This window comes from Pseudanabaenaceae cyanobacterium SKYG29 (genome assembly GCA_025055675.1).
Lineage (GTDB): Bacteria > Cyanobacteriota > Cyanobacteriia > Pseudanabaenales > Pseudanabaenaceae > M5B4.
The window spans coordinates 111655-169325 of the sequence record JANWWT010000006.1; the positions used below are offsets into that span (position 1 = coordinate 111655).

Annotated in this window: 46 protein-coding genes and 1 pseudogene (1 of these 47 running past the window's edge); 26 read left to right on the forward strand and 21 right to left on the reverse strand. The window is 48.8% G+C overall.

All coding sequences use genetic code 11. From position 1 onward, the window contains the following. The first annotated feature begins 69 nt into the window (after positions 1 to 69). A complete protein-coding gene (locus tag NZM01_10660; GenBank protein ID MCS6960494.1) occupies positions 70 to 1515 on the forward strand; it encodes a BCD family MFS transporter in 1446 nt (481 codons plus the stop codon). Here NZM01_10660 and NZM01_10665 read toward each other — a convergent pair whose 3' ends face one another. From NZM01_10665 to NZM01_10675, 3 genes are read right to left on the reverse strand one after another with little or no spacing between them, the layout of a single operon-like run. Further along, positions 1516 to 1899: a response regulator gene (locus NZM01_10665; protein MCS6960495.1), complete on the reverse strand. Its 384-nt coding sequence runs from the start codon at positions 1897 to 1899 to the stop codon at positions 1516 to 1518. It abuts the gene before it with no gap. A gap of 6 nt (positions 1900 to 1905) precedes the next feature. Continuing rightward, entirely contained in the window at positions 1906 to 2712 is an 807-nt protein-coding gene (locus tag NZM01_10670) for a MinD/ParA family protein (protein MCS6960496.1), read from the reverse strand. 4 nt (positions 2713 to 2716) lie between these two features. Beyond that, positions 2717 to 4573, reverse strand: coding sequence for a TolC family protein (locus tag NZM01_10675; GenBank protein ID MCS6960497.1), 1857 nt, complete (start codon positions 4571 to 4573; stop codon positions 2717 to 2719). 272 nt (positions 4574 to 4845) lie between these two features. Here NZM01_10675 and NZM01_10680 point away from each other — a divergent pair, with 272 nt between their 5' ends. Further along, positions 4846 to 7257, forward strand: coding sequence for a phosphoketolase family protein (locus NZM01_10680; GenBank protein MCS6960498.1), 2412 nt, complete (start codon positions 4846 to 4848; stop codon positions 7255 to 7257). 43 nt (positions 7258 to 7300) lie between these two features. On the opposite strand, the gene aat is transcribed toward NZM01_10680, so the two are convergent. Beyond that, positions 7301 to 7909: a leucyl/phenylalanyl-tRNA--protein transferase gene (aat, locus tag NZM01_10685; protein MCS6960499.1), complete on the reverse strand. Its 609-nt coding sequence runs from the start codon at positions 7907 to 7909 to the stop codon at positions 7301 to 7303. Between the two features lie 239 nt (positions 7910 to 8148). Here aat and rpsU point away from each other — a divergent pair, with 239 nt between their 5' ends. Then, positions 8149 to 8337 (forward strand): 30S ribosomal protein S21, encoded by a 189-nt coding sequence (gene rpsU, locus NZM01_10690; protein ID MCS6960500.1) that lies wholly within the window; start codon positions 8149 to 8151, stop codon positions 8335 to 8337. Between the two features lie 2 nt (positions 8338 to 8339). Here rpsU and NZM01_10695 read toward each other — a convergent pair whose 3' ends face one another. The 3 genes from NZM01_10695 to NZM01_10705 form a co-directional block, all read right to left on the reverse strand. Continuing rightward, positions 8340 to 9182: a peptidoglycan DD-metalloendopeptidase family protein gene (locus NZM01_10695; GenBank protein MCS6960501.1), complete on the reverse strand. Its 843-nt coding sequence runs from the start codon at positions 9180 to 9182 to the stop codon at positions 8340 to 8342. Positions 9183 to 9311: 129 nt separating this feature from the next. Continuing rightward, positions 9312 to 11360 carry an endonuclease MutS2 gene (locus NZM01_10700; GenBank protein MCS6960502.1) on the reverse strand — a complete coding sequence of 683 codons (2049 nt, stop codon included), beginning with the start codon at positions 11358 to 11360 and terminating at the stop codon, positions 9312 to 9314. Between the two features lie 38 nt (positions 11361 to 11398). Then, positions 11399 to 11635, reverse strand: a complete 237-nt coding sequence (locus NZM01_10705; protein MCS6960503.1) for a hypothetical protein — start codon at positions 11633 to 11635, stop codon at positions 11399 to 11401. A gap of 266 nt (positions 11636 to 11901) precedes the next feature. Between NZM01_10705 and NZM01_10710 the strand changes: the two genes are divergently transcribed. Next, positions 11902 to 13392 carry a hybrid sensor histidine kinase/response regulator gene (locus NZM01_10710; GenBank protein MCS6960504.1) on the forward strand — a complete coding sequence of 497 codons (1491 nt, stop codon included), beginning with the start codon at positions 11902 to 11904 and terminating at the stop codon, positions 13390 to 13392. Here NZM01_10710 and NZM01_10715 read toward each other — a convergent pair. Continuing rightward, the gene (locus NZM01_10715; protein ID MCS6960505.1) at positions 13370 to 13750 is read right to left on the reverse strand and encodes an AbrB family transcriptional regulator; all 381 of its coding nucleotides are present in this window, start codon (positions 13748 to 13750) and stop codon (positions 13370 to 13372) included. The genes NZM01_10710 and NZM01_10715 overlap by 23 nt on opposite strands. 167 nt (positions 13751 to 13917) lie before the next feature. On the opposite strand from NZM01_10715, the gene NZM01_10720 reads away from it, so the two are divergent. From NZM01_10720 to NZM01_10735, 4 genes are read left to right on the forward strand one after another with little or no spacing between them, the layout of a single operon-like run. Further along, positions 13918 to 14268 (forward strand): histidine triad nucleotide-binding protein, encoded by a 351-nt coding sequence (locus NZM01_10720; GenBank protein MCS6960506.1) that lies wholly within the window; start codon positions 13918 to 13920, stop codon positions 14266 to 14268. Between the two features lie 23 nt (positions 14269 to 14291). Next, positions 14292 to 15812 (forward strand): NAD(P)H-hydrate dehydratase, encoded by a 1521-nt coding sequence (locus tag NZM01_10725; protein MCS6960507.1) that lies wholly within the window; start codon positions 14292 to 14294, stop codon positions 15810 to 15812. A gap of 44 nt (positions 15813 to 15856) precedes the next feature. Beyond that, positions 15857 to 17050 (forward strand): HEAT repeat domain-containing protein, encoded by a 1194-nt coding sequence (locus NZM01_10730; protein ID MCS6960508.1) that lies wholly within the window; start codon positions 15857 to 15859, stop codon positions 17048 to 17050. Continuing rightward, positions 17040 to 18050: a pseudouridine synthase gene (locus NZM01_10735; protein ID MCS6960509.1), complete on the forward strand. Its 1011-nt coding sequence runs from the start codon at positions 17040 to 17042 to the stop codon at positions 18048 to 18050. The genes NZM01_10730 and NZM01_10735 overlap by 11 nt, the downstream gene beginning before the upstream one ends. Here the strand turns inward: NZM01_10735 and frr are convergent. From frr to NZM01_10750, 3 genes are read right to left on the reverse strand one after another with little or no spacing between them, the layout of a single operon-like run. After that, positions 18047 to 18595 carry a ribosome recycling factor gene (frr, locus tag NZM01_10740; GenBank protein ID MCS6960510.1) on the reverse strand — a complete coding sequence of 183 codons (549 nt, stop codon included), beginning with the start codon at positions 18593 to 18595 and terminating at the stop codon, positions 18047 to 18049. The genes NZM01_10735 and frr overlap by 4 nt on opposite strands. A gap of 25 nt (positions 18596 to 18620) precedes the next feature. Next, entirely contained in the window at positions 18621 to 19586 is a 966-nt protein-coding gene (locus NZM01_10745) for a Gfo/Idh/MocA family oxidoreductase (GenBank protein MCS6960511.1), read from the reverse strand. Further along, positions 19586 to 19837 carry a hypothetical protein gene (locus NZM01_10750; GenBank protein MCS6960512.1) on the reverse strand — a complete coding sequence of 84 codons (252 nt, stop codon included), beginning with the start codon at positions 19835 to 19837 and terminating at the stop codon, positions 19586 to 19588. Before NZM01_10750 ends, NZM01_10745 begins: the two co-directional genes overlap by 1 nt. A gap of 118 nt (positions 19838 to 19955) precedes the next feature. Here NZM01_10750 and NZM01_10755 point away from each other — a divergent pair, with 118 nt between their 5' ends. Continuing rightward, positions 19956 to 22367 (forward strand): tetratricopeptide repeat protein, encoded by a 2412-nt coding sequence (locus NZM01_10755; protein MCS6960513.1) that lies wholly within the window; start codon positions 19956 to 19958, stop codon positions 22365 to 22367. Here the strand turns inward: NZM01_10755 and NZM01_10760 are convergent. From NZM01_10760 to NZM01_10780, 5 genes are all read right to left on the reverse strand, one after another. Further along, positions 22350 to 23714 carry an aminotransferase class V-fold PLP-dependent enzyme gene (locus NZM01_10760; GenBank protein MCS6960514.1) on the reverse strand — a complete coding sequence of 455 codons (1365 nt, stop codon included), beginning with the start codon at positions 23712 to 23714 and terminating at the stop codon, positions 22350 to 22352. The genes NZM01_10755 and NZM01_10760 overlap by 18 nt on opposite strands. A gap of 6 nt (positions 23715 to 23720) precedes the next feature. Then, positions 23721 to 24470, reverse strand: a complete 750-nt coding sequence (gene pflA, locus NZM01_10765; GenBank protein ID MCS6960515.1) for a pyruvate formate-lyase-activating protein — start codon at positions 24468 to 24470, stop codon at positions 23721 to 23723. After that, complete coding sequence (gene pflB, locus NZM01_10770; protein ID MCS6960516.1) at positions 24436 to 26715, reverse strand: formate C-acetyltransferase; 2280 nt, start codon at positions 26713 to 26715, stop codon at positions 24436 to 24438. Before pflB ends, pflA begins: the two co-directional genes overlap by 35 nt. A gap of 188 nt (positions 26716 to 26903) precedes the next feature. Next, on the reverse strand, positions 26904 to 28442 hold the full coding sequence (locus NZM01_10775; protein MCS6960517.1) for a serine/threonine protein kinase: 1539 nt from the start codon (positions 28440 to 28442) through the stop codon (positions 26904 to 26906). Beyond that, positions 28427 to 29941, reverse strand: a complete 1515-nt coding sequence (locus NZM01_10780; protein ID MCS6960518.1) for a serine/threonine protein kinase — start codon at positions 29939 to 29941, stop codon at positions 28427 to 28429. Before NZM01_10780 ends, NZM01_10775 begins: the two co-directional genes overlap by 16 nt. A 768-nt stretch (positions 29942 to 30709) precedes the next feature. Here NZM01_10780 and NZM01_10785 point away from each other — a divergent pair. The 6 genes from NZM01_10785 to NZM01_10810 all read left to right on the forward strand — a co-directional run bounded on the left by NZM01_10785 (position 30710) and on the right by NZM01_10810 (position 37430). Further along, a complete protein-coding gene (locus NZM01_10785) occupies positions 30710 to 32800 on the forward strand; it encodes a TIGR00300 family protein (GenBank protein MCS6960519.1) in 2091 nt (696 codons plus the stop codon). 51 nt (positions 32801 to 32851) lie between these two features. After that, entirely contained in the window at positions 32852 to 34129 is a 1278-nt protein-coding gene (locus NZM01_10790; protein MCS6960520.1) for a TldD/PmbA family protein, read from the forward strand. Continuing rightward, a complete protein-coding gene (rfaE2, locus tag NZM01_10795) occupies positions 34126 to 34584 on the forward strand; it encodes a D-glycero-beta-D-manno-heptose 1-phosphate adenylyltransferase (protein MCS6960521.1) in 459 nt (152 codons plus the stop codon). The genes NZM01_10790 and rfaE2 overlap by 4 nt, the downstream gene beginning before the upstream one ends. Before the next feature lie 292 nt (positions 34585 to 34876). Next, positions 34877 to 36109, forward strand: coding sequence for a dicarboxylate/amino acid:cation symporter (locus tag NZM01_10800; protein MCS6960522.1), 1233 nt, complete (start codon positions 34877 to 34879; stop codon positions 36107 to 36109). Positions 36110 to 36182: 73 nt separating this feature from the next. Beyond that, the gene (locus NZM01_10805; protein MCS6960523.1) at positions 36183 to 36848 is read left to right on the forward strand and encodes a Uma2 family endonuclease; all 666 of its coding nucleotides are present in this window, start codon (positions 36183 to 36185) and stop codon (positions 36846 to 36848) included. After that, a complete protein-coding gene (locus NZM01_10810) occupies positions 36849 to 37430 on the forward strand; it encodes a PAP/fibrillin family protein (protein MCS6960524.1) in 582 nt (193 codons plus the stop codon). Here NZM01_10810 and NZM01_10815 read toward each other — a convergent pair. Next, positions 37427 to 38821: an aspartate ammonia-lyase gene (locus tag NZM01_10815; protein MCS6960525.1), complete on the reverse strand. Its 1395-nt coding sequence runs from the start codon at positions 38819 to 38821 to the stop codon at positions 37427 to 37429. The genes NZM01_10810 and NZM01_10815 overlap by 4 nt on opposite strands. Positions 38822 to 39070: 249 nt before the next feature. On the opposite strand from NZM01_10815, the pseudogene NZM01_10820 reads away from it, so the two are divergent. The 5 genes and pseudogenes from NZM01_10820 (at position 39071) to NZM01_10840 (ending at position 47237) form a co-directional block, all read left to right on the forward strand. Then, positions 39071 to 39867: pseudogene (locus tag NZM01_10820) on the forward strand (SDR family NAD(P)-dependent oxidoreductase). A 64-nt stretch (positions 39868 to 39931) separates the two neighbouring features. Then, entirely contained in the window at positions 39932 to 40861 is a 930-nt protein-coding gene (locus NZM01_10825; protein ID MCS6960526.1) for a restriction endonuclease, read from the forward strand. 254 nt (positions 40862 to 41115) lie between these two features. Next, positions 41116 to 43746: a bifunctional acetaldehyde-CoA/alcohol dehydrogenase gene (gene adhE / locus NZM01_10830; GenBank protein ID MCS6960527.1), complete on the forward strand. Its 2631-nt coding sequence runs from the start codon at positions 41116 to 41118 to the stop codon at positions 43744 to 43746. Between the two features lie 11 nt (positions 43747 to 43757). After that, positions 43758 to 46520, forward strand: a complete 2763-nt coding sequence (locus NZM01_10835; GenBank protein ID MCS6960528.1) for a bifunctional acetate--CoA ligase family protein/GNAT family N-acetyltransferase — start codon at positions 43758 to 43760, stop codon at positions 46518 to 46520. An 87-nt stretch (positions 46521 to 46607) separates the two neighbouring features. Then, a complete protein-coding gene (locus NZM01_10840; GenBank protein ID MCS6960529.1) occupies positions 46608 to 47237 on the forward strand; it encodes a HEAT repeat domain-containing protein in 630 nt (209 codons plus the stop codon). On the opposite strand, the gene NZM01_10845 is transcribed toward NZM01_10840, so the two are convergent. Both NZM01_10845 and NZM01_10850 read right to left on the reverse strand, forming a co-directional pair. Then, positions 47218 to 48309, reverse strand: coding sequence for a histidine kinase (locus tag NZM01_10845; GenBank protein ID MCS6960530.1), 1092 nt, complete (start codon positions 48307 to 48309; stop codon positions 47218 to 47220). The genes NZM01_10840 and NZM01_10845 overlap by 20 nt on opposite strands. Positions 48310 to 48386: 77 nt before the next feature. Then, entirely contained in the window at positions 48387 to 50489 is a 2103-nt protein-coding gene (locus tag NZM01_10850; protein ID MCS6960531.1) for a SpoIIE family protein phosphatase, read from the reverse strand. Between the two features lie 247 nt (positions 50490 to 50736). On the opposite strand from NZM01_10850, the gene NZM01_10855 reads away from it, so the two are divergent. Next, entirely contained in the window at positions 50737 to 51192 is a 456-nt protein-coding gene (locus tag NZM01_10855) for a TM2 domain-containing protein (protein MCS6960532.1), read from the forward strand. Here the strand turns inward: NZM01_10855 and ylqF are convergent. After that, positions 51185 to 52015: a ribosome biogenesis GTPase YlqF gene (ylqF, locus tag NZM01_10860; protein ID MCS6960533.1), complete on the reverse strand. Its 831-nt coding sequence runs from the start codon at positions 52013 to 52015 to the stop codon at positions 51185 to 51187. The genes NZM01_10855 and ylqF overlap by 8 nt on opposite strands. 74 nt (positions 52016 to 52089) lie before the next feature. Between ylqF and NZM01_10865 the strand changes: the two genes are divergently transcribed. After that, entirely contained in the window at positions 52090 to 52965 is an 876-nt protein-coding gene (locus NZM01_10865) for a metallophosphoesterase (protein MCS6960534.1), read from the forward strand. Here the strand turns inward: NZM01_10865 and NZM01_10870 are convergent. After that, the gene (locus NZM01_10870; GenBank protein MCS6960535.1) at positions 52962 to 53849 is read right to left on the reverse strand and encodes a class I SAM-dependent methyltransferase; all 888 of its coding nucleotides are present in this window, start codon (positions 53847 to 53849) and stop codon (positions 52962 to 52964) included. The two genes, NZM01_10865 and NZM01_10870, sit on opposite strands and share 4 nt — an antisense overlap. Before the next feature lie 35 nt (positions 53850 to 53884). Here NZM01_10870 and NZM01_10875 point away from each other — a divergent pair, with 35 nt between their 5' ends. The 4 genes from NZM01_10875 to tig all read left to right on the forward strand — a co-directional run. Then, the gene (locus NZM01_10875; protein ID MCS6960536.1) at positions 53885 to 54934 is read left to right on the forward strand and encodes a hemolysin family protein; all 1050 of its coding nucleotides are present in this window, start codon (positions 53885 to 53887) and stop codon (positions 54932 to 54934) included. Positions 54935 to 54936: 2 nt separating this feature from the next. Further along, positions 54937 to 55677, forward strand: a complete 741-nt coding sequence (gene larB, locus NZM01_10880; protein MCS6960537.1) for a nickel pincer cofactor biosynthesis protein LarB — start codon at positions 54937 to 54939, stop codon at positions 55675 to 55677. Between the two features lie 77 nt (positions 55678 to 55754). Further along, entirely contained in the window at positions 55755 to 56507 is a 753-nt protein-coding gene (locus NZM01_10885; protein MCS6960538.1) for a sigma-70 family RNA polymerase sigma factor, read from the forward strand. 36 nt (positions 56508 to 56543) lie between these two features. Next, a protein-coding gene (tig, locus tag NZM01_10890; protein ID MCS6960539.1) for a trigger factor crosses the window boundary here: on the forward strand, positions 56544 to 57671 show its 5' portion. Its footprint extends 273 nt past the window's final position; the window shows 1128 of its 1401 coding nt (coding positions 1–1128); it begins with the start codon at positions 56544 to 56546; its stop codon lies off the right edge, out of view.

The window sequence follows — 57671 nt, forward strand, 5'->3', positions numbered from 1 at the left end:
AATCTGCTATACAGTTTCTTTATATTCTTGGCAACTAGCTATAATAACCCTAGACACTAGCGTAGGGACATGACAGCAACAGTTAATCCACCAAAACTTCCCCTCAGGGAGATGTTTCGCCTTGGTCTGTTTCAGCTGGGCTTGGGTATTATGAACCTCCTCACCTTGGGTTTACTCAACCGTGTCATGATCAATGAATTGGCAATTCCCCCAGCGATCGCGGCGGGTTTGAGTGCTATTCCCCTGTTTATGTCCCCAGCGCGGGTGTGGTTTGGGCAGTTGTCAGACAGTAAACCTCTGTGGGGGTATCACCGCAGCAGCTATGTCTGGTTGGGTTCAGCCCTGTTTAGTTTTTCTGTGTGGTTAGCCTTGCAATCTCTCTGGCAATTGGGGGAAAGTTTATACACCCAGGATTGGTCTGCTTTGACAATTACTTGGTTGATTGTACTAGCTTTGCTGTTTGCTGTTTTTGGTCTGACCTTGAGCATGAGTTCTACCCCCTTTGCTGCCCTACTGGTGGACATTACCGATGAGGAAGAGCGATCGCGGCTAGTAGGGGTTGTCTGGTCTTTGTTGATGGTGGGAATTGTCATTGGGGCAATCACTGTTGCCCGCTTGCTGGGTACTCCCGCTGCCGAAGTGAACCCCAAAGAAGCGATCAGTGTCTTTAGTGATCCCATTAGAGCCACGGCGTTGCGGGGAGCGATCGATCGGGTGTTTATTATCGTTCCCAGTGTTGTGGTGGCTTTGAGTTTCCTGGCTACCTGGGGCATAGAGAAGCGCTATTCCCGCTTTGGGGAGCGCATAGTCGATCGGGAGGATCAAATTGGGTTACGGCAAGCCCTGAAAATCCTGACCACTAGCCGCCAGACCACCAAGTTTTTTGTCTTCCTCATATTTATGACCCTAGGAATATTCATGCAGGATGCGGTGCTAGAACCTTACGGGGCAACAGTTTTTGGTATGAGTATTGGGGAGACCACGAAGTTGAATGCTCCCTTTGGTATTGGCACCCTACTAGGGATTAGTTTAAGTGGCTTTTTAATTGCCCCCAGCATCGGCAAACAGAATACGGCTCGCCTAGGTTGCACATCCACAATAGGGACATTGATTTTATTGATCCTAGTAGGAGAAACAGTAGACAAGAATTTACTGCGCCTAGTAGTTCTGTTCTTTGGTTTTGCCTCTGGCATTACTACCACAGGGGCAATTAGTTTGATGTTAGATTTAACAGCAGTCGCCACAGCAGGCACCTTTATTGGGGCTTGGGGGTTAGCTCAGGCAATTGCCCGCGGGTCAGCAACCTTTTTGGGCGGGTTAACCTTAGAAATCGGTAAACAAATTTTTCCCACTCATCTTTTTCCCACTCCTCTGCTTGCCTACAGCTTTGTTTTTAGTTTACAAATTGTAATGATGGCTTTGGCTATTCTCTTGCTCAATCAAGTTAATGTCAAGGAATTCCAGGAAACTACTAAGAAGGCGATTTTGGAGGTAATTGCCAGCGATGTAGAGTGACTATTTCCAGTTAAGAATTCGGGCAATTTGTTCGGCGAGGTGGATAGCACTAAAGGGTTTAGCAATGACCCCTGCCACGTCTAGCTCCTGGTAACGCTTATAGTCTTTGTTACTGACTTTAGCAGTGATGAGAATAACTGGTATGCCTTTTAATTTATCATTTTCCTTTATTCTTTTGTAGACGGAAATACCGTCCAAGTGAGGCATGGACACATCTAGTAAAATCACATCAAAAGTAAATGTATTTAGAAAATCTAAACCTTGCTCTCCTGAATAGGTACTGACTACATTCCAACCCGCCAGTTCTTCCAGGGCGGCTTGAATAATGAGGCACATGTCAGGTTGGTCATCAATCACCAGTACATTCTTATTTTTAGGTACCATATACCCTCAGCGTCGTTGGAATAGATTTTTCAAAAAAGGATTAGCTTCCCCACTGCTAGGTTGGTGAATCTGTTGAGCGATCGCTTGGTAGGCTTGACTTAAAACATGGTCAGGGTAACGTAAATAGAATAAATCCCGACTTGCCAATTCCATCATTTCTTCGCTGTTGGGCAACAGAGCAGCCACTTTCGCTTGATAGGTTTTTTCCACTTGTTCTTTTACTTGTTCTGGTATGAATTTAGCTGGTACACGATTGACTACTAACAGTAGACGATTGACATTCAACCGACGGGCAATATCGACAATTACGGCTGTCCCCTGAAAATCTTGCTGGTCAGGGCGCAGTATAACTACTAGGGTATGGGCTAAGCTAAGGGACAGGAGTGTTTCTTCATTGATGCCAGGGTGAGTATCAATAAACAAATAATCTAATTTCAATTGCTCCCCTACCTTCTTTAAGCCGTCCTGTAGTCGTTTAACATTGTAACCGTCCCGTAAAATCTTGCTGATTTCCGAAATATCCATACTGGCGGGGATCAGGAGAATTTGCCCCTTTTTTGCCTTGATCGGTGCAGGGGTGACATCGTAGCTGCTTTCCTGCAGGGTACAGCGATTCCACAAATAGTCATTTAAGGTCTTCTTCACACTTTTAGGGGAAAGGTTGAATAAAATATGAATGCCCGGAGATTGAATGTCCGTGTCTATGATCCCCACTTTCTGTCCCATCGCCGCTACAGCAGTAGCTACATTAGCGGTGGTGTTAGATTTGCCTGTCCCACCCCGAAAAGAATGTACTGGTATAATCTTAGTCATAGGTTTATGGTGCTGTAGATTGTGCGGTAGCCCCGATCGCTCGTTGCAAAGCGGCAAAAGCGCGGTTGTAGTCTAAAATAGCACGGCTGAGGTTCACCTGCGCCTGGGTTAACTGAGTCTCCGAAGTGAGGGTTTCAATTTGCGTACCTACTCCTGCCTGGAAGCGGAGACGAGCTAAACGCAGGGCATTCTCCCCCTGTTCTACCACTAAGCGAGCTGCTTCTACATTTCTGGCACTGGCTTGCAGTTGGGCGTAGGCTTCCCTTACTTCCCGTTGGATTTGGTTCTTAATTTGTTCTAGGCGTAGGAGAGCGATTTCCTGGGACTTGTCCGCCTGTTCAGCTCTGTTTTTTGCCCTGCCCCAGTCAATTAAATTCCAGGTTAAATTTACCCCTAGGGCATAACCTGCTCCTAGTCCCCTAGCAGCACTCTCACTCCTACTATCAGTATTAGTAAATACGGTACTAAAGGAAGCGGATAAATTGAGATTGGGGGAGAGTTCCGCCAGGGCACGGGCTTTTTGTTCACGGAAGAATTGACTCTGCTCTAGTTGTTGCAGCAGTTCCAGGCGGTTCTGTAAAGCTAACTCGATCGTTTCCGCTAAAGTTTTATCCCAAGTTGCCGCCAAACGGGTCGGGGGATCCGCGGGTTCAGGCAGGACATTAGGGGGCAAATTGAGTAACTCCGCCAGACGACTAGCAGCTATCTGTACTTGGGACTGGGCCCGTACTAACCTTTGTAAAACGTTCCCCTGTTGCACAGAAGCACTCAGTTCATCAAATCTAGTGCCCAAACCTGCTTCCTTAAGGGCGGTAGCATCTGACCTACTGCGGTTGGCTTCCTTGAGGGCAGCTTCCTCAATGCGGATTTGTTCTTTGGCATCCTGCAGTTCGTAATAGGCATTGCTGATATTTAACCGCAAATTCGCCCGAATAATTTTGACTGCCAAATCGGCAATATTGACCTGAATTGCTGCCGCTTTGACATCTCGTTCCCGCCGCCCAAAACTGGATATGTTGTAGGAGACAGTAAAATCCGCCTGCACTCTGGTTGTGGGAGATGCCCCCCCACCGATAAGACTTAAAGCCTGACTTTGCTGTTGCTGGGCATTATTCAGTTCTTCTCGAATAGCTTGTAGTTGTTGTTCCCGTTGCATGAAACCGATCGGGTCAGCAAACTGGTCTGGCGCTGGCTGGGACTGGAGGAAGGAGAGCTGATTATTGAGTTCACCTATCCGTTGTTGGGCAAAGCTGAAATTGCGCAAGCCTTGGGAGCGACCAACCTGGGCGGCAATATCTTCATCAGCACTGAGAGTACGATTTAGACCTAAGTTAAAATCCAAGCTAGGGAAAAATCCCAGCTTAATTTCCTGTAAACTTAGTTGCGCCCGTTCTAATTCTTTGCGGGCAATTTTTAATTCCTGACTTTCTGCCTCTCCCCTGGCGATCGCTTCCTCTAGAGTGAAAGGGATCGTTTCTGGTTTGGCGGAAGCAACCTGAGTAGGTACAGGGTCGGAAGGGGATTTATTAATAATCGTTGGGTCGCTGCCACCCCGTACTATATCTATCTGCACTACCTCGATCGGCATAAACTCCCCTGCCAGGATCAAACTTGGTTCGTATACCTCTAACCACCGACTATCAATCTGTTCCTGTAGTCTCTCGTGAGTTAGCAAAACTTGTGTTGCAGGTTGACTGCCCAGGGGTAGTTGCTCCTTACCTAAGCTCCCTATCTCGGCTCCCACTGGTAAACTCGGCTCGTAGATTGCCTGTGACCAGCTATCGATTTGCTCCCGCAGAACTAGCCTAGGGAATAACTCTGCTCTTCCAGCTCCCACCCATCCTAGCCAGAAGAGCGACATTCCGGCTGCCCACCAACTCCTCATCCCGGAAAATCATAAACCACCGTCAAAATCTTACATTAGTTCGGTTACACCAGTCTAGCTAGCACTTCCCACCTAGCTCCCCCTATTAGTTCAAGGAAATTTACATCAATTACAGTTAGTAACTTGATAAAAGTTAAGCAAAATTAAGAAACATTACGCTATACACCAAAAAATAAAGAAAACAAGAAATATACTGCCAAAGCCAATCGATCGGAGTAAAGATACTCATAGAGCGCTAAATAACAGCTATGACAGTCGCAACCTTTGCTGAAAAGGAGACCCTCTCCCCCGAAGAACTAGAGAAAATACATGCCTACTGGCGTGCCTGCAACTATTTGGCAGTGGGGATGATCTACCTGCGGGACAATCCCTTGTTGAAGGAGCCATTAAAGCCAGAGCACGTCAAGTATCGGCTGCTGGGACACTGGGGGTCAACACCGGGCTTAAGTTTCATCTATGTCCACCTCAATCGTTTGATCAAGAAATATGACCTCAACATGATTTTCTTGGCAGGGCCTGGGCATGGGGCACCCGGCGTATTAGCGCCTGTCTATCTGGAAGGTACTTATTCCGAGGTTTATCCCGACAAAAGCGAAGATGAGGAGGGAATGCAGAAATTTTTCAAGCAATTTTCCTTCCCAGGGCACATTGGCAGCCACGTCACCCCCGAAACCCCCGGCTCTATCCATGAGGGGGGCGAACTCGGTTACAGTCTGTCCCATGCTTTTGGTGCTGTATTTGACAATCCTGACCTCATTGCTGCCTGTGTAGTAGGAGACGGGGAAGCGGAAACAGGACCCTTGGCAACAGCTTGGCACTCTAATAAATTCCTCAATCCTATCCGCGATGGTGCAGTTTTGCCTATCCTGCATTTGAACGGGTACAAAATTGCTAACCCCACCCTGTTATCCCGCATTTCCCATGAGGAATTAGAGTCCCTCTTCCGTGGGTATGGCTACACCCCCTATTTTGTGGAAGGGTCAGAGCCGATGGAGATGCATCAAAAGATGGCAAGGGTGCTAGAGGATTGCATTACCCAAATTCGCCAAATCCAACTAGAGGCAAGGAGTACGGGCAAGCCCTTCCGTCCCAAGTGGCCCATGATTGTCCTCCGCACCCCCAAGGGTTGGACTGGTCCCCAGGAAGTAGATGGTCACAAAGTAGAGGGATTCTGGCGTTCCCACCAAGTACCGCTGTCAGGGATGCATAAAAATCCTGAGCATCTTAGACTCCTGGAACAGTGGCTAAAGAGCTATAAGCCAGAGGACTTGTTCGATGAGAACGGTCGCTTACGCCCCGAACTAAAGGAACTGGCTCCCAAGGGCAATCGCCGTATGAGTGCCAATCCCGTCACCAATGGCGGTGTCGTGCGCAAGGACTTAGTGATGCCTGATTTTCGCGATTATGCCGTTGATGTTCCCAGCCCTGGGGTGGTGGAGGCGGAAAATACCAAAATTATGGGCATCTTCCTGCGGGACGTGATGAAGAAGAATATGCACAATTTCCGTGTCTTCGGTCCCGATGAAACAGCTTCCAATAAACTCCATGCCCTCTACGAGGTGACTAAGAAAGCTTGGTTGGCGGATTATTTACCGGAGGATGAGGACGGTGGTCATCTCTCCCCCGATGGACGGGTGATGGAAATGTTGAGTGAGCACACCCTAGAAGGTTGGTTAGAGGGCTATTTGCTCACGGGGCGGCATGGCTTATTCCACACCTACGAAGCTTTTGCCCATGTGATTGACTCCATGGTGAATCAGCACGCTAAATGGTTGGACATCTGTCGCCATGAAGTGCCTTGGCGTTCCCCTATCTCCTCATTGAATATCCTGCTATCTTCGGTGGTGTGGCGGCAAGACCACAATGGTTTTAGCCATCAAGACCCTGGGTTTATTGACCTAGTTACTAACAAAAGTGCAGCTGTTACCCGCATCTATTTGCCCCCGGATGCTAACTGTCTCCTGTCGGTCACGGACCACTGTCTGCGCAGTAAGGGCTATGTCAATGTCATTGTCGCCGATAAGCAAATGCACCTGCAGTACCTGACGATGGAGGAGGCAATTAAGCACTGCACCAAGGGGATCGGTATCTGGGAGTGGGCTAGTAATGATGACTGCGGTAAGGAACCGGATATTCCCGATGTGGTCATGGCTTGCTGTGGTGATATTCCCACGATGGAGTCTCTGGCAGCAACGGCAATCCTACGGGAGGAATTCCCTGAGCTGAAGGTGCGCTTTATAAATGTCGTGGACTTGTTTAAGTTGCAACCGGAAACGGAACACCCCCACGGACTCTCCGATCGGGATTTCGATACCCTATTCACACCCGACAAGCCGGTTATCTTCAACTTCCACGGCTATCCCTGGCTCATTCACAAGCTCACCTACCGCCGTACTAACCAAGAGCGCATTCATGTGCGGGGCTACAAGGAGGAGGGGAATATTAATACGCCTTTGGAACTAGCTATCCGCAACCAAATCGATCGGTTCAACCTGGTCATTGATGTCATCGATCGGGTGCCGAAGTTACAATCCCGCGCTGCCTATGTCAAGGAACGGATGAAGAACGCCATCATTGACAATCTCAACTATGCGCGGGAGCATGGCATTGACAAAGAGGAGATTACTAACTGGAAGTGGCCCTACGGTCGCGAGTGTTAGCTAGTTTTTATTGCCAAACTGGGGGAGCCGCTAGGCTCCTTTTTTAGTCTAGAAAGCAACATTTTTGCTTGATTGCCCTCTGCAGCAGCTGGCGGTATTCCCTATCCGGAATTTCGTAGGCACCAAAGCGGGCGAGATGGGGATTCATCAACTGGGCATCAAAGAGGAGAAATTGCCGTGCTCGTAGGTGCTCTACCAGCTTGACCATAGCCACCTTGGAGCCATCGGGAATGCGGTAGAACATCGACTCACCAATGAAAGCACAGCCGATCGTGATCCCCAGAATCCCCCCCGCTAATTCCTCTCCCTGCCAGGTCTCAAAACTATGGGCATAGCCCCGCTGCCGTAACTCCCCGTAAATTTGCTTCAGTTCTGGCGAAATCCACGTATCTACCCGATCGGCGCATCCTTCTACTACCCGAGGGAATGCCTGGTTGATCCCCACTGTAAACCAGTTTTGGTTGAGGGCACGACGCAGGGATTTGGGGTAGCGAAACCTCCCATCCAGGGGGATCAAGGTACGTACTTTGGTGCCGTACCATCCCAATTGCCCCCTTTCATCCGCCATGAGGAAGTAGCCCTGGCTATAGCCCGCTAAAATTTCCCCTATTTCCAAGCCCCGCTCCCACACTAAAAAGGGGGATAAAAACACGCTCCCCCACGACATACTATATTGTTTTTGACGTTCAAGACCTTTATTAAGCTGGTCCCGTTTGAATCTGTACTCATTCTGACGTAAAAATTTGCTAACCTGGGGATCACTTAATCTTTTTTTTATATTCCCCTAGAGGGATGATATTTTAGGTCAAAGTACTTAAGCCCTTGGGTAGGGATCGGCGTAAGGGGGCAGATTTTGTCTATAATAGGAAAGCAATCTAGTAAAAGGACTGTATGACCCAGATCATTGTCGGGGAAAACGAAGGGATCGAGTCGGCACTGCGGCGGTTTAAGAAGAAAATCCAAAAGGCAGGCTTAATTGCTGATGTGAGACGGTGTCAGCACTACGAAACTCCTGCCGAAAAACGTAAGCGCAAAGCCGAGAATGCCCGCCGCCGTAATCGCTTCCGTCGCCCGTTGTAGGTTTAACTAGCAGCTACATCAAACAAAATATAACGCAGGGGTAGGACTGCCAAGGGGTCAAGGAGTTGCTCCTCTTTAATAACTTCAAAGTGCAAGTGGGGACCCGTGCTCCTGCCAGTGCTACCTACCTCCGCGATCGGTTGCCCCTGTTTAACGGTCTGCCCTACACTGACAAACAAACGGTTGTTGTGGGCATAGAGAGTTTCCGTGCCGTCAAAGTGCCTAATCACTACTTTGTTGCCATAACCGCCGTCATCCCAACCTGCTTCCTTGACTACACCGTCGGCAGCGGCAAGGATGGGAGTACCGATGGGAGCAGCAATATCAATCCCTTTATGTAGTCGTCTGTCCCCTGTGATGGGATGAATCCGCCATCCAAATCCTGCTGTTAATTCACCAATAAGGGGCCAGATAAAACTACTCTTTACCCTGTGGTGCAGAGCTGCTACCTGGTTGGGTAACTGGACTGTCCAGTGTTTGGGGCTGAGGGGTGTTAAATAAAGGGGATCATTGCCGATCGGGAAATCGGGCGCAAATTCGACCACCAGACGGGTCGTGCCTGGTTCAGGTTGTCCCACACGCACTTCCTGGATAGCGTTACCAATGGGGCGTTTGACCGTAGGACGATGGAAAACTGTCCCTGGCAAATCGATGACCAATCTAGTAGGGTCAGTAATCACCATCCCCCTGGGTTGTACTTCTGCCTGAGTGGAAAACTCAAGACGATTTTCTGACAGATTGAAGACAAAAGTTTCTAACCGATTGGATTTGGCAAGGGCTGCATCAGCCGCCATAATGGCTCCCGCACAGGTAGCAGAAACTAGAGACAAAAATTTGCGCATCATAGTCTTTCCTGTCGGTATGGGGACAAAGGCAGGCAAATTTGCCAGAAAGGGCACTGCCTAATCCCGTGTTAGCATACACCAAGTTGCCGAATGTGACTACTGTTTTTGGCAAAGTCAGGAGAGTAATGCTCAGCCTTTTGGCAGGGGTGCCACATCCTTACAGGGGAGGGTCATTTTCAGGGTGCCCAGCCGGACGGAGATTTCCCCTGCCCCATTGGGAGCCGTAAGGACTTGTCCAACTTTATCAAGGGGAATAATCTTCACCCGATCGCCTACCTGGGGTATATATTCCTGCTCTGTGGCTGGGGGAGGGGGAGGCAGATGGCGTTTTTGCAGCTCTTCCACTCGTTTTTCTGCCCATTGCACATCAGCCACAGTTTGATTGCTGTTTTGCAGTTTGCGGATGACGCGGGCAATTTCCTTTTTCGCTTGGGCGATTGCCTGTTTAACTTCCTGTTCCTGCTGGCGACGTAGTTCCTGGTACTGAGTGCGCAGATTACCCGACTTGAGGAGAATTTCCTGATGGAGGCGCTCCGTATCCTTGAGGAGTTGGGTGACCAGGGCGGTTTTTTGCTCCTGTTCCCGCCGTTGCTGTTCGAGGGCACCGATAACGCGGTTAATCTCTTCTGTCCCCAAACCGACTTGCGCCTGCGCCCGTTCTAAGATGGATTGTGGTACCCCTAATCTCTTAGCAATAATGAGGGCTTTCGATCGTCCTGGGATACCCCATAGGAGGCGATAGGTGGGAGCTAAGGAAACATCGTCAAACTCAACAGAAGCGTTTTCAAAGCGGGGGTCGCGATACTTGAGGGCTTTCAGTTCGCCAAAGTGGGTAGTAGCAACGGTGAGGCGAGCATGCCCAGCAAAGTGTTCGAGGAGGGCGGCAGCCAGAGCACTGCCTTCTGTGGGGTCTGTACCCGCTCCCACTTCGTCCAACAGTACTAGAGATTGGGGAGTAGCTTGGTGCAGTATGCGCACAATGCGAGTGATGTGCCCCGAAAAGGTGGAGAGGTTTTGCTCCAAGGACTGCTCATCGCCGATGTCGGCTAATACATGGTCAAACCAGGGCAGACAAACTGGCTCCTGGGCAGGGATGAATAACCCCGCCTTTGCCATCAGGGCAGCTAGTCCCAAGGTTTTGAGCGTGGCAGTTTTCCCACCTGTGTTGGGACCAGTGATGACAACAGCGGTGACTGTGGGCGGGATTTTGATGTCGATGGGTACAACGGGGTGTCCCTGTTCATGGCGTTCTTGCCATACCAGGAGTGGGTGACGCAGTTGCTGGAGATTAATAGGTGTATCCCGATCGCCAAACTGAGGGGGAGATGCCTGTAACCAATAGGCGTAGCGGGCACGGGCAAGGGCTAGGTCAATCTTGGTGACCACTTCCACCATGTACAGGAGATCGGAGGCAACAGCGGTGACTTTTTCGCTGAGATGTCGTAATATCTGGGCAATTTCCCGCTCTTCCTGGGCTTGCAGTTGCCGTAGTTGATTATTTTTCGGTACGAGGGCTTCTGGTTCTACAAATAGGGTCATGCCACTACTAGAGCTGTCATGGACTACCCCTGGAATTTGGTCTTTATGGCTGGCTTTAACCGCAAGGACGTAACGATCGTTTCTCTGCATCACCACCAATTCCTGTAGGGCGGAGGCTTTCCGCTGCATGAGGGCTTGCAAACTTTGCCAGATGTGGTCTTTGAGGGTGCGTAGATTCTGGCGGATGCTAGCTAACTTATCAGAGGCTCGTTCCAGAACAGTGCCACTTTCATCAATACAGTGGTAGATTGCCTGCTCTAGTTCGGGATAGGTACGCAAGTCACCCACCATACTTTGCAACAGGGGAAACCCATCCCGATTTTCCAGGCTGCGGCGTAACTGGCGTGCACCATTGAGGGTACTGGCTATATCCACCAGCTCCATGGCTGAGAGGGTTCCCTGCCGTTCTGCCCGCTTCAAGGCATCGGTAATGTCGCGAATCCCCTCTAGGGATAGACCACCTGGTACCACTGCATCTAGGCGGTAGCACTCCGCCGTCTGTTGCAAGAGGATTTGACTGGTCTCGATCGAGTCTGGGATAGCCAGTGCCAATGCGCGATTTCTGCCCAATTTGGTGGTGGCAAAGGTAGAAAGATGTTTACATAGGCGTTGCCACTCCAGCAGTTCTAGGGTTTCCATCCAGTCTTGTGTAGGGTTATCTCATTATAAGATTGCCCTCAATTCCCCTGCGACTCTTCTGCAGTTGCCTCTGGGGGCGGTGCTGGCTTTGGGGGCTGGGGCTTGGGACCACGCACGAGGGCAGGGGGGATGGCAGGTTTGGCGGCTTCTCGCTTCTGGTTGCGATCGCGGGAACGGGGTTTTTTACGGTTACGGTCTTGCTTTTCCGTTGGGGCAGGCTGATCAGTTGCTTCCTGGGGGGGCAAGTCAGATTTTTTAATGGGTCGCTCAACCATAAAATTTTTGTTAAAAGCAATACATGCATCTTAACCTAGGTTTGCCTAATTCCCTTGCCCAACATCAGCAGAACTGGCTAAGGTAGTAAACTTTGTCAACTGGGAAGTTTTCCAGGGGGAGTATCTGCCCCTAGCTCCCCTGATAATAGGTTACTCCCCAAAACTGAGGGACTGCAATATAAGTTAACAAATTTCTATCTAAATTCTGTAGTTTTTTTGTCTGCAGAAAAAGAGGGGCAAAATGGAAGAGACCTTAGGCAGTTGTTATGGAATTTGACCTGCAACCGTTTCTGGAAGCCTTGCCGCTGCCTGTCATGGTGCGGAGTGAGCTAGGTATTATGACCAATCAGTTGTGGCAAGAACACTGTCGTGGGGAGCTGAGTAATTGGGAATTACACCAGGGCAAGTTAGGCGGTATTTTTGCTGATTGGGAGATCATTGTTGCTCAGCACAAACCTGTCTTTGACAACAGCGCCCAACAGGGGAGAGTAAAGCCCGAATTGCTAACCTGTGTTACCCATGAATTACGCTCCCCTTTGACGGTAGTTTTGGGCATGACAGAGCTCTTGGAGCGACAACTACATCACCACCTCACTGAACAACAACGGCATTACCTGAAAGCTATTCACCGCAGCGGTCATCGGCTAGCACAGGTCATCAGCACAATGGTGGATGTCACCCAGGCGGAAACGGGACACCTCAAGCTGCACCTGACGACGGTTAAAATTCTTCCCCTCTGCCAGCAGGTCATCCAACAACTACAACAGCAGGACTTACCCCGACCTCCCCGCATCAACTTGGCAATTGCCCCTGACGTTGACACGATCGTGGCTGATCCCTCTCGGCTGCAGCAAATGTTAGGGCATCTATTGCACAATGCCTGTCAGTTTAGTGCTAAAGACCAGGTGCCAGAAGTGGAACTCAGAGTAGAGGCATGGCAGAACTGGATGGCTTTCTCTGTGTGGCACAGAAGCATTGCTAAGGGAGACCAGAGGTTGCCGCCGGGGGGAAATTTTAGTGACCCAGGCTTGGGGTTAATTCTCACGAGACACCTAGCTCGCTTGCATGGGGGAGATGTGACGTTTCGTTCCTACTCAGGCAAAGGCAATGAGTTTACCCTGCTGCTGCCCTCGGCTCCCCTCAGCTGTCCCTATCGCCAGTTAGTCCTAATTGCCGAAGTCAATCCCCAGCAGATTACCACTATTGCCGACGCTGTTAGCCAAGCCCAGTTCTTCCCTGTGGTTGCCCGATCGGGGGTTGAAGCCCTCGAAAAAGCTCGCCAGTTCCGTCCTGTGTGTATTTTTGCCAACTACAACCTACCGTTATTGGGGGGCAAGGACATAAGGTATCTGTTGCAGCAGGATAGCCAGTGCCGATCGATTCCTCTCAAACTGTATCAGCAAATTAGTGCCGACCAAGTACGAGAATTCCTACCTAAAAGGACAGAAAAAATTCTCTGCATCGCTTGCCAGGATTGGACAGAAACCAATAGCCTGCCCTTCCGTTGTATGACCGTCGACGATGTGGAGCAAGCAGAACGATTTGCCCCCCTCTGGCAACCTAACTTGATTGTACTAGGGCAGGCAACAATGCTCGATCGGATTTACACAAACACTTACCTAGGTCGTGTACCGATCGTGGTGAGAAATAGCCCCCCTTCTGTGCCGCGGCAAGTCAAATTAGTTAGTTGTCCAGAGGGAGAATTACTAGCGACTTTGCAGCAACTCTTAGGGACTATTCCGCCAGAGAGGAATTAACTGGGCGCAGGTGGATATGTTTCCGTCCCAAGCGAATTTCCAATTCATCCCCCGGTTGCAACCCCATCATTTGCGTATAGGTAGAACCGATCAGCAGGTTACCATTTTTCTGCACACTAACACGATAGCTAGCACTTCTGCCCCCCCGACCAGAATGTTTACCACGAGTTAGTCCTTCTGCTTCAAACACAGCAGCATTCAAATTGTTGAGGAACTTCATCATATTGACGCGGTTCTTGCCATCGCGGGTAACAGTAATATACCCACAGGCTTTCGCCTTTTCCTTCTCGCTGAGGTGATCCAATTCTTTAACTTTCTTAAGGAGTGCTTCTCCCGTCAGTGCAACTTGTTTTACCATTTGTTTACCTATATCCCTACACTTGTTAGTTGAACTAATGGCTATTTTACTCACCTATTTCCTAATTTGTCACTACATTTCCTTGATAAGAAGCCCAAAATTGGGGGCGGACTTGCATCGGTGGGCAAATTCCTATAAAACTAGCTAAGTACATCACCTAACGCACCATGACTAACAGTCCTGACACAATTTTTAGCAAGATTATCCGCCGCGAGATTCCGGCCACGATCGTCTATGAAGATGATCTAGCCCTGGCATTTCGGGATATTAACCCCCAGGCACCAGTCCATATCTTGGTGATTCCCAAACAAGCAATTCCCACCATTGCGGACGCAACTGCAGCGGACCAAAGTCTGCTTGGGCATCTATTATTAGTGGCAGCCAAAGTTGCCAAACAGGAAAATTTAGACCAGGGTTATCGCTTGGTCATCAACTGTGGACCCCAGGGCGGACAGACAGTTTACCATCTCCATATTCATGTTTTGGGGGGACGATCGATGCATTGGCCCCCAGGTTGAGTGCCAGTCTTAGCCACAAAATTATGAAATTATTAAAAGCACAAGAAATGCAAGCCTTAGACCGTCAAGCGATCGAGGGGATAGGCATACCTAGTTTAGTTTTGATGGAGAGAGCCGCCTTAGGAGTAGTGACTGCTGTGAGGTGGGAGCTGGCCCATTGTCGGCGGTTTCTGGTAATAGCAGGTAAAGGCAATAACGGGGGGGATGGTTTAGCCATAGTCCGTCAATTACATCTCCTGGGTTACTCCGTAGATTATGTTTTAGGTTTAGGGGATGACCTCAAGGGGGATGCCCAAGTCCAGTACCATATTCTCCAGAATTTGGGATTGTCGCCCCTGTCGGTTGTCGATTTTGCCCGCTATGACCTCATTGTGGATGCTCTATTCGGCACAGGATTTACGCCACCGCCAAGGGGGGCAGGGCAGATGTGGATCGAGAGGATGAATGGGGCAGGGCTACCGATCGTGGCTGTTGATATACCATCGGGACTGATGGCAGACAGTGGTAGGGCAGTTACCCCTGCTGTGAGTGCAACTCTGACGGTGACATTTCAATTTCCTAAACTTTGTCATTTCCTCCATCCTGCTAGCAAAAACTGCGGCAAACTCTATGTGGCAGACATAGGTATCCCCAAGACCTTGGCAGAGGGCATCAACAGGGAAGTTCTCCTCACAGTCTCCCTCCCCCCTCGACCAGTGGATGCCCATAAGGGTTCGATGGGTCATGTATTGTTGATTGGGGGCAGTAGTGGCAAGACTGGGGCAGTGATGATGGCAGCCAGGGCAAGTACCCGATCGGGGGCAGGTTTGGTGACGGTGGGTGTACCTAGCGGTCTCAACCAGATTGTGGAAACAGTGCTCCTAGAGGAGATGAGTATGCCTTTACCAGGGCAAGAGAGACTGGCAGCGGATTCTCCAGAACTAATCCTGGCAATGCAGGACAGATTTACGGCGGTGGCGGTGGGGATGGGTATGGATCGCTATAGTGGGGGTAGGGCGGTTGTGAGAGAATTAGTCCGCCAGGTGCAACCACCTCTTTTGTTAGACGCTGATGCCCTCAATAATCTGGCAGATGAGGGAGTTGACTTACTCAAAGAGCGGGTGGGGATAACCATCCTCACTCCCCATGTGGGGGAATTCCACAGATTGAGTGGATTGGCCAAAACAGAGATTGGCGAAAATCTAACCGATGTCGCCCAGGCATTTGCCCAGCGGTGGGGCTGTTACATCGTGCTCAAATCCGCCCGCACAGCGATCGCTACTCCCCAGGGGCAGGTCTATCTCTCAACCCGCGGCAGTGCTGCTATGGCGAAGGGAGGGATGGGAGATGTCCTAGCAGGTGTGCTCACGGCTCTCTTGGGCAGGGGATTAGAACCAATTGTTGCCCTGCAAATCGGTGTATTTGTCCATGGTCTAGCAGGGGAAGTAGCAGCCACAGAAAAACACCAAGAAAGTGTACGCACGATCGATGTTATAGAAGCTTTACCCCAGGCTTTTCGGCTAGTGGAAACAGGGAAATTTTCCCCCTCTTTTATCAGTTTCTGAGGATAGCCTAGTATGGTATCAAAAAGGGCATTTCGGAGTAACAGATGAACGATCGGTTTCTACGCATTTACGCTATGACCGAGGCAGAGGCGATTACTCTCCTAGACAAGCCCAAAGCTGACCTGGGGGTAGGGGATGTGAGGTATGTAGCCGCTGCCCACTTGGTTAACTTTAACACGCCAGAATCCCGATCGGCGCTGATGCGGGCTGTAGCCAGAAAAGACGACGACTTAGATAACAGAATTGTGCGACGGAAAGCAGCGGAGAGCTTAGGCAAACTCCAGGCAAAAGAAGCGATTCCCTTGTTAGTGGCATGCCTAGGGGAGACCGATCGTTATTTAGTGGAAAACTGTGTGTGGGCATTGGGGGAAATGCAGGTCCAGGAGGAGGAAATTTTGGCTAAGATTGCCAGTTTATTGACCGCCCAAGACCAATCTTATCGCGTCATTTTGCAGACTTTACGGAAGCTAGGCTATCAGCCAGCCGTACCTCAAGTGAGAAAATTTGTTGACCATCCTGACCCAGGCATTGCCAGTGCGGCTTTGAGTGCTTTAGCAGTCTTAGATGGGGATTTAACCAATTTTGCCCGGGTACTAGATTTCCTGTGGCATAGTAGTCCCATGGTGCGGCGGATGGCTATTCAAGATATTGTCGATGCCCAATATATTTCTGCTATCCCTGCGATTGCTTGTGCACCTGTCTCTTTGGTTTTTCGTGTGCGGGGAATTAAACTCCTGGCAGAAACTAATTCCTTACCTAAGGCACAATATCAGTCTTACTTAGAGCAGTGTTTAATTGACCATCCCTCTACCCTCCGCTTACTACACAAATATAATGATATGCCGAGCCTCGATCGATTAGTCCAAGACCTCTACGACACGGATTTTGGCAAGTGTTACTTAGCTACTCTGACAATTTTGCAACACTATCCTGATGTAGCAGGGGCGCGCCTGGTAGAGGAATTTTATACAGGGGAGGCTCGCAATGACTATGGTGCTCATTACCATGTGGTCAAGCTAATTGGCTGGCTTAAGTATACCCCTGGTTACGATGTCTTGATGGAGGCATTACACAATACCCAACCGCAATTTCAAAAATCCCGATCGGGTGCTGCTATTAGCCTAGGCGAATTAGGGGATAAACGGGCAATACCTGAGCTAAAAAAATACCTAAATTCTCCTATTTGGGAGTTGCAATACTGTGCAGAAATGGCACTGCAGCGGTTAAATGGTGGATAAAACTATCTATCACAAGCTTGCCCAAATAAAACGCCGTATGCAAGAGCTAGCTGTATCCCCTGTGCGTGAGGAATACAATCGATTGTGGTCAGAATTTCAGAGGGAATACCAAGCCCTAGTGGCTAGGCATAAACAACAAAAACAAGACCGGCTAGTTCTTAGACAGATGCTACAGCAGCAAGGAGCAGAAACAGAGTTAGCTCACCTCGATCGCCTCAGCTATTTGGAAAAACGGGAAAGACGAGATTTACGGCGCAGCTGGCAGCTAATACTGCAACCCTTAGCCGCAGAAATAAGAGCCATTGACAAAGAGCTACAACAACTGCAAGACGAATACAGACAAACAGTAGCACAACAGCAGGAAAAGCTCCTGCAGGAGTACCTCTCATTACCAGAGCAAATGGTAGAGATTGTCTATCAGGATAGGGACATAGTGGTAATCAACAAACCTCCTGGACTCCTATCTGTACCTGGACTCCATTGTGTGGATAGTGCCTTCACGCGCTTAAAACGTCAACTGGTCACAGAGCATATTTATCCCGTCCATCGTCTGGATCAAGCTACCTCTGGTCTGTTACTGTTTGCCTTAAATCCCCAAACACAACATCAGCTGGCGAAAAACTGGCACGATCGGGTGTATAAAATCTACGAAGCCCTCATAGCCAAAGAAATTACCGCAGAGGCAGGAGAAATTAACTTGCCCCTTGGCAGAATCGCTCCCCCCCGCTACGGTGTAGTAGCCCAAGGGAAAAACAGTCGCACTAAATTTCAGGTCACCGATCGGGGCATACCCAGCCGTTTGATTTTAGTTCCCCATACAGGACGTACCCACCAACTGCGTGTACATTGCCTTGCCTACTTTGGCTGTCCCATTTGGGGAGACACTCTCTATGGCTGTCAACAGAATGCCCCCCGCCTCTATCTCCATGCTAGAGAATTACACTTTGTTCACCCCCGTACTGGTCAGGGGCTAGAACTAGTACAGCCCACGCCTTTTTAGATACTGGAAATTTCTTTTTCTTTATCCGCTTGAATTTGCTCTAGCTTTTTGATGTATTTTTCTGTCAGTTTTTCCACCTGTTCCTGGAGCTTTTTCGCTTCATCTTCGGAAATAGTTTTGTTTTTCTCTTCCTTCTTCACCATGTCCATGGCATCACGGCGCACATTCCGAATAGCTACCTTTCCTTCCTCTGCTAATTTCCCCACCATCTTCACCAATTCCTTCCGTCGTTCTGCTGTCAAAGGCGGAATGTTCAAGCGAATACTATGACCATCGTTGTTGGGGGGCAACCCTAAATCCGATTCACTAATTGCTCGCTCGATTGAATTCAAGGTGCTGCGATCAAAGGGCTGAATTAACAAGGTAGTGGCATCCGGTGTGTTGATACTAGCTAGAGACTTTAAGGGCGTAGGAGTACCATAGTATTCCACCATAATCCGATCGAGGAGCGCTGCGTTTGCCCGTCCCGTGCGCACCGTATTGAAATTACTCTGGGTGGCTTCAATACACTTTTGCATCCTTGCCTCTATTTCGTCTAACTTCATAACCTTTCCTCCAGTCTTTCCCAGTCTATACTAAATCAATTATTTTGTCAGTCTCGGCTGCCAATCGGCAAGCTTCCGCGACTTGGAGGGCATAGAGAGAACTAGAGGGCTGGACGTAAAGTGGTTTTCCTTCTAACAAATGGGCTATCACCTGTTGCGTATCGATGGCAAAGAGACCCCGACTCGGAGCGACCGTCAGTGTAACTTCCCCCTCAGTATTGACCAACTTGCCACTATCACCCTGGAAGAATAAGCCCCCCCGCTCCCCGTGAATTTCTAAACTCCGTTCTGCTTGCCAACAGTATTCGCCTTTGCTGTAGTGCAGGTTAACGATCGTACCGTTACGGAAAATTAACTGGGCATCGCAGTAGCAATAACTGTACCTCTGGGGTAAATGCTCACCCCGATAACGCACCTGACAGCTTACCTGGGCTACCTCACCCCAAACGGCTGTAAATCGATGCAAGCGGGATAGAGCACCAATCAGGGGAAAGCCATAGCGATCGGGGTAATAGGTCCACTTATCAGGGGCAGGGCGCTGGGGAGATTTTGTCCCATAGCGAGCAAAAAATACCTGACCGATCTGGGGCAAATGTGTCACCATGGCTTGATGGACACCCCCTAAAAGTTCAATGTGTTCAATATGCAATAGTTTGCTGTGCCTTTGTGCTAGCTCCGCCAAAGCTAACCCTTCATGGTAGGTCAGAGCAGGTGGATATTCTACTACCACATGTTTGCCAGATTCTAGGGCCAGTCTAGCTATGGGGTAATGGTCACTATTAGTATTAGCAACGACAATTAGGTCTACTGCTGGTAGGTTGATGAGGTCTTCACTGTGGGGAAAAACTGCACAATTAAACTTTTCCGCTAAGCTGGATAGACGGTGGGGAGTGCCTGCATAACCAACGATTTTTATGTCTGGATACTGGGCAAACAATTCTCCCCGCAAATTGGCAACAAAGCCTGTGCCGACAATACCAACGCCGATCATTAGCGCAACCGCCGCAGACGGGAGGGAGGCAGCCGCTTCATTTTTGTCTTCAGGAGCGAGCGATTAGTGGTGCGATTGACCCAGCGGGCAAACTGTTCCCAGACAGGCTCAGGGATAAAGCGATTACCCAGGTAGGAGAGGGCAACGAGAATAGAAATAGGAACAAAGGTGTGACTATCTCTGCCACCAACAAAGAGCAGTAATGCTGAGGTAATGATCGTCGAGACGAGAAAAAATTGTAGTTTGGACATACACCTCGGTTAGGGGTCTAGCTTGATTATACACAGAGGTAGGGGACTTATTGCAGGCTAACATTCTCTCCTACCTCACAGAAATGTTACCTTAACTCTAGGGTCACTGGTTATAGGTATGTTGTCGGGAAAAATCCTTGGCTTTTTTGCCCTGCTGCTCTACATTTTAGTTACTGTCACCCCCGATATTTACTGGCAGAATGTAGTGTTGACCCCCCACATGATTGCTTACCCCTTTGTTGTGTTTTGGCAGGGGGGACTGATTTTAATGGTTGTTTTATTCCTGCTCCGTCTGTATCCCCAGGGGCGACCCTTTTATCTATTTGGCAATGGCATCGATCGGTGGATTCTAATTGTAATTGCTATTTTATTTGTTAACTGTGTTTTTGCCCAATTCAAACCCCAGGCAGTATGGCAGGGCAGTATAGCTTTGGCATTTATTACAGTCGCTTATGCTCTGTGGCAGGAATTGAAAATTAGCCAGAATCCAATTGGTCTGTTGAAGTTTCACGCTCTCCTACAAACAATTTATATTATCGAAAGTTTGCTCCTCTGGTCAAGTCAAAAATTATTACCCCAATGGCAACATATACAACTCCTAAATAAGGGAGGTATCGATCGTTATTTCCATCCCTTTAGGGAAAACTTACACAATGCTTTACCCTCTGGTGATAGTAATTATGTAGCTGGTTACGTAGTATTAGCACTGCCGCTACTTTGGACTTTAGCAATTACAGAAAAGGGCTTCTGGCAAAAGCTAGGATTGGGGGGATTTGTTTTGGGTTTGCTAGCTTTGTTTAGTACCAGTTCCTATGTTGGTTTAGTGGGTTTAACTATCATGCTACTTAGTTTTCTATTCTGCCTAGGCAAACGATCCCGTCTTAGTTGGGTTAGTGTTTTGGCAGTGGGGGTACTGTTGACAATTTTTGTGATGGCTAACAGCTACTTGCGCAATTTAGTTGTATCCCCAGGCAATCATAGGGAATGGTTTTACCGATCGGTTACTAACACAGTAGGCTGGGAAATTGGTGAATCCCATTGGTTAATTGGTGCTGGGATAGGGTCAGTTCCTTTGCTGTATCAAAAATTTCGACCAAGTTGGGCAATTAATCTTGCTGAAATGGATTTTCAAGTGCACAGTACTCCCTTGCAAATTTGGGCGGAGCTAGGGATTGCGGGTATTTTACTATTGTTATGGCTATTATTTTTACTATTGCGAGTTAATTGGCGACCCCAGGCTAATGCCCGTTACAATATGTGGCGGGAGGGGGTAACAATTGGTTTAGTGGGCTATTTGGGTGTGGCGATTTTAGATTATCAGATCGATGTTTTAGCAATTAGTATAACCCTGATAATTTATTTGTTAGTTTGGTTATACTGGAGTGATAGTCGGGAATGTATTTTTGTGCCCCGTTGGCGCAAGGCTGTCTCTTTATCAGGTTGGGCATTATTGTTAGGCAGTATAGTTTGGGTTGTCCCGATAGACTGGGCTTGGTATTTATCTAGTCAAGCTTTTGCCGATTTACGGGTTTACCGCACTACGGAGGCAGAAACAGCCTTTGACCAATTTCAAACCAAGTTAAGCCGTGCTCTCCAACTAGCTCCTTGGGAAAGTTATTACGCTAGTCAATTGGGGTGGAATTTAGGTTGGAAGGGTTGGCATGGGCAAGATGAGCTAGAGACAGATAGGCAGTTAGGAATTGATTACTTACAGCAAGCTATAAAAACTAATCCCTACCAAGAGTTTAACTACCATCAGTTAGGCTGGTTACTCTACAAGCAAGGAAATGTACAATCGGCAGAAATAGCATTCCGTCGAGCCATAGAATTACTACCCCATCGACCCGCTTTGCATTTTGGTTTGGGATTGACTCTGTTGCGGCAGGGTAAAGATGAAGCCGCTATCAAGGCAATTGTGGAAGAATGTTTATTTCATCCCCTGTTTATTACTAGCCCCCTGTGGCGTACTCAACAACTGCAGGGTATTTATGCTTCTGTTACTGATGTGTTAGCGCAGGAGTACCAGGCAAAAAAACGGGACTTAAATTTAGCAGTACTAAATTGGTGGTTAGGTAAACCGCAGGCAGTGCAAGAATTACGATCGGTTAAACAACCAATTGCTACACTTCTAGCGGATGTAATCGAAGACCGCCGTGATCAGCTCCAACAAATTATTGACCAGCCTAAAACGGCAACTGAGAAACTCATCAGTGCCTGGTATAATCCACAAAAGCGACCAAATCTGATCCGCCAAGCTTGGCTACAGGCAACGGAGGATGCCTATTCCGATCGGGCGGAACTAATTATTCAATCTCTTACAAATAGAATGAATTCATCGACTAATTTTGATCAATTTCTCCGCTCCCCACTCCCACTTTTTACCCCCCTCAATTGGAAAAAGCCGACGGTCAGGACAGGATTTGGGGTGATGAGTCGTCATGTGGATGGTCCTGACCCCTTTGATTTATTTGTGGTGGAAAAGAATGCTATTTTTGCCCTTTTCTGGTCAGATTTATTCCGCGCCAACTAGGACTTCTATGCCTTTTTCCCACCCTGGGATAATGCCTCCCGCTGCCACCACTGCTTCTAAGTAGGCAATAGTTTCTTTCTCTACTATTTCCCCCGGTAAAATAACAGGAATGCCAGGGGGATAGGGGCAAATTATACTACCACTAATACGACCGATCGCGGCTGGAGGTGCTACGGTTTCTTTGGGAGCAAAATAGGCTTGGCGGGGAGTAAGGACGGGTTGCTGGATGGAAGAAAAGTCATAGGGAGGAATAGTAATTTTGCGGCAGGGCATAGGGTATTCCTGCAGCAGAGTAATTAACCGATCGATGTCTTCCACCTCTGTACCAATTGTTAAAGCAAATACCAAATGTTGTAGTGTTGGCAATTCGGCAATGAGGGGAGGTGATTGATGACATAACCACTGATCGAGGTCAAAGCCTGTACCTGTAGGGGGAATTGCTGTAATGCGACTGGGGTCATCGAAACTTGTCAACCAATCCACTCTGGCTTTTAACTTTTCACTCCAAGTCAGCACCTTTTCTAATAAAAACTGCCCCTCTGTTGCTAGCAACCGTCGACTACTGTCAATAGAAGCTAACAAGGGCAAACTAGGACTAGTACTTTTCAACAAAGACAAAGCCCGATCGATCGTTTCTCCCCCAATCAAATCACTTTTGAGATGCAAAATAGCAGTCTGGGTCAAAGAAACAGCCGTTTTATGGGTGGATTGCACCACTAAATCAGCCCCTAGAGAGAGGGGAGCAGGGGGAAACCCAGGATGAAACCCCAAATGGGCACCATGGGCACTGTCTAGGAGAAGGGGAATACCCTGATCGTGACACAACCTTACCCATTGCTCTACCTCCCCACACACCCCGTAGTAGTTGGGACTGACTAGAAATACTGCCTGAGTGTCAGGATGCTGCTGCAAAGCCACCTCCAAAGTGCTGGGACTGACACCCAAATCTACCCCTGTGGTATCAAGTTCTGTGGCTAAATAAACAGGCACAGTGCCTGCCAAAACCATCCCCCCAATAGTTGACCTGTGACAATTCCGCCCCACCAAAATTTTTGCTCCAGGAAAAGCCAGGAACATAGCCTGAATCCCGATCGTTGCCCCATTGGTGAGAAACCATGACCGCTGCGCCCCCACCAAATCAGCCGCTAAACTTTCCGCCTCCTCGATCGCTGCCTCTACCCCTGGTAATTCTGGCACATCCGATCGCCATAGACCTCCTCCCCACAAATGGGATAAAAATGGGTCATACCCCTTACCCCGATGCCCTGGGAAATAGAAAGCTGTGGGTGGCTGTCTAAAATAACGATCGAGAATCGCCAGTATGGGAGCTTCCTGTTGGTCAGCCATGAATACCTAAGGTGTGAACAAACCCCGATCGCGGAAAATAGCCTTTGTTGCTGCCACCAACTCTGGGCTAGGCTCAGGCGTATCTTTGAGCAGATATTCCAACCCCAGCCGCTCCCATTTGTATTCCCCTAGCTTGTGAAAAGGTAAAACCTCTACTCGTTCCACATTTTTGAGCGTAGCCACAAAATCTGCCAACCCTTCCACATTAGAGCGGGGGTCAGTTAAACCAGGGACAAGCACAAAACGAATCCAGGTGGGTTTGCCTATCCGATCGAGGTGTCTAGCCATTGCCAACGTCGGCTCCAGGGACACATGGGTCACCCGTTGATAAAGTTCGGGGTCATAGGACTTAATATCCAACAACACCAGGTCAGTATGGGCTAAAACAGGCTCTGCCACCGCCACAGGACAATAGCCAGAGGTATCCAGGGCAGTATGCAAGCCGAGGGCATGACACCCCTGCAAAAGTGCCGCCGTAAATTCTGGTTGCATTAGAGGTTCTCCCCCGCTGACAGTCACCCCACCCCCCTGCAAGTAGGAACGATACTTGCCAATTTCTGCTAGTACCTCTGCTACCGTCACCTCCCGCCCACCGTAGATACTGCGACAATCAGGGTTATGACAATAAAGGCAACGGAGGGGACAGCCCTGGGTAAACACCACAAAGCGAATTCCTGGACCATCCACCGTGCCCATAGTTTCGTAGGAGTGGATTCTGCCCCTAACAGCGTTCGTGGAAAGTGCGACTGATGACATCTAGTTGTTGCTCACGGGTGAGTTTGATGAAGTTTACCGCATAGCCCGATACGCGGATAGTTAGCTGCGGGTATTTCTCAGGATGTTCCATAGCATCGAGGAGAGTCTCCCTTTGCAACACATTGACGTTGAGGTGATGCCCCCCATCATGGAAATAGCCATCCAGCATGTTTACTAAATTCAGCACCCGATCGGTTTCTGTCCGTCCCAAAGCAGGGGGCACGATGGAAAAAGTATTAGAAATGCCATCCAAGCTATCGGCATAGGGCAGTTTAGCCACCGAAGCCAGGGAAGCAATGGCACCACAGCAATCCCGTCCATGCATGGGGTTAGCGCCAGGGGCAAAGGGTTGACCAGCTTTACGCCCATCGGGGGTCGTGCCCGTCTTCTTGCCGTAGACCACGTTGGAAGTAATCGTCAGAATAGATTGAGTAGGCACAGCATCGCGGTAGGTCTTGTGTTTGCGCAACTCCGACATCATCTTCTGCACTAGCCATACTGCCAGCTCATCCACCCGATCGTCATTGTTGCCGTAGGTGGGATATTCCCCTGTCACAGTGAAATCGACAGCAATGCCCCGCTCATCCCGAATCGGTCGCACTTGGGCATACTTAATTGCCGAGAGAGAATCAGCCACCACCGACAATCCCGCCATCCCACAAGCCATAGTGCGATAGACATCGCGGTCATGTAATGCCATCTCAATCCGTTCGTAGCAGTATTTGTCGTGCATGTAGTGGATGACATTAAGAGTGTTGATGTAAGTGCGAGCTAACCACGCCAAGACCTGTTCATAACGCTCTTTTACTTCCTCAAAGTCCAACACCTCGCTCGTAATCGGTGGTATCGGAGGAGCGACCTGCTCACCACTCTTTTCATCCCGACCGCCATTGATGGCATAGAGGAGAGCTTTTGCCAAATTCACCCTTGCGCCAAAGAACTGCATCTGTTTGCCGATCCGCATTGCCGAAACACAGCAGGCAATCCCGTAATCATCGCCGTAGTAGGGTCGCATCAAGTCATCATTTTCGTATTGAATGGAACTGGTAGCGATGGAAGTTTGAGCACAGAACTGTTTGAAATTCGGCGGCAATTTTTCCGACCACAACACTGTCAAATTTGGCTCTGGCGCAGGTCCCAGGTTATAAAGCGTCTGCAAAAAGCGGAAGCTGTTCTTCGTCACTAGGGGTCTGCCATCTTCCCCCACTCCCCCGATCGCTTCTGTTACCCAGGTGGGGTCACCGGAGAACAATTCGTTGTAGTCAGGCGTGCGCAGGAATCTGACCATCCGCAACTTCATGACAAAGTGATCCACCAATTCCTGAATTTCCGCCTCGGTGATCTTGCCCTGGGCTAAATCCCGTTCACAGTAAATGTCCAAGAAAGTGGATACCCGACCGAGGGACATAGCTGCCCCGTTTTGTTCTTTTACCGCTGCCAGATAGCCGAAATACAACCACTGGAAGGCTTCCCGCACGTTACTGGCTGGTTTACTGATGTCAAACCCGTAGCTTTGTGCCATGGTTTGCAGTTCATAGAGTGCCTTGATCTGCTCGGAAATCTCCTCCCGCAGGCGAATCGTGGCTTCATCCATCACCTCCACTTCCAACGATCGCAGTTGTGCCTTTTTATCTTCCATCAGCAGGGCTGTACCATAGAGGGCTACACGGCGGTAATCCCCGATGATGCGACCCCGTCCATAGGCATCCGGCAAGCCCGTGATGATCCCCGATCGACGGCAGTTGCGCATTTCTGTGGTGTAGGCATCGAACACCCCATCGTTATGGGTCTTGCGGTATTTAGTGAAAATTTCCTCCGTTTTAGGATCAAGCTGATAGCCATAAGCCTCTAGGGCATTTTTGACCATGCGAATTCCCCCAAAAGGCATGATGGCACGTTTGAGGGGTTTATCGGTCTGCAATCCCACAATTTGTTCCAGTTCCCTGTCAATATACCCAGGGGGGTGAGAAGTAATAGAAGAAGGCAAAGCCGTATCGGCATCTAGCACTCCCTTTTCCCGCTCCTGGCGCATCAGTTCCTGCACCTGGGCCCATAGCTGCCTTGTCCGATCGGTTGCCCCTGTTAGAAATGTTCCATCCCCTGTGTAGGGCGTGTAGTTGTGTTGAATAAAGTCTCGCACATCGATCGTCTTCTGCCACACATGCGGCTTAAAGCCTTGCCATTCTGGTCTTAGTTCTACTACCTCCTCCGATCGCCATTCCGTATCAAACGTATCTCTATCCATAGGTCATCCCCTCCTTGAGGGATTAGAAATTTCCTCTAGTTGTCATTATGGAACTCTCTACCCTGGGAGATATACAGAAGTTACAAATCTATACACCCAACCACTTTTAGTTGACCACACACTCAGATGGATAAAATGATTGAGCCAAGTTGATGGTTAGTTACCGATGAATTGAAGCTTAGTTATTGTTATTCATATTCTAACCCCAAGAAAGAATTTACTTCCTCTGCTACTAGGTGGGCTAGCTCCTTAGTCATACCGGAGTGATTATCGAACAAATCAACCACTTTTGCACCCTCATAAGCCCGCAGTCCATATTTTAGTTTGGGGTGACGTCTATCACCTTTAACTGTTGGTCGACAGGGGAATATAGCACTAACTTTGCTGACATCTACAGTAAACTGTTTCCGCTGAGACTCGAAAAATACTAACCAGAGAAAACTAGAGTGTATTGGATAAAACAATTTTAGATGTGTACCCTCTAGGCTGAGATATAGTGTATCTATCTTCTTTAGTTTTTCTGAACCAAAGTAGAAGAGGTTAATAAGAAATAGCCAGACCCGATATACAAGATACACAGGTAACAAATAGTACACAAAATCAATGAATGGTGTAAACCCCAGAAGGAAGACAAAGAAACCCTGGACTACATAAAATCCGACTATCACACTTAAAACTACAGATACAAAAATATCACCTATTGATGTTGGCGGGGGAAGGAAGGAGCTACGTTCCGCAGTTCCCTTTGCTATAATTTCCAGTTCCCCTGATTTTGTATTAGTGTATACTTCTATTTCTTTTATCTGAGCAAACCTTGCCTTAAGAGTAGTATTTATTCTTTTCTCAACTCTGCACGCTTTCGATTTTTGGTCATTGGTTACGGCAACTTCAGGTTCGGTTATTTCTGGTAGGTTAGTACCTGTTAGACTGGTAAAAGCTCGCTTTGTACTCACTGGTCTGTGTTCAGGGATAGGCTGTAATAGTTCGTCCAACCACTGCCCCAACTTAGGAGAAATGTTCACCTTAGCCAATCTACGCCAGTCCACCACCATGCGTTTCTGGGGTAGGTCTGCTGGGTTAATTCCTGTTATTAAATACACAAGTGTAGCTGCCAAACTGTAAAGATCACTAGCAAAGCTCACCTGTCCAAGGTACTGTTCTGGTGCAGTAAAACCTAGAGTCCCTACCAGAGTTAGCCCATAACTAAATGTATTGCGATACACATCCTGCACTGAACCAAAGTCTATGAGGAATGCTCGCCCATGTTCTGGGTCATAGATAATATTTTGCGGCTTTATATCTCGATGAATTACAGGGGGACTGAGACTGTGTAAATAAACCAAAGCTTCCATCACTTGCTTGGCGATTTCTGTAATTTCTTCCTCTTCAGGCTGCCAACCCTCATCATAAAATTTATCTAGAGACTTACCACTAGCTAGCTGCTGCACCAGACAGAAATAAATGTCTGTATCTGTATCGATCGTGAAGTAGTCAACATACTTGGGTATGTGGGGGTGATCAAGAGATGCTAGGACTTTAGCTTCCCGCTCAAATAATTCTATAACTTTCCAATCTCTAACCCCTCGTAATGAAACTACCTTGATGGCAACATCAGTATCTTGATCTTGGTTTTGACCCCGGTACGTTGTGCCAGTAGTACCTCTGCCTAGCTCGGTGATAATTTGATAGTGTTTTGTGGCTAGTTGCTCTGCTAAAACTGTGTCCATAGTTTGTCAACTACAATGTGTTTAGTAACTAGGAAACGAGATAGTGTACTGTAAATAAAGTGTAACTCAGGAGGGCTTAGAAATATAGTTCCGCGTAGTGATTGGAAATGCACAGACCCATCTCGATCTAACTTCCTGGATATGCTCAATACTTCACCGTTCTGACTGGATATGCTGACAGAGTAGTAGTCAAGGGGGTGCTCAGCAGTCTCCTTCGATAGAGAGAATGTCTTCAATTTACCGCGAACAATAGTTGATTTAGAATTACTTTTTATTTCTAGGTAACCATTGTCAATTATGATAGTTCTGAAACCTCTCTGAGCATTCGCTCGTATGGTCTTCAACCTATCCTGCAGGACTAACTTAATTGGTTTAGGTATAGCTTGAACTAGTGCCCGTAGCTCTGCCCATAGATTCTTGGCATCAGTCAAAATAGTCCAAAAAATGTTAATCAAACTATACAAACCATCTACAATAAAGAGTAGAGTAATAAATAACAGAATAAATAACAGAATAAGGTATACTAACCCACAGACTGTGAGGTAGAGGGGAAAAACTAAAGTAAAATATAAAACGAGATTTATTAAATTTTTTGTCGGTATGAATAGATATGGTAGGGAGATTTCCAACCGATTGTTCTCATGCTTTACTTTTATACTGGAACCTGCGGGTACAGCTAGGTCACTAGGCAGTAATTTAGATAGCCTGCTTCTCAAGTCATATAGGGCAACCCTGGCAGAAGCAAATCTATCTTCAGGGATGGGTTCGTTTGCCCGATCGAGCCACTCTAGTAACTGAGGAGAAGCGTTGACCCGTGACGATCGTAAATCCAATTTTAATTCTTTGCGTGGTAGTTCGCTGGGTTCTCTACCTGTCAGTAGGAAAGCTAGGGTCATAGCCACACTGTAAATATCGGACTGGGGACTGACTTCCCCCCGCATCTGTTCGGGAGCAATATAGCCGTATGTACCAACAAATGTGCCGATACCACTAGCCGTTGCCTGAAACACGGAGCCGAAATCAATTAAAAATACTTTCCTGCTGTCAGGCTGATAAATAATGTTAGAAGGTTTGATGTCTCGGTGGATAACAGGAGGGTTTAGTTCGTGCAGATAAATCATTATTTTTAGTAGTTCTCTGATAATGTGTCTAATTTCTGCCTCTGTTGCCCGCCAGCCTCGTTTGATTAATTTCTCCAAGGATTCCCCTACTGCCAACTCCCGCACCAAGTAAAAGACCCGATCGGTTTCCGTATCTTCATAAAAAGAGTCAATATATTTGGGGATGCCAGGGTGGTCTAACTTGCTTAAAGCTTCTACTTCCCGCTGAAAGAAATCCAGAGCTTTCCAGTCTTGCATCTGAGCAAAGGAGATAGTTTTGATGGCTACGGGGCTGTTTGTAGCACGATCGAGACCCTCGTAGGTTTTACCAAACCCTCCCTCTCCCAGCAAACCTTGGATTTCATACCTCTGCCTTAGCAAGGTACCTTCGGTTGTCATTGTGGCACTTATGGGTTGCAGGACAAGCTTGAGTTCTATTATAGGCAATAAAGTTTAAGTTAAGGTTAAAAATTTCCCGAAGAGAGTACCCCAACCCCAAAGATTTTCGCTTCTATATACTGTCGGTAAAATATTAGAGTCAAGCTCCAATAAAACAGCAGGAAAAACTAATATGTACTATCGATCCATAGAAAAAAAGTGTGACAGGACAGGGAAAAATGTTGCACAGGGTATTGCAGCAGTAGAACTTTTCTGCCAAGTTGCTCAGCAGTAGAGCTATAGTGTTTTCCCCTCTAAGAAAGAGTAGGATATCAATTAACATTGGGATTATCTACTAGAAAAAGGGGAGCTGTTACAAGTCAAAGCTATGAAGAAGATTAAGCGAACTGGTAAAGAAACCCAGGATAAATATGCATGAATTGAATTGAGGGATGTAAGGGGGATGGCTCTACAATGGTCACTCTGACTGGATTGCTTTTGCAACTCCCACATCTTGCCTACTCGTTAAGCGAGAGCATCTATTACGTTTTGTGGAAGAAAATATAGATTAAGTCAGACATCGTTCACTCCCCTGAAGCAGCCTTTGTGCAAAACTCCCAAGGGAAGTACCCCATTTACTAGGGACGGAGAGAAGGGTGGAAACGGAAATTCTAGGACGCTTACCTGAGACCCAGGAATGGGAAGTTCAAAATATATCGCAGTGAACATTATCCCTCCAGGGTCAGAGATTATGCTATACCTAACACTATGACTAAAGATAGAGATTCTATGACGATCCGCTACTTGATGTGTGCTCCTGAATTCTACGACGTGGACTATGTGATTAACCCCTGGATGGAAGGCAATATCCACCGATCGAATCAAACCAAGGCTAAGGAGCAATGGCAAGCACTATATGAAATTCTCAAGGAGTTAGCCACGATCGATTTGGTTGCGCCCCGGCCGGGTTTACCGGATATGGTGTTTACAGCAAATGCGGGGTTGGTGTTAGGGAATAAGGTAGTAGTTAGTCGCTTTTTCCACAAAGAAAGGCAGGGAGAGGAACCCTATTTTAAGGAGTGGTTTGTCGCCCAGGGATTTGAGACCTTTGAATTGCCCCAGGATTTGCCCTTTGAGGGTGCAGGGGATGCCTTACTCGATCGGGAGGGGCGCTGGCTTTGGGCTGGCTATGGATTTCGCTCGGAGTTGGACTCCCATCCTCTAATTGCCCAGTGGTTAGATATTGAGGTGTTGTCTCTGCATCTGGTAGATAGTCGCTTTTACCACTTAGACACTTGTTTCTGTCCGTTGACGGGGGGCTATCTCCTCTACTATCCCGATGCCTTTGACACTTACTCTAACCGCTTGATTGAAATGCGCGTACCCGCCAGTAAACGGATTGCTATTAGTGAGCCGGATGCAGTCAATTTTGCTTGCAATGCTGTCAATGTTGGGCAAACTATTATTCTCAACAAGGCTAGTGACAGTCTCAAACAACGCTTAGCGGCAGAGGGATTTACAGTTGTTGAAACACCACTGACAGAATTTTTGAAAGCAGGGGGAGCTGCTAAGTGTTTGACCCTCAGAATTACAGAGCCAGTTATGCCTGCCCCCCAGGAAGTCAGCCATGTGGAATCGACTGTGATTCAAATGCAGGGTCATTTGTTGGATACGGGATTGATCAATCGAGCCTTGGATTTAGTAGTAGATGCTGGGGGTAGTTTTCAAGTCCTGGAATTTAAGTTAGGGGTGCAAAAGCAAAGTACTTCAGAAGCAAAAATCCGTGTCTCCGCCCCAGACGGGGAAATCCTCAAAACTATCCTCAACCAGTTGATTGAAATTGGCGCGATTCTGCCAACGGAGACCGATCGGGATGCCCATTTAGTGGCTGTTGATCAAGCGGGAGTGGCACCTGATGATTTCTACGTCACGACGATCTACCCTACGGAAGTAAAAGTTAAGGGTGAGTGGATTAGGGCAACCCGCCAGCGGATGGATGCCTGTGTAGTAGTTGATCCGCAAGCAAAAACAGCAGTGTGTAAGTTGATTAGAGACCTGCAAGTGGGGGATTTAGTGGTTGTTGGGGTAGACGGAATTCGCACTGCCCATCGCCCGGAGGTGCGGGAGAAAGCCAGCAGAGAGTTTTCCTTCATGGGGTCGGGGGTCTCCAGTGAACGCCGAGTAGAGTTGGTAGTGGAACAAATTGCCTGGGAGTTGCGGCAAATTCGCGATCGGGGCGGTAAAACGGTGGTTACAGCGGGACCAGTGGTTGTGCATACCGGCGGTGCTCCCCACTTGGCGTATTTAATTCGGGAGGGGTTTGTCCATGCCCTCTTGGGCGGCAATGCCATTGCTGTTCATGATATGGAACAAGCGATTATGGGAACTTCCCTAGGGGTTGATTTGCAACGGGGAGTCAGCGTCAGTGGTGGTCACCGCCATCACCTCAAGGTCATCAATCTTATTCGCCGCTATGGGGGCATCAGACAAGCAGTAGAGGCAGGCATTCTCACTTCCGGCATTATGTACGAGTGCATCAAAAATAATGTGCCTTTCTCCTTAGCTGGTTCCATTCGCGATGACGGTCCCCTACCGGATACGGAGATGGACTTGATCAAAGCCCAAAAACACTACAGCGAACTAATCCAGGGCGCGGATTTAATCCTCATGCTCTCCTCTATGCTCCACTCCATCGGCGTAGGTAACATGACACCGGCGGGAGTAAAACTGGTCTGCGTAGACATCAATCCTGCCGTAGTCACTAAATTGGCTGACCGCGGCTCCCTGGAGTCGGTGGGTGTGGTGACGGATGTGGGGTTATTTTTGAGCCTCTTGGTGCAACAGTTACAGAAACTGGGTAGTGCGGTTTTGGGCAGTTAGTAGTCAGCAGGGGGATATGCTAATCTACAGCAGATAGTTTATGGCGTTGGTATGTCCCCCTCTCAACTCCTGGAATATGCTCTTAAGGGTGGTGCGCAAGCGGCGGAGGTTTATTGCTATGACTCGCACAGCGCGCCTGTTTATTTTGAGGCAAATCAGTTAAAGCAGCTAGAATTTATCGATGCCACGGGGGTAGCGTTACGCCTATGGCGGCAGGGAAAACCGGGCTTAGCGGTGGCTTACGGGGTCTATGATCCCCAGGATTTGGTCGATCGTGCCTTTGCTCTTAGTGACCTCAATGCCCCTGAGGAAGTCTGTCTCAACTCTGCCTACGAGGGGGATTATCTAGCGACTTGGGGGGAACCTGTTACCACGGAACCGTTGATAGAGCAGGGAAAAACGGCGATTGCCCAGGTGCGTGCCCTCCATCCTGAAGTGATCTGCAGTGGGCAGTGGGAATGTAGCACGGTGACAATGCGCCTACTGAACAGTCAGGGCTTGGATATTAGTTTCACTGATACCAGTGTGGAAGCCTTTCTCAGTGGGGAGTTGGTGCGGGGGGATGACTTTTTACAGGTCTATGTTGCCCGCTCGGGGGTCAAGCTGTTTGCCTTTAATGATTTAGTCGATCGGTTAGGGCAATACATCAAATGGGCGGAACAGAATGTAGCAGCTCCCCAGGGAAATGTACCTGTGATTTTGACACCCAAGGTTGCGGAATTACTCTGGTCGGTGGTATCCCTGGCAATGAGCGCCAAACAGGTGGAACAACAATCTACACCTTGGTTAGAAAAGCGGGGCAGTCAGGTTGTTTCTCCGGCAATCACTTGGCAGCAGTTACCCCAGTTTGATCAGTTTTACTTGCCCTTTGATGATGAGGGGACACCCACCCAAACTTTTACCTGGATTGACCGTGGGGTCTTGCAGGATTTTTACACCGATCGGAAACTCGCGGCGCAGCTACAGCTCATCCCCAGGGGCAACGGTTATCGAGCTTTGGGTTCTCCCCCTACACCGGGATTGTTCAACGTGATTGTGGCAGCGGGAGAAAAAAGTTTACAGGAGTTAGTGAGCACAATCGACTGTGGTCTATTAGTCGACCAGGTGTTAGGAGGCGGTGCAGGCATCAGTGGGGATTTTTCTGTTAACGTGGACTTAGGCTATCGCATCGACAAAGGAGAAATAGTAGGTAGAGTCAAGGATACGATGATAGCAGGCAATGTTTATTCTGTTTTACAGAATGTCATTCTAGGGAACGATCGGGAATGGCAGGGCAATCTCTATACCCCTTCGGTGCTGGTGGAATTAGCAGTGAGTACCCGGTCGTGATTGAGGCTTTACAACAAGACATCAACAACCACCCCGACAGATGGCGACCATTAGTATTGACCAATGGCTGTTTTGATATTCTACACGCTGGTCATGTACGCTATCTCACCCAAGCCCGTGCCCTAGGTCGCGCTCTAGTTGTTGGTCTCAACAGTGATCATTCTGTCAGACAACTAAAAGGAAATACTAGACCGATCGTACCCCAAGCACAACGGGCAGAAGTCCTACTAGGGTTGAAAGCCGTCGATGCAGTGGTAATTTTTGAGGAACTGACTGCCGATCGGTTGATTACTGCCCTCCGCCCCGATATTTATGTCAAAGGCGGTGACTACACTCCTGATACCCTTCCCGAAGCCCCCACTGTAGCAGCCACAGGCGGTAAAATAGTAATAATACCGATCGAAATACAGACTTCCACTAGCCACATCTTGCGACGGATTTTGACTATGATATAGTCTTCAATATATAGTTAGTTACTTCTCACCGCAACAGTCAGTTTAGAACTCGTCTCAAAGTTCCAATTCTCTGTCAACAAGACTGCCATACCTCGTTTATCAACTGGGGAAGAGCGCCAACAGGAGAAAAGCCCTCCCTAGATTCAATCTGAGTAAAACTACGGATAAACCTAACACTCACCTGTATTTCTCCGCGAGCTGCTATCCCACCGACCCAATGGTAAAGATCGATACGCTTCTGCCCAGGGATGTACTATAGCTTATAATCTGGTTGTGGCGGTGTAGGTCAGCATTGGATTTATCTATTTTAATTTTGGTATCTCTGGTGGCAGGGATTGTATTCGGCGGGGCAGTGCATGAGTTTTTCCCTCTGTGGATATATCCCCTCGATCATTACTTACTGACTCCCCTGGGACAAATATTTCTGAGACTGATTCAGTTTGTTGTTGTCCCGATCGTTTTCTGCTCTCTTTTGATTGGTCTCACTCGTATTAAGGATGCCCAGCAGGTAGGTCGCTATTTAATCAAGTTATTTTCTAGCTATCTGGCAAGCAGTGTTATTGCTATCAGTTTGGGATTAGTGATTGTACTTGTTACCCATCCTGGCACAGGTGTAGTGGGCTTACAGGGGGAAGAAACTGCCACTGCTACTGCTAGTACCAATTTACTAGACTGGCTGATTAGTCTAGTGCCTACAAATCCCTTCCAAGCCCTCAGTGAAAGTAACTTATTGCAGGTGATCATCTGTGGGGGACTAGTAGCGATCGGGATTCAGAAAAGCGGAGGAAAGGCTAATAGTTTTGTTGCCCTAGTAGAAAGTATCTATGCCATTAGCGAAAACATTCTTGCCGTTATTTTGTACCTTGCTCCCTTGGGTGTATTTGGCCTGATTGGTTCCATTATTGCTAACCAGGGTGTCCATATTCTATTACAGTTATTTAGCTATATGGCAGTGGTGGTACTGGCAATTGGGTCTATGTTTAGCTTCTACTTAGTTGTCCTGTTCTTGATTCAACGTCCACCGATTTCTTTCCTGCAAAAATTCTTCCCTAGCCTGTCTCTTGCCTTTGCCACTGCCAGCTCTAATGCTGCTTTACCCATCGCTCTTAACGATGCTGCAAACTTTAATCTCCCCCCCGAAATTGCTAATTTTGCTATTCCTTTGGGCACAGCCCTCAAACGGGATGGTATGGCAGTTGGTCAGATAGTCAACGCTCTGTTTATTGCTCAGCTCTATCAAATTCCTGTCGATACTACTCTCCTAGTCAGTGTTGCTCTAAGTACTCTTTTAGTATCTTTCAGTACTGCGGGTGTGCCAGGGGCAGGGATTGTTATGATGACTACTATTTTTAGTGCTGCGGGATTGCCATTGGAAGGAGTAGCTCTGTTAGCAGGAGTCGATCGATTGATGGATAGTTTCCACACTATTTTGAATTTGCAAGGTAATTTAGTCAATGCCATATTCCTGGACTGGTGGGAAAATAGACAAGTGCAACCTGCGATTCCCAGTACAGAACAGCAATAATAGTTCTAGGATGCTCCCATTGACTGATTAAACTATGGCACAATTGAACAGTGATAGCTACTCTTAATTGTTTATGCATCCTACAATAACAGAAGCGGAAATTTTTTACCCTTGTGAGGACGAGGAGTCATTGGCGGAAACACGAGAACATCTACTCGCTATTGTGCACATCTTGTCTGTGCTGTCTCTTTATCTCAAAGGTAGAGCAATTGTCTTCTCCCATCAGTTTTTCTATCCAGTTAAAGGCAATCCTGATACGCGGGTAACACCAGACATCATGGTTGTTTTCGGTATTCCTGAAAAAGAGTATCCCAACTACAAACTATGGGAAGGGAACAAACCATCGCTGGTGTTGGAAGTCACCTCAGAAAGTACGATACAGCGGGATTGGGGCATCAAGAGGGAGATATATAGTGAGGTGGGCATAGATGAGTATTGGTTGTTTGACCCTTACGGTGAGTGGATTCCCCAACAGTTACAAGGGTATCGGTTAAATCAAGGGGGAGCCTATCAGCCGATCGTGGACAACATCAGCACAGTCTTGCAACTGCGCCTGGTGGTAGAGGGTCATTTCGTGCACTTCTACAGATTGGACAACAACCAGAAATTACTGACAATGGAAGAACTACAGTTAGCTCTTGAGCAATACAAAGCGCAGGCAGATGCGGCAACCAGAAGAGCAAGACGTTTAGAAGAGATTCTTCGTCAACTAGGATATAGGGATGTCATAGATGAGTAAATGAGTAAAAAGACTGAGCTACTCAACCTACTGGTTCCCCTCGATCGGGGTTTGAAAGTCAGCACCAATGCACTGGAGCAAGTATTATCGATCGTTTCTGCGTTGGAAAAGGAGAATCCCAACCCTACACCTACTTCTGATCCTCAGCTGTTACAGGGGAATTGGCGGATGTTATTTACCACCAGTCGATCGCTTTTAGTCTTTGGTCGTTTGCCCCTGAGTAGTTTGGGGGGTGTTTATCAATACATTGATACCGATCGCCAGCAGGTTTACAATGTTGCCGAGATCAGAAGCCTACCGTTGTTTGACAGTATAGTCAGTGTTGTAGCTGATTTTACCATCTTGTCGGAAAAGAGAATTGGCGTGCAGTTCACTCGCTCGATCGTTGGTTTGCAGACATTACTTGGTTATCAGAATGTCGATCGGTTTATAGAGCAACTGCAGTCTGGGACTAGGTTAGTGGCATTGGATACGCCAATTACTCGCCGTGGTAATTCCTGGGTAGATGTCACCTACATCGACGATGACTTGCGCATCACCAGGGGCAATGAAGGGAATATCTTTATTTTACAGCGGGTTTAATCGTGGGGACGACTCATCTTGAGTAAGTCTAAAACCTGTTCTAGTTGTTCAGCGGGCAGTAGTTGTTTTTCTAAAATTAATTGACGAAAAGATTTCCCTGTTTGTAAGGATTCTTTGGCGAGGGAGGCACATTGTAAATAACCCAGATAGGGATTAAGAGCAGTAACAAGGGAAAGAGTACCCTCAGCGTACTCTAAACATCGTTGGGGGTTGGCTTCGATCCCCGCTATGCACCGATCGGCTAACACTTGCAAACAATTCCCCAGAATTTGAATCATGTGTAACAAATCATAGGCAATCAAGGGCATCATCACGTTTAATTCCAACTGCCCTGCCTGGGCTGCCAGGAGAATAGCTGTATCTAAGCCCATCACCTGAAAACAGACCATGTTTGTCATCTCTGCGATAACGGGATTGTATTTTCCTGGCATAATGGAAGAACCAGGCTGTACGGGTGGCAACTGAATCTCTTTCAAGCCTGTTTTCGGTCCAGAGTCCATCAAACGGAGATCATTAGCAATCTTACTGACATCCTGCGCCAGGTTGCGTAACGCTCCCGCTAGGCTGACAAAGGGTGACATACTCTGCATCGCTGCCATCAAATTATCTGCCGATCGGATGGGATAACCGGTCAACCGTCCCAACTCTTCTGCCACACGACGTGGATAATCGGGATGGTTGTTCAACCCTGTGCCCGCGGCACTGCCCCCCAGACCAATTTCCAGTAAATCCGTGGTGGCTTGTTTGACCCGATCGTGATGTTTTGCCAGGATCACACTGTAGGCGGAAAATTCATCTCCTAGGCGTACAGGGACAGCATCTTGTAAGTGAGTGCGACCCGCCTTGACAATTGTGGCGAATTCTTCTCCTTTTTGTTGCAATTGGCTGATACAAGCAGCGAGACCAGGGTAGAGAAACCGATCGAGACTCAACAACGCCCCTAAACGAATGGCAGTGGGGATCACGTCGTTGGTGGATTGACCGTAGTTGACATGATCATTGGGACTGACTCTCTTATAGTTGCCCTTGGCTTCCCCCAATAGTTCTAAGGCACGGTTAGCAATCACCTCGTTGATGTTCATGTGATGGGAAGTGCCCGCCCCCGCTTGATAGATGTCCACTACAAACTGATCCCGCAACTGTCCCCCCAGGATTTCATCACAGACCCGCTCGATCGTGGCTGCCAGTTCACTTGGGATACAACCCAGCTGCCCATTAACCCGCGCTGCCGCCTTTTTGATATACACACAGGCATCGACAAATAAAGGTAGAGGCTTGATCCCACTAATGGGAAAATTTTCCAACGCCCTGACTGTCTGAATACCGTAATAAACAGAGTCAGGAAGAGAGCGTGATCCCATGGAATCGGTTTCCGTGCGGTAGTTGGGCACTGTGGTTCTCCTGAGACAGCATCAGTCATTGTAGCACTGGTTTCTCTGTTGCCAAGCAGCAAAACGATCGATGTCTTCTTGCCGATGGAAAGACAAATCTGTCTGTAGGTGTATGCACCTCTGTGATCCCCTTGTTACGGTGAAGCAGAGTTTAGTTGTTTGTCTGTCGTTTTCTTTTATCTTTCAGTTGCAGCTACTTGATTATTGTTGTTCGTACAGACATCCTTATCCCTGTAAGGAGGAAATGTTATGCAGATTGCTGGTAAAACTGCCCTAATTACTGGTGCTTCTCGCGGGATTGGCAGAGCGATCGCTTTGGAATTTGCCCGCCAAGGAGCAAAGCAGATACTGATCTGGGCACGCAATGGCGAAGCCCTCAAGGCAGTGGCAGAGGAGATCAAAGAGATTGGCAGTCAAGCAACTCCGATCGTCTGTGATTTGTTACACATCGAACAAGTGAGTATTGCTGTTGCTCAAGCCTGGCGAGATCACGGACCGATCGATATTTTGGTAAACTGCGCTGGGATCGCCCATCAACAATTGTTTTGCCATGCCCATCCCCGCAAACTACAGGAAGAAGTGGGAGTCAATTTCCTTGGTTTGTTGACCGTAACTCGTTTGATAGCCCGACGGATGATGAAACAAAACAGGGATTGATTGTGAATGTCTCTAGCTTGATGGGAAAACTAGCCGCACCGACAATGGCGACTTATTCCGCTACCAAATTTGCTATTCTAGGCTTGACCCAGGCTCTGCGGGCTGAATTGGAACCCTACAACATCAAAGTTTTAGCTCTGCTCCCTTCTCTCACTGATACTGATATGGTTAAATCCCAACAACATTTCCGCTGGGTGAAGTCCTACAGTGCTGAAGAAGTAGCCCGTGCCCTTGTGCGGGGGATTAAACGAGAAACACCAGAGATTTTGGTAGGTTGGCAAGCCCAATTGGCGGATTTGCTCCATCGTTTACTGCCAACGATCGCAGAACAACTGGTACGTCTTGCTGCCCCTGACTACTCTGCCCCCCAGACAGAAATGCAAAACTAAATGTCCTGGGGGATAAGACTACTTGCCCTGTTTGTCATCTATCAATTATTTTTTTAAGGAGGTGTTGCAGACAAGCCTATCAATGCCGATCGTTGGTTACCAAGACCTGATGCTACCCCTGTTGCAACTAGCCCAGCGTGCAGGGGAGGAAATTTCCAACAGTAGAGCGATCGATCTTCTGGCGCAGCAATTTAATCTGACGAAAGCAGAGCTGCAGGAAATGCTCCCCAGTGGCAGGCAGACAGTTTTTGCTAATCGGGTAGGTTGGGCAGCCACCTATCTGAAGAAAGCAGGGTTGCTAGAGAAGACACGGCGGGGATATTTTCGTATTACGCAAAGAGGAGCGGAACTATTAGCGACAAAACCCCGTAAGATTGACAATAAAACCCTACAGCAGTATCCAGAATTCCTGGAATTCAAGAAGTCCAGGCGAGAAAATGAAGATGGAGAAGAAAGCAGTAGCGATGATCCAACACCTTTAGAAAGTTTGGAAAACAGCTATCGCCTTCTGCGCCAGGAATTGATTAATGAAATCCTTGCCAAACTCAGAACGGTTAGTCCTTCTTTCTTTGAACAGATTGTTGTTGATTTGGTAGTCAAGCTGGGATATGGGGGCTCCAGAGCGGATGCAGGTAAAGCGATCGGTAAACCAGGGGATGACGGTATTGATGGCATAATCAAACAGGATAAACTCGGCTTAGATGTGATTTATCTACAGGCAAAACGATATGGGGAAGACCACCCCGTCACAAAAGCAGATGTCGCCCAGTTTGCTGGTGCTCTGCAGGCAAAAAAAGCAACCAAGGGTATTTTCATCACTACATCCAGGTTTACAGCCAGTGCCAAAGACTTTATCAGGCAAGTCAGCAATCAGATCATGCTAATAGATGGAGAAGACCTGGCAGAGCTGATGATTGACCACGATGTGGGAGTAACCACCACTGTAACTTACACTCTCAAACGGATTGATAGCGATTACTTTGTCGAAGAGTAACAGTGAATTTACCCCCCACACTGACCAAAACTTGCCAAATATTTAGATACAATTTACATTAACTGCAACACTTTGACACAGCTTGGTTGTTAAGATTCTTTAATTGTTAAAAAATACTTAGTTTAGGTTGGTCTGGGCTGGGAAATACCCTACTGTTGGTATAAGCATTTATGCTAGTGGTTAAACGAACGATCGTCATGTTCTGCCCAATGCTCACGGTTTGACCAGGGAAAGTTCAAAAGGAGGAGGGAGCTATGCTGGTGACAAATGAACAAGAGTTAAACGAATTGATTGCCAAGGTTAAGGTTGCCCAAGAGGAGTTTGGCAATTTTTCCCAGGAACAAGTCGATCGGATTTTTCAACAGGCGGCGTTGGCAGCTAACGAGGCGCGCATTCCCCTGGCTAAAATGGCGGTGGCGGAGACAGGCATGGGGATTGTGGAAGACAAGGTAATTAAAAATCACTTTGCCGCAGAGATGGTCTACAACAAGTACAAAAATGAAAAGACCTGCGGTGTAATTGAGGAAGACCCCCACTTTGGTATCAAAAAGATTGCCGAACCCGTGGGCATCATTGCTGGGATTGTCCCTACCACTAACCCCACTTCCACCGCGATCTTCAAAGCCCTGTTGGCGATCAAAACTCGCAATGCCATCATCTTTTCTCCTCACCCCAGGGCAAAGAAGTGCACGATCGAGGCCGCTCGCATCATCAAGGAAGCAGCGGTAGCAGCGGGTGCCCCTGATCCCATCATTGGCTGGATCGATGAACCGACTGTCCCCCTGTCCCAGGCATTGATGCAACATCCCGACATTAAGTTAATTCTGGCAACGGGGGGTCCCGCGATGGTAAAAGCTGCCTACTCTTCTGGTCATCCTTCCTTGGGGGTGGGTGCGGGCAACACGCCAGCTTTGATCGATGCCAGTGCTGATATTCCCATGGCGGTCAGCTCTATTCTGCTCAGTAAAACTTTTGACCATGGCATGATCTGTGCCTCGGAACAGGCAGTAATTGTAGTCGATGCCATCTATGACCAGGTGAAAGCAGAATTCCAACGGCGGGGTGCTCACATTCTGTCGGCGGCAGAGGTGGCAAAACTGCGACAGATTATTTTGACGGAAGGCAGGTTGAACCCAGCGATCGTGGGGCAATCAGTGGAAAAAATCGCGGAATTAGCAGGATTTACTGTGCCAGCGGGGACAAGGTTGCTGATTGGGGAAGTGCAAGAGGTGGGGGAACAGGAACCCTTCTCCTACGAAAAGTTAGCCCCAATTTTGGCGATGTATCGTGTACCCAACTTCCATGCGGGGGTAGAGGTAGCTGCCCAGGTAGTGAATTTCGGCGGTAAGGGGCATACAGCGGTTCTCTACACTGACCCCGCCAATAAAGATGACCTCGCCTACTTTGAACACCATGTCACTGCCAGTCGGGTATTGTTGAATACGCCCTCTTCCCAGGGAGCGATCGGGGATTTGTATAACTTCAAGCTCGACCCCTCATTAACGTTGGGTTGTGGGACATGGGGCGGCAATTCTGTGTCAGAGAATGTGGGACCTCACCATCTTCTCAACATCAAAACGGTGACAGAGCGCCGAGAAAATATGCTGTGGTTCCGCGTACCTCCCAAAATTTACTTCAAGTACGGTTGTTTGCCTGTAGCATTGCAGGAATTGAAGGGCAAACAAAGGGCATTCATTGTTACAGATAAACCCCTGTTTGACATGGGGATGCTCAAGGAAGTGGAGGAGGTACTGGAAGAACTGGGGATTGAGTTTCAGATTTTCTTTGAAGTGGAGCCAGACCCCAAACTCAGTGATGTGCAAAAGGGACTCGATCGCTGCCGCAACTTTAAGCCGGACGTGATTATTGCTTTTGGGGGTGGTTCACCGATGGATGCTGCCAAGGTGATGTGGCTGATGTACGAACATCCAGAGGTGGAATTTTCTGGGGTTGCCATGCGGTTTATGGACATTCGCAAGCGAGTCTATGTCCTGCCGCCCTTGGGACAAAAGGCAATTATGGTGGCAATTCCTACCACTTCGGGGACGGGTTCGGAAGTCACTCCCTTTGCTGTAGTTACGGATGACAAGACGGGCATTAAGTATCCGCTGGCAGACTATGCCTTGACACCAACGATGGCGATCGTTGACCCCGAATTAGTGATGCATATGCCTAAGAAACTGACCGCCTACGGGGGAATTGATGCTCTGACCCATGCGTTGGAAGCCTATGTGTCTGTTCTGGCAACGGAATTTACGGAAGGGCTGGCATTGGAGGCAATCAAGTTGTTGTTTGAGTATTTGCCCCGCGCCTACAAACATGGTGCCAAAGACCCGCTTGCCCGTGAAAAAGTCCACTATGCTGCCACGATCGCGGGGATGGCTTTTGCCAATGCCTTCCTGGGAATTTGTCACTCCCTGGCGCACAAACTGGGTTCAACCTTCCACCTGCCCCACGGTCTAGCTAACGCCTTGATGATTTCCCATGTCATTCGCTACAACGCTACGGATGCTCCCTTCAAACAAGCCATCTTCCCGCAGTACACCTACCCCCACGCCAAACAGCGCTATGCGGAAATTGCCGACTTTCTCGGTCTAGGGGGAAGAACGGAGGAGGAAAAAGTGGAGAGGTTGGTAGAGGCGATCGACAATCTCAAACAGCAACTGGACATTCCCCTGTCCATCAAGGAGGCGTTGCCTGATAAGGAGCGGGAGTTTTACGAACAGGTGGAAAAAATGGCAGAACAGGCCTTTGACGACCAGTGCACAGGCGCTAATCCCCGCTACCCCCTCATTCGCGACCTCAAGGAGCTATACGTTCTCTCCTTCCAGGGCTGTCGTTTAGATAGCGCTCTCTACCACCAACCCCTGACCCCCATTAGCTAGAGGTAATTACTATGGTATTAGCCACCGCTCCTACCCAGGAATCTGTCTATGATATTTGGCGTGCAGGACAGCGCTACCCCCTCGATGCCATCTTTCGTCCCCAGAATGTGGCGGTAATTGGGGCAACGGAACGCCCAGGGAGTGTGGGACGGACGCTCCTATGGAATTTAATCAGCACGCCTTTTGGCGGGACAGTCTTCCCCATCAATCCTAAACGCCCCAGTGTGTTGGGGATCAAAGCCTACCCCAGTATCAAAGAAGTACCCGATCGGGTTGATCTGGCAGTCATTGCTACCCCTGCTCCCAGTGTGCCTAGTGTGATTGCCGAATGTGCCCAGGCGGGGGTAAAGGGGGCAATAGTGGTGTCAGCAGGATTTCGGGAGGTTGGACCGGAGGGGGTGGAGTTGGAGCGGCAAATTCTGGCTAAGGCGGGACAGATGCGCATCATTGGTCCCAACTGCCTAGGGGTAATGAATCCCGTGATTGGCTTGAATGCTACTTTTGCTAGCACGATCGCCCGTCCTGGCTCGGTAGGATTTATCTCCCAAAGTGGGGCGCTGTGTACCTCTATCCTCGATTTGAGTTTCCAGGAAAACATTGGTTTTAGTGCCTTTATTTCCATCGGGGCAATGGTGGATGTGAGCTGGGGGGATTTAATCTACTACCTCGGCGACGACCCCAACACCAAAAGCATAGTGCTGTATATGGAATCGATCGGGGATGCCCGTTCTTTCCTCTCGGCGGCTAGGGAGGTAGCTCTAACCAAGCCAATCATTGTGCTGAAGGCGGGGCGGACAGAGGCGGCTGCCCAGGCAGCTACTTCCCATACAGGGGCACTGGCGGGGAGTGATGAAGTTTTGAGTGCGGCGTTTCGGCGCTGCGGGGTGTTGCGGGTGGATAACATCTCTGACCTATTCGACATGGCGGAAGTCCTCTCCAAGCAACCCAAACTGCCTAAGGGCAATCGGCTAACCATCCTCACCAATGCGGGGGGACCGGGGGTAATCGCCACCGATGCCTTTATCCAAGGGGGGGGAAGATTGGCAGAACTAGCCCCAGAAACCATAGCCAAGCTAGATCAGATTTTGCCTAGCCACTGGAGTCACGGCAACCCCGTAGACATTTTGGGGGATGCGGATGCCGATCGCTATGCCCAGGCCCTGGAGGTTGTCGCTACTGACCCCAACAGCGATGCCATTTTGGTGATTCTCACGCCCCAAGCGATGTCCCAACCGACGGAGACAGCGACCAAATTGATTGAATGTGCCCAGCATTGCCAAAAGCCAATTCTTGCCAGTTGGATGGGGGGAGAGGGAGTAGCCCCTGCTATGCATGCCCTCAATGATGCCGCTATTCCCACCTTCAATTACCCGGATACGGCAGCCCACATTTTCAACTACATGTGTCGCTACAGCAGCAATCTGCGTGCCCTCTACGAAACACCCCAACTGCCCCCCGATTCCGATGACTTCACCCCCGATCGCCATCTCGTGCAACAAATCTGTGAGCAAGCCCTGCGCCACGATCGCTATATCCTGACGGAGTACGAAGCTAAGCAAGTCCTCACCGCTTATGGGATTCCCACCGTGCCCACGGAAATTGCTCTCACCGTGGAAGAAGCGGTAGCCATTGCCGATCGGATGGGCTATCCCGTGGTGTTGAAGTTGCTATCGGAGGTAATCACGCACAAGAGCGATGTAGGGGGCGTACAGTTAAATCTTGCCAATGCCGACGCAGTGCGAGCAGCTTTTCAGTTGATTCGAACGAATGTACGGGCTTGGGAGGAGCAGTATCCCGATGTATTTTTGGGAGTAACGGTGCAACCCATGTTCCGTGCCCAGGGCTATGAGTTGATTCTGGGCAGTAGCGTAGATGTGCAGTTTGGTCCAGTAATCCTGTTTGGCACAGGGGGACAACTGGTGGAAGTCTATCAGGACAGAGCACTAGCGCTACCGCCTCTTAACAGTACCTTGGCAAAACGGATGATGGAACGTACTCGCATTTACCATGCTCTCCAGGGGGTAAGGGGCAATCGCCCGGTGGATATAGACGCTCTAGCGCAAATTTTGGTGCAGTTTAGTCAACTGGTAGTAGAACAACCACAAATTCAGGAAATTGACATTAACCCGCTGCTGGCTTCTGCTGATCATCTCATTGCCCTCGATGCCCGCGTGGTACTTAGAGAGGGGAAACCGCCCAAACTAGCAATCCGTCCTTATCCCGGTCATTACATGAGTTGTTTTACCCTCAAGAATGGCTTACATGTCACTATCCGCCCCATCCGTCCTGAGGATGAACCCCTCATGGTGGAATTCCACAAGCTCCTCTCGGAAGAGAGCGTCTATATGCGCTATGCCCATATGGTCAACCTGCAGTACCGCATCTCCCACGATCGGTTAACCCGCATCTGCTTTATTGACTATGACCGCGAAATGGTACTGGTAGCTGACTACAAAGACCCTGCCACGGGCAAGCATTTAATTATTGGTGTAGGGCGGTTAACGCGCTTCCACAATTCCCATAATGCTGAATTTGCCATGATTGTTGCCGATCGGTATCAACGGCAGGGCTTAGGCACAGAAATCCTACGACGCTTAGTGGAAATTGCCAGGGTTGAGCAGGTTAGTCAGATTGAAGCCTACATGCTTCCCACGAATACGGCGATGCGGAAAATTTGTGAGGGTTTGGGTTTCCACTGGGAGAAGGGAGAGGATGACCTCCTAAAGGGGGTTTTGGTTTTGAATAGCGATGCAGGACATCAGACCCATCTTTGACTCTCACCCGTACCTATTCCCCTGAGCGTAGCAAAGGCACCCTATCGATCGTGCTACCCTTAGGCATATATTCGACGCAAGAAATCTATGACAACTAACTGGGATGAATTATTTGAGCAGTTGAAGCACCCCAATCCCCATCTGCGGGAGCGAGCAATGGCAGCGATCGTGGAACAACAAGATGAAACCACTATCCCGCGCCTCATGGCATTATTGGGAGAAACGGACACCACCTATCGCCGCGCAGCGGTAAAAACGATCGGGGCAATTGGCTACGAGGCTGTACCCTTTTTGGCGGATTCCCTCTTAAACAGCAGTGATGTCACCGTGCGAGGTAGTGCAGCAAAGGCGTTGGCACAGGTAGCCGTCAACTTTGGCGCCGAGGGTTTTCCTGAAGTAGGCATTAGAGCCTTAGAACAAGCCATGCAAGACCTCAACCCCGTTGTGCATATTGCTGCTGTTATGGCACTGGGAGAAATTGGCACACCCGTTGTCGATGTCCTCATCCGCGGGTTGGAAACTACCGATAATCCTGCTTTGGCAGTCTCCATCGTGGGGGCACTGGGTTCGATCGGGGATGAACGGGGGGTAGCAGTCCTGACCCGCCTAATTGAAGCTGAAACCACTGATAGCTACGTCCGTGAGGCTGCTGTCAGTTCCCTCTCCCGTTTGGAATTAATTCAGTCTCGCTTGACCCCTAATAGACCGGTAGGGTGACATGGAAACTCGATCCCCCTTTGGGGGGACTGTCCACCCAGATTTTGCCGTAGTGGGCACGGATGATACGTTTACAGACCGCCAGACCAATACCATACCCTTCCGTTTGTTGATCCCGACTGAGGCGGAACTGTTCCTCAAAAATTTTTTCCCGCAACTCAGCGGGGACACCTGGACCTGTATCTGTAACGGTGATTTCCACCTTTTGCGATGTACGATGGAGAGCGGTGACCTGAATCTTGCCCCCCACAGGCGTATATTTAATGGCGTTATCCATCAAGTTAGCTAACACCTGCTGTACCCTTTCCCCATCAGCATAAACATAGGGCAAATCGTTGGGAATGTCCGTGACCAAATCCTGTTGTTTTTCCTTCAATTTATGTAGCAGGTAATAATCTTCCACCACCCGCCGACAGACTTCACTGATATTAGTGCGTTGGGGATGAATGGGAAAGTGAAAGACCTCCCCGCGCCCTGACTCCAAAATTTCTGTAATCATATTGTCTGCTGTGCGTACCTGTTTGCGGGCATGCAGCAAAACCTGTTCCCGTTGCTCAGGGTCTAACTTCTCCCCACTGTTGTCCAGCGTCTCCAAAGCCAAGGAAATCGCTGTAATCGGATTGCGCAAGTCATGGGCAAGCATCGCAATAATGCGGTCTTTGAAATGCAGTTGCTGTTGCAGATAATTCTTCTCCTGCGTCAGGCGGAAAACTTCATCTGTCATCTTAATTATTTCTGCCGATCGATCGATTTGATTCTTTCTGTCAATGTTATTTGACTGCAAATTCTGGAGGGCTAACTGCCAACTATGCCAGGAATTCCTGAGTTGCACCATCAAACTCTTGCCCGCAATGGTCTGACGGGGGGCAGGATAAATTTTTAACAGGGCAGGGGTGAGGACAACGCGAAAATGTTCTGCCAGATAGGGCTGCCCCGTCACATCGATCACTTGCAATTCCGCACTCTCTGGTGGACAACCCTGCAAAAACTCCTCTACTGCCTTCACCACCTCGAAGGAACTGGGACGATCGTCTATAAACAATATGAGTTGGATAGGAGAACTTACCTGCACACCGCTAATCCTGACCAGTTTAACCTTATTTTAACTTAATTTGCCTTGCTCAGTCTAGGGGAAAAATAGCGTAAATTCTAACGCTGTTTCATTACTAAAAGGGTAATATCATCATACACTTTGTGCTTACCAATGTGCTTTTTCACATCGTAAATGACAGCATTGTTAATCTCCTGTGCCGAACATCCAAGATGATCCCTGACCACCCCTACTAACCGATCGATACCGTAGTATTCTCCCCGATCGTTTTCCGCTTCCGTAATTCCATCTGTGTACAAAACTACCACATCTCCCTGCTGTAGTTTCACTTCATAAACAGCGAGAAAATCCCTAATTTCTGGCTCTAAACCAATGGGAAAACCCAGGTCTATTGTGTCAATTCTCTCTATATTGCCATCCGATCGGACAATTATCACCTCCTCATGCTGCCCGACAATTCTTAAGTCACCTCTATCATATTCCAGGAGAGCCAAAGTTAGATTCTTATCCGACCGCATGCGTTGTACGTTGTGCCAAATCACTTGATTGATGTTCTGTAAAACCTCCTCAATGTTGCCATTACTCTGGCTAGCTAAAGCGCGTACAGCTGTTTGAGCCATTAACATAATCATCCCACTTTCCAGTCCATGCCCTGTGACATCGCCAATGCCAATTTTAATCTTACCGTTGTGGGAAAAAACGTCATAATAGTCACCCCCTACTTCATCAGCAGGCATAATAAATTCAGCAATTTCTAGGTCACAAATGTGGTGTAGCTCCTGTCCCCTGGGTAAGATCATCTGCTGGATTTTGCGTGTTGCTGCTAGCTCAGAAGTAAGACGTAAATTTTCCTCCTTTAACTTTTCACTGAGTAAACGAATTTCCCGATTTGCCTCTTGTAACTCTTGGGTGCGCTCCTCTACTTTTTCCTCTAGGTCAGTTACTAAAATTTGTATATCCTCTGCCATTTGATTGAAAGCAGTTTCTAGCTGCTGAGTTTCCATTGTACCTGCAATCGTTACCTTTTGCATCAATTGACCTTCTGCTAGTCTTTTGGCTGCCTTTGCCAAATTGAGAATGGGTTGGCTCAGCCATTCAGCTGTAATAATACCTGTAACGACAGCAATTGTTGATGTAATAGCTAAAATAATCAGAGTAGTGTAAAAATTTTGCTCAACCCTCACCATAAAATCTGACTCAGGGAACACTGTCACAATTAACCAGTCGATGCTATCTTTGTCTTGAAATGGTTGCACTTGTACAAAAAACTGTTCTCCCTTAAATTTGTGGGCAAAAGTTGATAACCCTTGCACCGTCGGCAATTTATCCTGCAAGTAGATGCCGATTTCTCTAATTAGGGGGTGGGCACTTTCCTTTGCTAACAGGCGCTCTAAATTCTCTCCCTCACCCCTAGTAGTTGGTTCAGGGGTAGACGTGGAAACTAATCTGCCCGATCGTTCCACAATGAAAGCAATGCCTGTTTTCCCAACAGACAGGGAAGATAAAAACATGTTGACCTCTCGCGGTAAGAAATAATCAACAGCACAGACTCCCAGCAGTTTGCGATCGGAATTGTAGACAGGAAAACTAGCAGTTACTGTCGGTAACAGTGTGCCAAAATCCAGATATATTTCACTCCAGGTAGGTTTGCCTTTTTGCTTAGCAGCCGTGTACCAGGGACGACGACGAGCATCAAAGGGTTTGTGGGTGCTCCTCAAAGGCAGTAATTCTGCCACCTCACCCCTATCATTTAGTCTATAGTTTTCCTTAAGGTATTTGGTTTTGGCATTACTGTAGCTTAGTACCTTTGTGTCTATATCATCAGCCAAACGCCCAACGCCAAAAGAGGAACCATCTTTTTCGGCACCGCAGTACACAAAACTAATCCCAGGATAAACTATAATTTGTTGCCAAAATAAATTTTTACCCCTGGAGGCATTTAAGACATCAATATCACCATTCAGGAAGGCTTCGGCATTGAGTTGGTTGATGACATCGGGAGTTTCTGTGTAACTACGCAATTTACCCACAATTCTCGTATTAACTTCCTGCTGGAACAACACCGCTACTTCCTGGACTGATTTTTGGCCCGCCCGCAGGGAAGTAACACCTACGATAACGACTGCGACTAGGAGTTGTAAGGCGAAAGGAACGACTATAACATTCCTCAGTGACTGTTTTTGAATAATTTTTCCTAGCATAAAAAACTTCCCGTCTCAACTACTAGGTATCCCTAGAAGATGACTGGCAATGACTACAAAACAGATTTACAGAGGTTTGCATCACTACTTAAATTGGGGACAGCTCCTTAATAGTTTAAGGTATTTTGCTCAACAGGCAAGAATACAAAGATTAAGATATTTTTAATATTTTTAATAGGAGGGAAAGACTGATGCTTTAGCCCAAAGCGGTGTGATATGCTAGAGTTGGGGCTGTCATGGGGCTACAATGCAAGACAAGAAGGAGAAAATCGTTGCGGCTCTGTTAGCATTCTTCCTGGGGGGGTTGGGGGTACACAAGTTTTACCTAGGGGAGATGGGTTGGGGTATTCTCTACTTCCTCTTTTGTTGGACAGGCATAACGTGGATAATTGCTTTTATAGAAGGGATTGGGCTGTTGTTAATGCCCCAGGAGAGATTTGACCTCAAGTTTAATTATCCGCTGGTTGTCAGACAGATTGGTTATCCTACGGAAAGGGCTTCCAGCAAGGAAAAGGAAAAACTGGAGGTAGCAATCCTGCGTATTTGTCGCGAGCGCAACGGCGCAACGGTTTCCGACTGTGTGATTGAAACGGGTGAAGACCCTGCCAAAGTGAGAAAGACTATAGAGGCTCTCTATACCCAGGGCTTGCTGACGGTGGGAAATAGAATGGAAGATGGGGCAGTAGTTTACTACGCTAGTTAGGTGGGTACTCTAACCCAATCTTGCCCAGCCTGCCGCGGCGAAAATCATGGAGAATTTGCTGGGCGGTGCGCTCCTGCTGCTGCTTGGTTTTGGCACTGAGGGCTACTAAATAGTCTGCGCCACTGGGGAAGTCCTCTAGGTTGAGATTGTACCGATCGGTAATATTCACTCCCAATTCCCGCAACATGTCCAGGAGGGCGCTGCTAACAGAGATGGGGTCGTAGGCGGCTTGTCCAATGTCATCACAGATAGCCAGCTTGAGGGCAGCATTTTGGTCTTCCAGGCGGGGGGGGAGAATGCCAGGGGTGTCTAGCAGTTCAATTTGCTCAGATATGCGAATCCACCGCAGTTGCCTGGTTACACCGGGTTTGTTGGCGCTGGGAGCGACGCGCCGCTTGAGCAGACGATTGATCAACGCCGATTTCCCCACGTTGGGATAGCCCACCACCACTGCCCGCACGGGACGGGGTAACATCCCCCGCTGCTGCCGTTTTTGATTGATAGCTATACCTACCTGTTGCGCTGCTTGCATTAACTGGGCTACTCCTTCCCCTGTCTGCCCATTGGTGCCATAGACTACCATTTCCTGGGCACGAAACCACCCATACCACTGCTGTAATAATTCTTCACCAATTAGGTCAATCCGATTAAGTATACATAAGTGGTGTTTGCCTTTACTCCACTCCCTCAGACGGGGATTGGCACTCGATCGGGGTATGCGGGCATCGCGCACTTCCAATACTAGATCGACCAGCTTGAGTTGTTCTTTGAGGGCCGCTTCTGCCTTGGCGATGTGTCCGGGATACCACTGAATCAAAGCCATGTTAAAAGATAAGAAAATTTACATAAACTTGAGCAGAAATACTTATGCTAATAACAAAGGGTTAAGGTGAGGTCGTGATTCATCAATTGGTAGCGGGAAAGCTGCAGGTGGATTATGTCACTGTTCCGATCGCTGCCTTACCACAGAGGTTAGCTGGTCTTCGTATTGTACACCTTTCTGACTTCCATTTTGACGGGTTGCGCCTGGGGGTGAAGCTGCTTAGGGAGACGATCGCTCAAGCTAATGCCTTTGCCCCTGATTTGGTAGCGTTGACGGGAGATTTTGTCACCCATGAACCGGAGCCAATCCTGGAGTTAGCCCCCTACCTGGGGCAGTTGCGGGCAAAGGTGGGGATATTTGCTGTTCTGGGTAACCACGACTTGGAGTTGCCCCATTCCCGTGAGTTAATCACCAAGACTTTGACCCGCTGGGGGCTGCAGGTGTTGGAAAATGCGGTGGTCTATCCCTGGGGAGAGGAATTAGCGATCGTGGGTTTAGGGGATTACTGGTCGGATTTGTTCTTGCCCCAGCAGGTGTTGCCCTCTATTCCCCCCCATATCCCGCGCCTTGTCCTCTCCCATAACCCTGATACGGCGGCAGTTCTGCAGAAGTGGCGGGTGGATTTACAACTCTCTGGACATACCCACGGCGGTCAAATTGTTTTACCCCACCTTGGTCCCATTATGGCTTACGCCCGCAGATTGCGCTTGAGTATGCCCCGATCGGTACGTAAGCTGTTATGGCGTTCTACCCATGAGGTGGTCAAACACTGGGAATGGGCGCAGGGCTTGCATCGCATTGGGCAGAATTGGCTCTATGTCAATCGGGGCTTGGGCACCTATCTCCCTGGTCGTCTCAACTGTCCCCCTGAGTTGACTTGTATTACTCTTATTCCTGCTGACGCTGGGATTGAGTCAATACCCCATCTGGCAGTGGCAAAATCTGCCTAGTCCTTACGGGCGATTACTGCGCGATGGCGGGGGCTGACAGGGATAATCTCCACACCCACAAACCCTGCTGCTGTCAGGGCTTGCCCCATGTCTAAACTGAAGTATTGATCGAGGTAGGGTTCTGTGCTTTTTAGGAGAGTCAGGATCAGGGGGGGCATCCGCCGATAGACTTCTGATTGGGGATTCATATCTAACATGGCGAAAGTTCCCCCTGGGCGCAAAATGCGGTGCATTTCTGCCAAAATTTCCCTGGTGGCGGACTGGGGTAGTTCATGGCAGATTAAACTAAGGGAGACAAGGTCAAAAGAGCGATCGGGTAAGCCCGTCTGTTCAGCAGGGGCGTGCACCCACTGGATGGGCGAGGGTTCTAGCTGGGCAATTGCTAGAAAGTAGGGCGACAAGTCCAGTCCTATTACTTCTGCTTGGGGGTAGACGGCTTGCATAGCTCTGGTACTCATACCTACACTACAGCCCACGTCGAGAATGCGTTGGGGGTTAGCTAGGCGAGGGAACAGTTGTTGGTGATAGCTAGCGCGCAGTTGGGCATCCCCCCCTTTTTCCCCTGTTTTTGACCAGATGCGGGAATGGACAGCATAGGCAGCTACTTCCACCTCTAGGGCGGGTTCCCAGCCTAAATTGCCATATTCGTAGCCATGAAACGATCGGAGATAGTAACCAGGATACTTAACTTGGGGATTGCGTACTTTTGCCAGAGCTGCTTCCAAATCATGTTTCTGTAACTGTGCTACCCGATCGTGCCAATCTATGCCAATCTGGGCAGCGCGGTTGATCATCATTTGGCGGGCTTGCTGTTTTGCCCAGGAGGCTATAGGCTTGTAGGAGAGCAAAGCATTTACCAGGTTAGACGCGACATTGGGGGTCATGGGCAGTTCTAGTCCTTGTACACTAAGACTTTACTATGGGTGAGGGTTCCCCAGGGCAGAGTTTCTGGGATATTTTTTGGGTTAATGGGCTGATTTTATTTGTACTGCTGGCGGTCTCAGCCCTCTGTTCAGCGGCAGAAACGGCTATTACTGCCCTTGATAACCTGAAACTGCGCTCCATTATCCAAGACCAAGGCGATCGGGGCGGGATTTATTCCCTGGTACTGCAAAAGCGGGGCAGATTCATTACGACTCTACTTATTCTCAATAACGTTGTCAACACGGGGATAGCGGTACTGGCTTCCAGTCTGTGTGTGACTTTATTTGGGCAGGGGGGGCTGGCACTGACGATCGCTACTACTGCTACCACCCTGGTCATTCTCATCGTCGGCGAGATTACACCCAAGTCCCTAGCCATTGCCAACAGTCAACCCCTCTTTCGGCTAGTGGTGCGTCCTGTCTATGTTCTCTCCTTACTGTTGCAACCTCTGCTACTGCTGTTTGAATGGATTGCCGAGTCAGTGTTGCGATCTTGGGGGGTGCGGGAGCGGGGCACAGGGGAATCACTGCAGGATTTGCAACTCTTAATTGAAGTGCTCAACCGCAAGGGGCATATTGACCTGGATAGACGGCAATTGTTGGATAAAGTACTGGTACTCGATCGGCTTTGCGCTGGGGATGTGGTCAAACCCCGCATTGATATGCAGACGATTAGCTTTACCTGTTACCTGGAAGATGTAGTAGATCTGTGTTTACAGACAGGGTTTTCCCGCCTGCCTGTCCAGGAGGAGTCCAAAGACACGATCGTGGGCATTATCACTCTCAAGATGGCATTGCAAACCCTCAAGACCAGGGGCAATATTCCTGTGAGCGAAGTGATGGTGACACCTGTGTTTATTCCTGAAACCAAGCGCCTAGCGGATTTACTCAGGGAAATGTTGCAACAGAGATTACACATGGCAATTGTCGTAGATGAGTACGGCGGTACAGTGGGATTAGTCACGCTAGAAGATGTCCTCGAAGAGATCGTGGGGGAAATCTACGACGAAAGTGATGCGATTAGTCGGCGGCGACAGAATTTCTAGCTATGGAAGAAAAACTCAAACAACTGTTCAACCAAGTTGCCCAAGGTAGCCTGTCCCCAGAAAAGGCACTAGCAGAATGCTTGGGCTACCAAACAGTGGGAGACTTTGCCAGAGTAGATAGCGATCGGTTGCGTCGCCAAAGCTTCCCTGAAGTGGTGTTGGGTCTAGGCAAAACCCCCGCCCAAATTAGCGCTATCATGCAGACTTTGCGGCAACATCACCCCATTGTCATGGCAACTCGCATCACGCCAGAAGTTTATCAGGCAGTGCAACGGGACATAAGCAACTTGTACTACTACCCCCTTGCCAGAATTGCGGTTCTGGGAGAAGTGGTAAAACGATCGGGACGGGTCACCATTCTCACAGGGGGGACAGGGGATATACCAGTAGCGGAAGAGGCGGCAGTGACAGTGGAGTGTTGGGGTTTCAGCGTGGAAAGAGTGTGGGATGTGGGAGTGGCGGGGCTGCATCGGCTCCTGGCACAGCAGGACATTCTGCAAAAAGCCCAGGTAGTAATTGTGGTAGCGGGGATGGAAGGAGCCTTAGCCAGTGTCGTAGGGGGACTGGTGGCTTGTCCTGTAATTGGCGTACCCACCAGTATCGGCTATGGTGCCCACCTAGGGGGAATTGCCCCCCTTTTGACCATGCTCAACAGTTGCAGTGCGGGTGTAGCAGTCGTCAATATCGACAACGGCTTTGGCGCAGGTATGCTGGCGGCGCGGATTCTCCTAACAACTTGTTAGGTGTAACTGCTAACAACCCAACAGGTGGCTAACTTGACCAACTCCCCTAAAGTGATTGTGTAGATTCACCCGTTGCCATGTTCACCCCCAGCCACAAGTTAGAAATCCACACTCTCCTGCAGCAATATCAGCAGTGCCCCTCCCAGCGGTTGAAAGAACAAATAGTCAAACTCAATACGGGCTTAGTGAAAAAAGAGGTTGCCTACTGGCTAAACCAGACCAGCGAAAGCTATGAAGACCTCTTGCAAATTGGTTTCATGGGGCTACTGGCAGCCATCGATCGTTACGACAGCAAGCGCGGCTATGCCTTTAGTTCCTTTGCCACCCGTTATATCAGGGGTGAAATTCAACATTATTTGAGAGACCGCAGTTTTGCTGTACGTCTACCTCGCCGTTATAGCGAACTGTATCAACAATCCCTGCGAGCAGTACAGGAACTACGGCAAAAACTAGGGCGCGAACCCCAAGACGCAGAAATTGCCCAAGCCCTAGGTATCAGCCCCAGGGACTGGCAGGACATCAAACTAGCCCATCGCAACCGCGTCCCCCTCAGCCTGGATGCCCCCCTCAGGGACGATACCGAGTCCAACCTGGGCGAAACCGTCTGTGATCCCCGCAGCTCCCATCAGAGCCAGGAAGACATTTGGCGATTACAGCAGGCGCTGGCAGAACTGGAGCACCGCACCAGGCAGATTCTGGAGTATGTCTTTTTAGAGGATATGCCCCAAAAACAAGTTGCCCAGATGTTGGGGCTGACCACCGTCACCGTCTCCCGCCAGGTGAAAAAAGGCATCACTGCCCTCCGCTCCTCCCTGGAGAAGGCAGCCTGATGTGCTAACATGGGGAGCTAGTGAAAAACTCTTGGCATGAAAATCACCTCCGAACTACTCCCCGGTAGTCAGATTCGCTTCCATATTGAGATTGACGGTGAGCAATCCCGCCGAATTTACGATCGGGTACTCACTGACCTCATGCGCAAAGTGCGCGTGCCTGGATTTCGTCCTGGCAAAGCTCCAAGGCAGATTGTCATTAACCAGGTAGGGACAGAATCCCTGAAAGCCTCTGTATTTGATGAACTGCTCCAAGATGCCCTCAAGCAGGTATTTTCCCAAGCCCAAGAGAAGGGCAAGTCCCTGATTGGCCGCCCCCAAATTGAACCAGAGGGGGAACAACTCCTCAACAGTTTGCAGATTGGCTCCCAGTTCTCCTTTTCTCTTACCCTTGACTACGAGCCAGAAGTTCAACTGGGGGACTATAAAAATCTGCAAGTGACAGCGGGCAAGGTCAAGCCTGACCCTGAGTATGTCGACAAAATCCTCAAGCAGTATCGCCGCCGCCACGCTACCCTCGTACCCGTAGACGATCGTCCTGTCCAAGCGGAAGATGTGGTGACCTTGGATTCTGTCATCATTGACCCTGAGAGCAACGAAGTCATAGAAACGATGGCAGGGGAAGCAGCGCAAATAGCCCTAGAAGAGAATGTATTGCAGTATGAACTCTTCCGTATGCTGCTGGGAATGAACGTAGGGGCAGAAAAAGAGCAGGAGATGACTCTGCCGGAGGATTTTCCCCTGGAGCATTTGCGGGAAAAACGGGTAAGGGTAAAACACAAAATCGTCGACATCAAGTACCGTGATTTACCACCCCTCGACGATGAATTTGCCCGCACTATCAGCAACAAACAAACCCTAGCGGAGTTACAGGAATATCTGCAGCAACAAGCGATCGAGGAAGCAGCAGCAGCAACCGATGCCAATATTACGGAAGCGCTACTCGCCGCCCTAGAGGCGATTACCACCGTCGACCTGCCCCAGAGTATGGTTCAAGCCGAAGTTGACAAGCTCACCAAGCAACGGGCGCGGCACATCTTGACAATGGTAGGTACTGACCCCGACCAAGCTGAACAGCTGTTGGCAGATGAAGACCTGACTAAGAAGTTGCGGGATCTCGTAACACCAGAGGCAATCAGCAGCCTAAAGCAAAGCTTTGCCCTC

Bases quoted from the DNA above. Each gene is read 5' to 3' on its own strand.
- NZM01_10810 (MCS6960524.1), top strand. From the start codon at position 36,849: ATGAGTAAAAAGACTGAGCTACTCAACCTACTGGTTCCCCTCGATCGG.
- NZM01_10725 (MCS6960507.1), top strand. From the start codon at position 14,292: ATGAAATTATTAAAAGCACAAGAAATGCAAGCCTTAGACCGTCAAGCG.
- NZM01_10720 (MCS6960506.1), top strand. From the start codon at position 13,918: ATGACTAACAGTCCTGACACAATTTTTAGCAAGATTATCCGCCGCGAG.
- NZM01_10715 (MCS6960505.1), bottom strand. From the start codon at position 13,750: ATGGTAAAACAAGTTGCACTGACGGGAGAAGCACTCCTTAAGAAAGTT.
- NZM01_10850 (MCS6960531.1), bottom strand. From the start codon at position 50,489: ATGCTAGGAAAAATTATTCAAAAACAGTCACTGAGGAATGTTATAGTC.
- NZM01_10760 (MCS6960514.1), bottom strand. From the start codon at position 23,714: ATGGCTGACCAACAGGAAGCTCCCATACTGGCGATTCTCGATCGTTAT.
- NZM01_10875 (MCS6960536.1), top strand. From the start codon at position 53,885: ATGGGTGAGGGTTCCCCAGGGCAGAGTTTCTGGGATATTTTTTGGGTT.
- NZM01_10675 (MCS6960497.1), bottom strand. From the start codon at position 4,573: ATGTCGCTCTTCTGGCTAGGATGGGTGGGAGCTGGAAGAGCAGAGTTA.
- ylqF (MCS6960533.1), bottom strand. From the start codon at position 52,015: ATGGCTTTGATTCAGTGGTATCCCGGACACATCGCCAAGGCAGAAGCG.
- pflB (MCS6960516.1), bottom strand. From the start codon at position 26,715: ATGGATAGAGATACGTTTGATACGGAATGGCGATCGGAGGAGGTAGTA.
- NZM01_10790 (MCS6960520.1), top strand. From the start codon at position 32,852: ATGTCCCCCTCTCAACTCCTGGAATATGCTCTTAAGGGTGGTGCGCAA.
- NZM01_10870 (MCS6960535.1), bottom strand. From the start codon at position 53,849: ATGACCCCCAATGTCGCGTCTAACCTGGTAAATGCTTTGCTCTCCTAC.
- NZM01_10840 (MCS6960529.1), top strand. From the start codon at position 46,608: ATGACAACTAACTGGGATGAATTATTTGAGCAGTTGAAGCACCCCAAT.
- NZM01_10805 (MCS6960523.1), top strand. From the start codon at position 36,183: ATGCATCCTACAATAACAGAAGCGGAAATTTTTTACCCTTGTGAGGAC.
- rpsU (MCS6960500.1), top strand. From the start codon at position 8,149: ATGACCCAGATCATTGTCGGGGAAAACGAAGGGATCGAGTCGGCACTG.
- NZM01_10780 (MCS6960518.1), bottom strand. From the start codon at position 29,941: ATGACAACCGAAGGTACCTTGCTAAGGCAGAGGTATGAAATCCAAGGT.
- adhE (MCS6960527.1), top strand. From the start codon at position 41,116: ATGCTGGTGACAAATGAACAAGAGTTAAACGAATTGATTGCCAAGGTT.
- NZM01_10745 (MCS6960511.1), bottom strand. From the start codon at position 19,586: ATGATCGGCGTTGGTATTGTCGGCACAGGCTTTGTTGCCAATTTGCGG.
- pflA (MCS6960515.1), bottom strand. From the start codon at position 24,470: ATGTCATCAGTCGCACTTTCCACGAACGCTGTTAGGGGCAGAATCCAC.
- NZM01_10775 (MCS6960517.1), bottom strand. From the start codon at position 28,442: ATGGACACAGTTTTAGCAGAGCAACTAGCCACAAAACACTATCAAATT.
- NZM01_10785 (MCS6960519.1), top strand. From the start codon at position 30,710: ATGACGATCCGCTACTTGATGTGTGCTCCTGAATTCTACGACGTGGAC.
- NZM01_10730 (MCS6960508.1), top strand. From the start codon at position 15,857: ATGAACGATCGGTTTCTACGCATTTACGCTATGACCGAGGCAGAGGCG.
- NZM01_10855 (MCS6960532.1), top strand. From the start codon at position 50,737: ATGCAAGACAAGAAGGAGAAAATCGTTGCGGCTCTGTTAGCATTCTTC.
- NZM01_10660 (MCS6960494.1), top strand. From the start codon at position 70: ATGACAGCAACAGTTAATCCACCAAAACTTCCCCTCAGGGAGATGTTT.
- NZM01_10670 (MCS6960496.1), bottom strand. From the start codon at position 2,712: ATGACTAAGATTATACCAGTACATTCTTTTCGGGGTGGGACAGGCAAA.
- NZM01_10700 (MCS6960502.1), bottom strand. From the start codon at position 11,360: ATGGAAACCCTAGAACTGCTGGAGTGGCAACGCCTATGTAAACATCTT.
- NZM01_10750 (MCS6960512.1), bottom strand. From the start codon at position 19,837: ATGTCCAAACTACAATTTTTTCTCGTCTCGACGATCATTACCTCAGCA.
- NZM01_10710 (MCS6960504.1), top strand. From the start codon at position 11,902: ATGGAATTTGACCTGCAACCGTTTCTGGAAGCCTTGCCGCTGCCTGTC.
- larB (MCS6960537.1), top strand. From the start codon at position 54,937: ATGGAAGAAAAACTCAAACAACTGTTCAACCAAGTTGCCCAAGGTAGC.
- NZM01_10695 (MCS6960501.1), bottom strand. From the start codon at position 9,182: ATGATGCGCAAATTTTTGTCTCTAGTTTCTGCTACCTGTGCGGGAGCC.
- NZM01_10735 (MCS6960509.1), top strand. From the start codon at position 17,040: ATGGTGGATAAAACTATCTATCACAAGCTTGCCCAAATAAAACGCCGT.
- NZM01_10835 (MCS6960528.1), top strand. From the start codon at position 43,758: ATGGTATTAGCCACCGCTCCTACCCAGGAATCTGTCTATGATATTTGG.
- NZM01_10755 (MCS6960513.1), top strand. From the start codon at position 19,956: ATGTTGTCGGGAAAAATCCTTGGCTTTTTTGCCCTGCTGCTCTACATT.
- frr (MCS6960510.1), bottom strand. From the start codon at position 18,595: ATGAAGTTAGACGAAATAGAGGCAAGGATGCAAAAGTGTATTGAAGCC.
- NZM01_10885 (MCS6960538.1), top strand. From the start codon at position 55,755: ATGTTCACCCCCAGCCACAAGTTAGAAATCCACACTCTCCTGCAGCAA.
- NZM01_10665 (MCS6960495.1), bottom strand. From the start codon at position 1,899: ATGGTACCTAAAAATAAGAATGTACTGGTGATTGATGACCAACCTGAC.
- NZM01_10680 (MCS6960498.1), top strand. From the start codon at position 4,846: ATGACAGTCGCAACCTTTGCTGAAAAGGAGACCCTCTCCCCCGAAGAA.
- NZM01_10705 (MCS6960503.1), bottom strand. From the start codon at position 11,635: ATGGTTGAGCGACCCATTAAAAAATCTGACTTGCCCCCCCAGGAAGCA.